A 57,671-nucleotide genomic window follows, 5' to 3' on the forward strand; every position below is an offset into this window, starting at 1 on the left:
CCCCATCACCCGCGCATAAACCTCCCCGACTATTCCGCGCCGAAACACCAACACGCAGACCATGAAGATCAGCCCGGTGGCGATGGTGACCGGGAAGCCGGAGGTGGCCAGCGTGTTTTCCAGGCCGACGACGAGGCTGGCGCCGATGATCGGGCCGACCATCGTGCCGATGCCGCCGAGGAGCGTCATCAGGATCACTTCGCCCGACATTTGCCAGGTGACGTCGGTGAGCGTGGCGAACTGGAAAACGATGGCCTTGACCGCGCCGGCCAGCCCGGCCAGCGCCGCCGACATGACGAAGGCGGCGAGCTTGTAGTTGGCGACCGAATAGCCCAGCGAAATGGCGCGGTTCTCGTTTTCGCGGATCGAGCGCAGGATCATGCCGAAGGGCGAATTGACGATGCGCCAGATGGCGAAGACGCCGATCAGGAACATCGCCAGCACGAAATAGTAGATGTTCAACGGAACGTTCAGGTCGAGGAAACCAAGCAGCGTGCCGCGCGGCACGCCCTGAATGCCGTCCTCGCCCTGGGTGAAGGGCGCCTGGACGCAGAAGAAGAAGAACATCTGCGACAGGGCCAGCGTGATCATGGCGAAATAAATGCCTTGCCGGCGAATGGCGAAAAAACCCATGACGAGGCCGAGCAGGGCCGCGCCCGCCATGCCGAGCAGGATACCCGCTTCCGGCGGCCAGCCCCACACCTTGACCGCATGCGCGGTGAAGTAGGCGGCGCCGCCGAAGAAGGTGGCGTGGCCGAAGGACAGGAGCCCGGTATAGCCGAGCAGGAGGTTGAACGCGCAGGCGAACAGCGCGAAACACAGCATCTTCATCAGGAAGATCGGGTAGACGAAGAAGGGTGCCGCCAGCAGCGCCAGGATGCCGAGCCCGACCAGCGTCCATTCAAGCCATGCCGGGGTTCTGGCGGCCGTTTCGCGAAGCGTCAGGTCGGCCATGTCAGACGTCCCTTCCGCCATGTCAGGCGTCCCTTCCAAACAGGCCGGCCGGCCGCACCAGGAGCACGATGGCCATGATGATGAAGACCACCAGGTTGGAGGCTTCGGGGTAGAAGACCTTGGTCAGGCCTTCGGCGAGGCCGAGCATGTAGCCGGTGACGATCGCGCCGAGGATCGACCCCATGCCGCCGACCACGACGACAGCGAAGACGACGATGATGAGATCCGACCCCATCAGCGGGCTGACCTGATAGATCGGCGCGGCCAGAATCCCGGCCAGCCCGGCCAGGGCCGAGCCCAGGCCGTAGGTAAGCGTCAGCAGCAGCGGCACATTGACGCCGAAGGCCTGGACGAGACGCGGATTTTCGGTCGCGGCGCGCAGATAGGAGCCGAGCCTGGTCTTCTCGATCAGCGCCCAGGTTCCGAAGCAGACGATCAGCGAGGCGACCACGACCCAGCCGCGATAGTTGGGCAGGAACATGAAGCCGAGATTGGTGCCACCCGAAAGCAGCGGCGGCACGGCGTAGGGATTTCCCGACACGCCGTAATAGTAGCGGAATATGCCCTCGATCACGAGCGCGAGGCCGAAGGTGAAGAGCAGGCCGTAGAGTGGATCGGTATCGTAAAGCCGCGACAGCGCCAGGCGCTCGACCACGATGCCGAACAGGCCGACGGTCAACGGCGCAAGGACGAGCGCGGGCCAATAGCCGATGCCGAGACGCGTGAGCAGCAGATAGCCGATGAAGGCGCCGAGCATGTACTGGGCGCCATGGGCGAAATTGATGACGCGCAGCAGGCCGAAAATGACGGCCAGACCCAGGCTCAGCATGGCGTAGAACGAGCCGTTGATCAGTCCGACCAGCAACTGGCCGAGGAATGCCTGGACGGGGATGCCGAAGATCATCGTCATGGCGCTATCATACACCCAGAATTTCGTGGAGCAGCGTCATGCGGCCGGCCAGTTCGCCGACCGGAAACCCGGCCACGACCTTGCCGTGCTCCATCAGGTAGAAACGGTCGGCGACGCGACTGGCGAAGCGGAAATTCTGCTCGACCAGCAGGATCGTCATGCCCCGGCTCTTCATCGTCACCAGCAGCTCGCCGATGCGCTGCACGATCACCGGAGCCAGGCCTTCGGTCGGCTCGTCGAGAAGCAGCATCTTGACGCCGGTCCGCAGCATGCGCGCTATCGCCAGCATCTGCTGTTCGCCACCCGACAGCCTGGTGCCGGACGTGTTGCGCCGTTCCTTCAGATTGGGAAAGAGATCGAATATCTCCTCGACGCTCATGCCGCCCTCGGCGACGACCGGCGGCAGAACCAGATTCTCGTCCACGGTCAGTGTCGCGAAGATGCCGCGCTCCTCCGGCACGAAGCCGATGCCTTGATGGGCGGTGCGGTGCAGCGGCAGCCGCATCAGGTCCGCGCCATCGAACACGACCTGGCCAGTCCGCCGGCGGATCAGCCCCATGATAGCGCGCAGGGTCGTGGTCTTGCCGACGCCGTTGCGGCCCAGCAATGTGACCGTCTCGCCGCGAAACACCTCGAGATCAACGCCGTGAAGCGCGTGGCTCTCGCCATACCAGGCGTTGAGGCCGCGGACCGCGAGCAGGGGCGCGGCGCTAGTCATCGGCCGTCCCCATATAGGCGACCCGCACGCGTTCGTCGCGGCTGACTGTGACGTAGTCGCCGGCCGCCAGCACCTCGCCGCGCTGCATGACCGTTATCCAGTCACAGAGATCGGCCACGACAGTCAGATTGTGCTCGACCATCAGGATGGCACGCTCGCTCGCCACCGAACGGATGATGGCGGAAACCGTGGCCACGTCCTCATGCCCCATGCCGGCCATCGGCTCGTCCAGAAGCAGCACTTTCGGGTCGAGCGCCAGGGTGGTGGCGATTTCGAGCACGCGTTTCCTGCCATAGGAAAGATCACCGGCCAGCCTGTTCCTGGCATCGTCGAGACCGACCGAGCGCAGCAATTCGACCGCGCGTGGCGTCAACCGGTCGAGCGCCGCCAGCGAGCGCCAGAACTGCACGCCGAGCCCGGCCGGCCGCTGCAGCGCGACACGCACATTGTCGAGCACGCTGAGGTGCGGGAAGATCGCCGATATCTGGAACGAGCGCACCAGCCCCATGCGCGCGACTTTCGCCGGCGGCGTGCGGGTGATGTCGTGACCGAGCAGTTCGATCCTGCCGCTGGTCGGCGCCAGGAACTTGGTGAGCAGGTTGAAAACGGTCGTCTTGCCGGCTCCGTTGGGTCCGATCAAGGCATGGATGTTGCGGTGGCGGACATCGAGGTCGACATTCCTGACGGCGACGAAGCCGGCGAAGTCGCGTCGCAGCCCGCGGGCGGACAACACCACCCGCGGCTCATCCGTGGTCAGATCGGGCGGCACCGTGGCCGCGCCGGTCACTGGGCCGCCGTCGGGCAGCCGCTTTCCTTCTCGCTCAGGAAGGCCTCATTGCCGGGAATGGTGGCGAGATATTTGTAATAGTCCCAATCCTTGGTGCTCTCGCTGGGCGACTTGACCTGGTAGAGATACATGTCGTGCACCATGTTGCCGTCGGACTGGACCTTGCCGTTGGCGGTAAAGACGTCGTTCACCGGCATCGAATGCAATTGCTTGGCGACGGCCTCGGTCTCGTCGGTGCCGGCCTTGTCGATCGCCTTCAGGTACTGCGTCACCGCCGAATAGGTCGCGGCCTGGATCATGTTCGGCATGCGGTTGGTGCGCTTGAAAAAGCGCTGGCCGAATTCGCGGCTCTTGTCGTCGCGATCCCAATAGAAGCCCTCGGTCAGCACGACGCCTTGCGCCGCCTGCAGGCCCAGCCCATGCACCTCGGCCAGCGTGAACAAAAGGGCTGCAAGACGCTGGCCGCCCTGGACGATACCGAATTCGGCCGCCTGCTTGATGGAATTGGAGGTGTCCAGGCCGGCATTGGCCAGCCCGATGACCTTGGCGCCGGACGATTGCGCCTGCAGCAGGAAGGATGAATAGTCGGTCGAGCCGAGGGGATAACGCACCTCGCCCAGCACCTTGCCGCCGTGGCTCTCGACGAACTTGGCGGTCTGCTCCTTCAGCGAATAGCCGAACGCATAGTCGACGGTGAGGAAGAACCAGCTGTCGCCGCCCTGCTGCACCAGCGAGCCGCCGGTTCCCACCGCCTGCGAGTGGGTGTCATAGGCCCAGTGGAAACCGTAGGGCGAGCACTGCTTGCCGGTGAGATCCGTGGTCGCCGCACCGGTAACGATGTCGATCTTCTTCTTTTCCTTGGAAATCCCCTGGACGGCGAGCGCGACCGAAGAGGTGGTCAGTTCCATGATGGCGTCGACCTGTTCGGTGTCGTACCACTGCCGTGCGATGTTGGAGGCGATATCCGGCTTGTTCTGATGGTCGGCGCTGATGATCTCGATCGGCGCTCCCTGGACCTTGCCGCCGAAATCCTCGACCGCCATCTTGGCCGCTTCGACCGACCATTTGCCGCCGAAATCGGCATAGACGCCGGACTGGTCGTTGAGAATGCCGATCTTGACCTTGCCATCGGAAATTTCGGCGGCCGAGGCGGGAATTGAGGCCGCGGCAAGAAGCGCGGCGGAAACGAAATAGCATGCCTTCATAGTCGACTTCCTCCCATTACGATGAATCCGGCCGCCCCCCAAACGATCGATCATCTGCAAGCACTCTGAACATGAGGAAAATGGGGATGAACGGCAAGGGGCCGTTGCGGATTTCATTTTTCGAGCGGCCGCAAGCCTTTCCTCATGCGTGGAACGTCTTCGACTGGAAAACCTCGAACAGTTTGGCCACGCCCTTGTCGATCGCCTCGACGGCCATCGAGGCGTATCCAAAAATGAAGCCGGCGCGCGGGTCGCCCTTGGCCGCGAACAGCCGGGAGACCGGATAAATTCCGACATCATTTTTCCGGGCCGCCTCAGCGAAGCGCTCCTCCTCATCGGACCGCAGGCTGTTGAACCAGACCACGACGTGAAGGCCCGCCGATGTTCCGACGATTTCGATCTCGCTGCCGAATGTTTCCCGCATCGCGTTCAGAAAAGCGGTTCGCCTTTCGGCATTGCGTCTCCTCATCCTGCGCACATGGCGCTCATACGTGCCTGTCTCGATCATGGTCGCGAGAGCGTCCTGCTCGAAACCCGAACTGTGGCGGTCGGCAATTTGCTTGCACAGTGTGAGGGGTTCGACCAGCGGGCCGGGAACAACCATGTATCCCAGCCGGAGTGTCGGAGACAGCGTCTTGGACACCGTGCCGACATAGACGACCTTGTCCTGACCTGACAGATACAGAGGCGGGATCGGGCTGACGTCATAGCGGTACTCGCCATCATAGTCGTCCTCGATGACGTAGGCGTTTCCCAGATTGGCCCATTCGATCAAGGTCTGGCGGCGGCCGACCGACAGAACACCTCCCAGCGGGAACTGATGGCTTGGGGTCACGTAGGCAAGCGCGATCCGGGCTGGATCTGGAAGCCGCGTGGTATCCATCCCGTCATTGTCGCAGGCAAGCTCGACAGGTTTGGCGCCTATGGCGAGCATGACGTTTCGAGCCATCGCGTAGCATGGGTCCTCGACGACGACGCTGTCTCCCGGATTGACGAGCACTCTCGCACACAGGTCCAGAGCCTGCTGGGACCCGCTGACGATGATGATCCGCGCCGCCTCGCACCTTATGCCGCGCGCTCGCCAGAGGTAGCCTTCCAAGGCTTGGCGGAGTCGTGGATTGCCCGCGGGATGCTCATAAGCCAGGCGTTCGCGATAGGTCAGAAAGGCTGCGTTCAAGGCTCTCCGCCAGAGGAGTTTTGGAAAATCCGCCGATGCGATATCGCCATAGCGGAAGTCGTGTTTCAGTGGCGCCAGCCCGGCACTGGTGTGCGAAGGCAACGCCATGACACGTCTTGCGTAGTCGGAAAGCTTAGGGGTTGCCTTCGGCTCCAGCTGGAGTCGACTGACGCGGGAGGGGCCTCCGGTGGAGGCCACGGTGGCTTTCGACCCCTGCCGGACCTGGACATAGCCTTCTGAAATGAGCTGATCGAAAGCCGCGGTTACCGTCGTCCTCGACACGCCAAGCTCCTCGGCCAGCGAGCGGCTGGACGGAAGCTTCGCTCCGGCCTTGTAGATGCCGGATTGGATCTGCTCGCGCAGGGAGAGATAGATGCGGCGGGTGACGCCCGTTCCACGCGGTCGCTGTTGAAAGTGGCCCAATGAAACTCTCCCGAACTGGCTGCATATTTTGGACCAGTTGAGTGGAATGATGCGTTCAAATCAAGGAGCGTAAATGTACACCCCAACCGCCTTCACAGTGGCCGACGCGGCCGAGATTTACGACATGATGCGGCAATGTCGCCTGGCAAGTTTCATCACGGCGACATCCGACGGTCCCATGGCCACTCCGCTGCCGATGTTTCTTGACGAGAGCGAGGGAGAAAAAGGCGTTCTCTATGCGCATCTGGCGCGGGCGAACCCCCAGTGGCAAGCTGCCGTCATCGGTCTTGGATTGGCCGTTTTCATGGGTCCGGACGCTTATGTGACGCCATCCTGGTATGCATCCAAAGCTGAACATGGAAAGGTCGTGCCCACCTGGAACTACACGGCTGTCCAAGCCAGCGGACCCGTCGAGTTCTTCAGCGATACCGAGCGGCTGCGCGATGTCGTAACCCGGCTCACCGCGCTTCATGAAAGCGGCCGCCGGGCATCCTGGGCGCCGACCGACGCACCGGAAGCCTATATCAATGCCCAACTGCGCGGCATTGTCGGCATCCGCATGCCGATCGTTTCCCTGCAGGGAAAACGCAAGATGAGCCAAAATCGCCCGGAAGCCGACCGCAAGGGCGTGAAAGAGGGACTTGCCGCAAGCAGCCGGGCAACCGACCACATCGTTTCGGAGCTCATCCCGATCTCGTGAAGCTGCGCCTCCCCCTCGTCACTCATTGGCGGCTGGTCGCGGCCGCTACACCGCACGCCGGCCATCACTTTCGCCGAGGCATGGGCGGAGGCCTCGACGGCGGAACCGGTGCTGATCGTGCGGAAAAAATGCGGCGCACGGGTTTGGCTTCTCGCCGCACGCTAGCCGGAAACAGGATGCGGGGCCCGCGCCCGTATCCGCCAGCCAGCGCGGACTCAATGCGCTTCCAACTGTCGCCGGCGCCAGGCGGCGGGCGCCTCGCCTACCCGTTCGCGAAAGAAGCGCGAGAAATAGGCCGGATCGTCGAAGCCGATCTCGTAGGCGATGTCCTCGACCGTACGCACGGTGAACAGCAGCAGCCGCTTGGCCTCCAGCAGCCGCCGCTCGCTGACGGTGCGCTTGACGCCGGCACCCAGCACCGCACGGCTGGCCTTGTCGAGGAGATGCGGTGTCGTGGCGAGGCTCACGACGTAGCGGTCGACCGACCAGTTGTCGCGGAAATGCGCATCGACAAGCCGCCGCAGGCCAAAGGCCAGTGATGCATCGGAGGACGGTGGAGCGGCAATTATCGCCGGCGCGCGGCGCGCGATATGGGAGAGCGCGACCGCGATCAGCGCCGGCAAAGTCTTGTCATTGCCGGCCTGCGCTTCGGCGTATTCGGCCGCGATCATCTCCAGCACCGCCGCCAGTCTTTGCCATGCGGCATGTTGCGGCAGACTGTCGGTAAAGACCGGCCGGTCCAGCGGCAGCAGGCTTTGAGCGGCAAGGGCGGCGAGCGCATCGTCGGCGACCGAGACGACGATGGCGTCGGTGCCAGGCCCGATCGAGAAGCCATGCACGACATTGCTCGGCACGAAGCTGACGGCTGGCGCCGAAAAGTCCCAGGAGCGGTCCTCGATGCGATAGGTGCCGGAGCCACTGGTCCAGTAGGTGATCTGACCCATCTGCGGATGCTTGTGCGCCGCGACCTGGCCAAGATGAATGCTGCCGCGGGCAGGTACCGTCTCGACATGCAGGAAACCGACGTCGAGCGGCCGCGCCGGCTCGCCATAGACGAAGAAATCGGGAATGGAATTCTGGCTCATGACGCCGGAAAAAGTCCAATCGGTTTTGCCGTTCCGTCCATAACCGATCGACGCCCAAGGCGCTAGGGTTGCAATATCGAGTGGAGGAGCATCATGCGGTCAGAAGATTTTCGTGCGGACAGGGCGCGCCCGTTTACCGGGGCGGAATATCTGGAAAGCCTGCGCGACGGCCGCGAGGTCTACATCAATGGCGAACGCATCGGCGACGTCACCGCGCATCCGGCGATGCGCAATTCGGCGCGGTCGCTGGCGCGGCTCTACGATGCGCTGCATGACGCCAAGCGGCGCGACACGCTGACCTCGGTCACCGATACCGGGTCGGGCGGCTACACCCACAGATATTTCCGCGTTGCCAAATCTTCCGGCGAACTCGCCGCCCAGCAGACGGCGATCGCCGAATGGTCGCGCATGTCCTATGGCTGGATGGGCCGCACTCCCGATTACAAGGCGGCGCTGATGAACACGCTCGGCGCCAATGCCGACTGGTACGGGCCGTTCAAGGACAATGCGCTGTCCTGGCACAAGCGCGCGCAGGAAGCCGTGCCGTTCATGAACCATGCCATCGTCAATCCTCCCATCGACCGCCACAAGCCGGCCGAACAGGTGAAGGACGTCTTCGTCCACATCACCAAGGAGACGGATGCCGGCATTCTCGTTTCCGGTGCCAAGGTGGTGGCGACGTCCTCGGCCCTGACCCATTACAATTTCCTGGCGCAGAGTTCGGCGACAGTCACCGAGGATCCGTCGCTGTCGGTGATGTTCATCGTGCCGATGAACGCGCCTGGGATAAAGATGTTCTGCCGCGTCTCCTACGAGCAGACGGCCAATACGGTGGCGGCGCCCTTCGACTATCCGCTGTCGTCACGCTTCGACGAGAACGACGCGATCCTGGTGCTCGACAATGTCTTCATCCCCTGGGAGGACGTGCTGGTGCTGCGCGACGCGCAGAAGATCCTGTCGTTCCATCCGGCATCCGGCTTCATGCATGGCTATTGCTTCCAGGGCTGCACGCGCTTCGCCGTCAAGCTCGACTTCCTTGCCGGCCTGCTGGCCAAGGCGCTGCGCGCCACCGGCGGCGATGCCTTCCGCGGCAACCAGGCGGCACTTGGCGAGGTGATTGCTCTCAGGCACATGTTCTGGAGCTTTTCCAATGCCATGGCCTATAACCCGATCCCGTGCGCGAACGGCGCCGTGCTGCCCAATCTGGAAGCAGCATTGGCCTACCGTACCTTCATGTCGGAAGCCTATCCGCGCATCATCGACACGGTGCGCCGGGTGATCGCCTCCGGCCTGATCTACCTGCCGTCGTCGGTGCGCGATTTCAACAACCCAGAGATTGACAGATACCTCGCGCAATATGTGCGGGGCTCCAACGATATGGGCCATGTCGAGCGCATCAAGATCATGAAGCTGTTGTGGGACGCAACAGGGACCGAGTTTGGCGGCCGGCACGCGCTCTACGAACTCAACTACGCCGGCGCGCCGGAAGAGGTGCGGCTGCAGGTGCTGAAGGGCGCCGAACGCGGCGGCCGGCTGAAGGCGATGGAGGAACTCGTCGATACCTGCATGGCCGACTATGACGAGAATGGCTGGACTGCCGACACCTGGCTCCCGCCCCTGGCTTCGACGGCTGGATGAACTCCAATGGCCACGCAGATTTCGAAGGCCGATTTCCGCGACGCCATGGCAAGGGTCTGCGCGCCGGTCAACATCGTCACCACCGACGGGCCGGCCGGACGCGGCGGCTTCACCGCCACCGCCATGTGCAGCGTTTCCGACGAACCGCCGACGCTCCTGGTCTGCATGAACGGGCGTTCGACGCAGGCGGCCATGTTCCTTGCCAACCGGCGCTTCTGCGTCAACGTGCTGACCCATGACCACATGCATCTGGCGGGAAAGTTCGCCGGCGCGACCAGGGACATGGAGGCGCGCTATTCGGCGGCACGCTGGCAGACGCTGACGTCGGGCACACCGGCACTGTCGGACGACTGCGAGATCGAGGATGTGCATGTCGTCGGCACGCACAACGTCATGATCGGCCGCGTCATCGACGTGCGGCACGGCAGCGGCGGCTCGGCGCTGCTCTATGTCGACCGCAACTACACACAGCCGACGCGGCTGGGGAGTTTTGGGGGTGAACAACCGCTGTCGAGGCGGATGCACCATTGGCCGAAGCCCTCCCAACTTCATCATCCCTGGGCGGAGCAGCCGCGAAGCGGCGTCGCGGAGACCCTGGGATCCATGCCGCGACCTTGGTCGAGGGTACAACGGCGCAGAATTCTGCACGGTGGCGGCGTTTGGAAGTCGCGGCATGGATCCTGGGGTCTGCGCCGCGTCGCTGCGCTCCTTGCTCCGTCCTAGGATAACGAAGCGACGGAAGTTTTCGCCATTTTCCGAGGCGCCAGGAGGCATCAATGCGAGCGCCGCCCGAATGTTCAGTTCTCGCCGTCGATCAGGCTTTCCAGCAGGTCCAGAAGCTGTTCCAGCCGCTCGTGCCCGAACCGCCGTTCGATGTCGTCGTAGATGACGCGGCGCTCGGGCGACAGGGCGTCGATCAGGGCGGCGCCGGCCGGGGCGATGGTCAGGATGACGCGGCGGCCATCGCCTTCCGCCTTGTTGCGGGTGATGAATTTTCGACCCTCGAGCGCCTTGATGATGCGGGTCAGGCTGGGCGGCAGCACCGAGGCGCGGTCGGCGAGCTCCGTCGCCTCGACCGGGCCGGCTTCGCTCAGCACGCGCAGCACGCGCCATTGCTGTTCGGTCACGTCATGCGCGGCCAGCATCGGGCGAAACCGCGCCATCACCGCTTCGCGAGCATGAAGCAGCGCCATCGGCAGGGAACGACGCGTGTTTTCCGGCAGCAAGTGAAATCTCTCCAGCTGGCTCGCGAGCGGCGGCAAGCTTTGCCCAGCAGTGCTCCCCCCGCGAAGCCCGTCACCGTCATCCCGTATCGTCGGGCCATGCCCGATGCAAGACTTGACTTCGGCGGCACCCCATGTAATTAACGCGTTAACTACAGCAATGCAATAGTTCAGGGATGGAACGCGGTGCCTCACTTCTCCATCGAGTATTCGGCCAATCTCGATGCCAAGGCGGCGCCGACATCACCGTGCCGCTCGGCGGCGTCAAGCAGTCCGGCTTCGGCCGGGACAAGTCGCTGCAGCGCCGATCAGTGGCCACAACTAGTAATTTGCCGTGACGCTTAATCCACGGCCATGTCAGGACCCGAATGGAACCCGAAAACGATTTCCGGGTTAGAGCAGTTCACCGTTTCACAGAAACGGTGAACTGCTCTAACTGCTTGTTTTGACGCAATTCCGGACGGAAAACCGTTTCACACTTTTCCTGGAATTGCTCTAACCCCGCAGCCTTGTCCCCTCCGGATCGAAGAACGGCATCGGCGCCACCACCGCACGGGTCGGTTCACCGTCGATGCCGATGCTGAGTTCGGTGCCGACAGAAGTGAAGGGCAACCGCAGATGCGCGGTCGCCAGCACCTTGCCCAGCGAATAGCCATGGTCGCTGTAGGTGACCATTCCGGCGTCGTCGCCATCGGCCAGCACTCGGGCGTTCGTCGCGGCGGGCTTGTCGCCGTCGATGACCAGCCCGGTCCAGCGTTCGTCGAGGCCCTTGTCGCGGATCTTGAGCAGCGCTTCTCGGCCGATGAAATCGCCCTTGTCGAATTTTATCCAGCGGTCGAGGCCGACATGGAACGGCGTGCGGGTCTCATCCATGTCGATGCCGTGCGCCGGATAGGCCTTTTCCAAACCGAGTGTGAACATTGCCAGCACGCCGTAGGGTTTGAGGCCAAAGTCCCGGCCGGCCTTCATAAGAGCATCCCAGACCGAGACCGCCTCGTCGGCCGGTACGAACAGTTCGAAGCCGAGTTCACCGGTCACGCCGGTGCGCGAGATCAGCACCTTGGTCTCGCCTACGCGCCCGGAGGTGAACGCCCAGCGCTTGAGCCCGTCCAAATCGGCATCCGAAACCAGCGCCTTCAGGAGTTCGCGCGAGCGCGGACCCTGGATAGTCGGGAAAGCAACCGCCGCGGTGATGTCGGTGACATAGGCCCTGCGTCCTTCGGCGTGACGTTGGAGCCAGGGCAGCATCTTCAGTCGGTTGACCGAGCCGGTCACCAGCATGAAATGCTCCGGCCCCAACCGGAACACGGTGAGGTCGTCCATGATGCCGCCATCCTCGCGGCAGACAGTGGAGTAGCGCACATTGCCCGGCTTCATCGCCGCGGCATCGTTGACGATGACATGGTTGACCAGCGCCTCGGCATCCGGACCCCTGATGTCCATCTTGCCCATGGTGCTAAGATCCTGAACGCCGACATTGGCGCGGGTGTTCAGATGCTCATCGGCAATGCCGGAGTAGTATTTGGCCGAGATGAAATCGCCGCCGACACGGCCCATGGTCGCCCCCAGCGCGACGATGCTGCTGTAGAAAGGGGATCGCCGCTCGGCCAAAACTGTCTCCATCGCTTGCCGATGGAAAATACGAGCTTTTGCATTGCCGGCGGAGACGGAAACGACATGCCTTGTCGATCCCGGGGACGCAAACTTCGCGTCTGCCTGCAGTGGATCAGCTGTCCCGCATTTTGTCCGTCGCCACTCTGTCGACGGCCAGCCCGTCCGGCGCAATCACGACGCCGAATTTCTCGGCCGCCTGCCGGAGCGTGTAGTAGCCGAGCATGACGTCTTTCAGCACCTCGTCCGGATCGCGCTGACGCGGATCGCCATAGCCGCCGCCGCCGGGCGTGCCGACGCGCACGCGGTCGCCCGCTTTCAGCGCGATGTCCTGTTCCTTCGACAGATGCGGGGGCACATGTTCCTCGTGATTGCGGAACACGGTGACGCTGTTGGGCTCGCCATCCTTGCCGCCCAACGCTCCCTGCGGGCCGAAGCGGCCATGGTCCATGACGAAGGAAGCTCGCGCTTCGCCGCGCAGGATCTCCACCTCATAGGCGAGGCCGAAACCGCCGCGATGCTTGCCGGCGCCGCCCGAACCTTCGCGCAAGGCGTAGTGGCGATAGAGCACGGGAAAGGCCTGCTCCATGATCTCGACCGGCGGTGATTTCGAGATGCCGATGGTCGAGCAGCCATTGGTCAGGCCGTCATGGCCTGAATTGCCGCCATAACCACCGCCTGAAATCTGGTACATGACATAGTCGCGACCGCGCGCCGGATCGTTTCCGCCGAGCGCGAAATTGCCGCTGGAGCCGGCGGGAGCGGCCGTCACCTTGTCCGGGAGCGCCTGCACCATGGCGGCGAACACCGCCTCGGCGATGCGCTGCGAGACTTCCGCCGCGCAGCCCGAAACCGGGCGGGGATACTTCGCGTCGAGGAAGGTGCCTTCAGGCCGTTTGACGATGAGCGGCTCGAAGGCGCCGGCGCTGATCGGCACATCCGGGAAGATATGGCGCATGGCGAGATAGACGGAGGACAAGGTCGTCGCCAGCACGCTGTTCATCGGTCCGGCGCAGGGCTTCGACGAGCCAGCGAAATCGAAGGTCAGCGTGTCGCCCTTTTTCTCGACGGCGAGCGCGATGGTCAGCGGCTCGTTGACCACCCCGTCGGAATCGACAAACGCCTGGGAGCGGTAGGTGCCGTTGGGAATGGCCGCGATGTTGGCGCGCATCTGCTCGGCGGCGCGGCGGCGCAACTCGGCGATCGCTTCGACGACGGTTTCGTCACCGTAACGATCGAGGATGCCGTTGAGCCTGTCCTGACCGATCAGCAGTGCGGCGGCCTGGGCCCTGATATCGCCGATGCGCTGGTCGGCGACACGGATGTTGGAGCAGATGATGGCGTAGATCTCCGGATCGAGCACGCCCTTCTTGAACAGTTTTACCGGCGGCAGCCGCAGGCCTTCCTGTTCGACCGCGGTGGCGGAAGCCGAGAAGCCGCCGGGCACCGAACCGCCAATATCAGGCCAATGGCCGGTGTTCGACAGCCAGCAGAAGATTTTCTTGCCCCGGTAGACCGGCATGACGAAGCGCACATCCATCAGATGCGTGCCGCCGAGATAGGGATCGTTGACGATGTAGATGTCGTCCGGCTCCGGGGCCAGGCAGCGGCCATTGGCGATCATTTCGATTACCGTCCTGGTCGAATACTGCATGACGCCGACGAAGACCGGCAGGCCCTGGCTGCCCTGCGCGATCAGCGAGCCGTCGACGGCGGAATAGATGCCGTCGGAGCGGTCGTTGGCCTCGGCGATGACAGGCGAGAAGGCGGCGCGGGAAAAGGTCAGGTCCATCTCGTCGCAGACCTGCTGCAACGCTGCCTGGAGGACCGAAAGCGTGATCGCGTCGAGCTTTGCCCCTTTTAAAGCCGGCATTGTCAGGCCTCGCCGATGTCGATGATGATGTTGCCGTCGAAGTCCGAGCGGGCGCGGTCGCCGGGCTCGAGCACGGTGGTGGCGTCCATCTGTTCGAGGATCGCCGGACCTTCTATTACCGCGTCGAGCGGCAGTCTTTCGCGCGCATATACCGACGTGTCGTGCCAGCGGCCTGCATACCAGACCGGCCTGATCTCGCGCCGCGACTCGTCGAGCGTTTTTGCCCGCCCGGCCGGGTCGATCAACCGCGACAGATCGATCGCCGGGCGCACGCCGGTGACCGAGGTGTTGAGGTTGACGAGGTTGGCGCGGATCTCCGGCAGTTCGACCTTGAAACGGGCGAAATAGGCTTTTTCGAACAGCGCTTGCAGCGTCGCGCGGGTCACCGATGAAGACGGCAGCGGCACATTGATGATGTGGGTCTGGCCGACGAACTGCATGTCGGCGGAATGGGTGACGCGGATCGTTTCCGGCTTCACCGCTTCCTTGCCGATCAGTTCCTCGCCTTCGTTTCGGTGGCCTTTCAACACGGCATAGAGCTGGGCTTCATCGAGCATGGCGACGGGCTGGTTGATGGTGTTGACGAAGTCGTGGCGCAGATCGGCGACGACGCAGCCGAGCGCGTTGGTGATGCCCGGCCGCGCCGGCACCAATACCCGGGGCAGGCCGAGTTCGCGCGCCAGGGCTGTCGCATGCAGCGGCCCGGCGCCGCCGAAGGCGAACAGCGCGAAGTCGCGCGGGTCATGGCCGCGCGACACCGAGACCATGCGGATGGCGCCCGCCATCTTCATGTTGCCGAGCCTGAGCACCGCCCCGGCCGCCTCGACGCCGGACAGGCCGGTCGCCTTGCCGATCTTTTCGGCGAAGATATCCGTAACGCGCTCCGATGTGACCGGATTGTCAACGGCAAGCAGCTTCTTCGGCGCCAGCCGGCCGAGCACCAGATTGGCGTCGGTGATGGTAGGCTCCAGGCCGCCGCGCCCATAGCAGATCGGGCCGGGATTGGCGCCGGCGCTTTCCGGGCCGATCTGGATCAGCCCGGCCGCGTCGACTCGGGCGATCGAACCGCCACCGGCGCCGACCGTGTGCACGGCCACCATCGGCACGTGGATGGGCATGGCATATTCGATCTCGATCTCGTTCGACACCGCCGGCTCGGCGTTGCGGATCAGCGCCACATCGGTCGAGGTGCCGCCCATGTCGTAGGTGACAAGGTTTTCGAAGCCGGCGCGCTTGCCGGTATAGGCGGCGGCGATGACGCCGGAGGCGGGGCCCGACATGACGGTCTTGGCCGATTCACGTGTGACGAAGCGGGCCGAGATCATGCCGCCATTGCCGTTCATGATCAGGAAGTCGCGGGCATAGCCCTTGTCGGCCAATTCCTTGCGCAGGCGCTCGACATAGCGCTCGAGGATCGGCTGCACCGAAGCGTTGACCGAAGCGGTCACGCCGCGCTCGAATTCGCGTGCTTCCGACAGCAGCGCATGGCCGGTGGTGATGTAGCCGTTCGGCCAGAGCTCGGCGGCGATCTCGGCGGCGCGCCGCTCATGGGCGGGGTTGGCGTAGGAATGCAGGAAATGGATGACCAGGGATTCGCAGCCGGCGGCGACCAGCGCCTTCACCGCTTCGCGCATCCCGGCCTCGTTGAGCGGGGTGCGTATGGCGCCCGAGGCTTCGACGCGCTCGGAGACTTCGAGCCTGAGATTGCGCGGGATGATCGGCACAAATGTGCCGGTCATGCCATAGGCTTGAGGCCGCGTGCGCCGGCCCAGTTCGATGACGTCACGAAAGCCGCGCGTCGTGATCATGCCGGTCTTGGCCAGCCGGCGCTCCAGCACCGCGTTGGTGGTGGTGGTCGTGCCATGAACGATGAGGTCGATGCCGTCGACCGGGAAGCCGGTGGCGCCGAGCGCCGAAACCACGCCGAAGGCCTGATTGTCGACCGTGGTGGGCGTCTTGGCGATATGGACCTTGCCGCCGTCCCTGCCGTCGATCAGAAGCAGGTCGGTGAACGTTCCGCCAACATCGATGCCGGCGACGACGCTGCCCAGGGAATCCGACGGTTGCACCGAAAAATTCTCTTTCATTGTCGAAACCCGAAATGCTGGGACTACGGATATGTCACAGTTTGGAAAGGTGTTTTACGGCGCCATCTTGACGCAAATATCGTTTGTATACTAATAAATTCCGGACACAAGAGCTTACCGCTTTGGAGTGTGTGAGCAGCACGCCGGGACCTGAACGGTCCGGGCGCGCAGGAAAAGGTTTGGCGCCCGCGTTCCCGGCTGGGCCAGAAAGTTGGTTTTGATGAACACCACCTCCGCGTTCAACACCGCCGGCGCCCGCCCGCTGCAGTTCCCGATACCGGCCAATGTCTATGCCGAAACGGTCGTCTCGGTGAAGCACTACACCGACCGGCTGTTCTCGTTCCGCATCACCCGCCCGCAGTCGCTGCGCTTCCGCTCCGGCGAGTTCGTGATGATCGGCCTGCCCAATGCCGAAAAGCCGGTGTTCCGCGCCTATTCGGTGGCTAGCCCGGCCTGGGATGAAGAGCTGGAATTCTTTTCCATCAAGGTGCCGGATGGCCCGTTGACCTCGGAACTGCAGAATATCCAGGTCGGCGACACCGTCATCATGCGCCAGAAATCGACCGGCACGCTGGTGGTCGACGCGCTGACGCCGGCCAAGCGGCTGTTCATGATCTCGACCGGCACCGGAATCGCGCCCTTCGCCAGCCTGCTGCGCGACCCCGACACCTACGAGAAATTCGACCAGCTGATCCTGACCCACACCTGCCGCGACAATGCCGAGCTCATCTACGGTCAGGAGCTGGTGGCCGCACTCGAGAACGACCCGCTGATCGGCGAGCTGACCACCGGCCGCGTCACGCTCTACAATTCCACGACGCGCGAGGAATCGGCGCGCATGGGCCGCATCACCGCTCTGATCGGCTCGAGCAAGTTCTACTCCGACCTCGGCATCGACAAGCTCAATCCCGAGACCGACCGCATCATGATCTGCGGCTCGATGCACATGCTGAAGGACGTCAAGGAGCTGGCCGAAAGCCACGGCTTCCAGGAAGGCTCGCTCAGCCATCCCTCGACCTTCGTCGTGGAACGCGCCTTCGTCGGCTGAGGTCTGCTGGCCCCTCGATCATCGAGTTTTGACCTTCCGGTCAAAAAATCAGCTGCTTTCGCAGCCTTTTTCGGCTATCCCTCGCTTGAGGACTCGTGAAGCGCGGCTTCGCGGGCTATCTTCTTGCGTGTCGTCCAGACGTATCGAGCGGTTTGGGACAACGACACGCACCAAGACATAAGCGCATGTCGCTGAATGAAAGGGCAGGAGATGAGCAGCACAATCCGCGAAGCCGATCTGGGCGGCAAGGTCACGCCGCTGCCTGCGCGTGCCGCCGCGAACACGGCAGTGCCGCTGGAACATGGCATTGCCCGCAACCCTGGCATGAAGCTCGATCTCGGCTTCCTGGAATCGGTGCGCAGCGTCAACCGCTCGGCCTTGGAGCGGCGCGTCGCCAGCCTGACCAAGCGGCGCTCGATCAAGGCCGACAACCAGGCCGCCTGGCTGCTGCGGGCGATTGCCTGCATGGATCTGACGACGCTGAACTCCAACGACACCGAGGAGCGCGTGCGCCGGCTCTGCGCCAAGGCGATCAATCCGCTGCGCCGCGACATCGTCGAGGGTCTCGGCATTGCGGGCGAAACCATCCGTCCCGCTGCCGTCTGCGTCTACCACCCCTTTGTCGCCACCGCCGTGGATGCCGTGCGCGGCACCGGCATTCACGTTGCCGCGGTCTCCACCGCTTTCCCGCACGGCCTGGCGCCGCTCTCGACCCGGCTGCAGGAGATCGAGGCTTCGGTGCGCGACGGCGCCGATGAGATCGACGTCGTCATACCGCGCGGCCTGGTGTTCAGCGCAAAGTGGCGCGAACTCTACAACGAGATCGTGTCGATGCGCGCGGCCTGCGGCGACGCGCATCTGAAGGTCATTCTCGGTACCGGCGACCTCGCCACGCTGCGCAATGTCATGCTGGCTTCGATGGTGGCGATGATGGCGGGCGCCGATTTCATCAAGACCTCGACCGGCAAGGAAAGCGTCAACGCGACGCTGCCCGTCGGCCTCGCCATGGTGCGCGCCATCCGGGCCTATTTCGAGGAAACCGGCTATCTCATCGGCTTCAAGCCGGCCGGCGGCATCTCCACCGCCAAGGTCTCACTCGACTGGCTGGTGCTGATGAAGGAAGAGCTCGGCCGGCCGTGGCTGGAGCCGGATCTGTTCCGCTTCGGCGCGTCGAGCCTGCTGACCGACATTGAGCGGCAACTCGAGCATCATCTGACTGGACATTATTCGGCCAATCACCGCCACGCCATGGCGTGATAATAGGGTCTGGGTTTTTGAACGTGGAGTTCCTTCGCGCCCCCCTCTGTCCTGCCGGACATCTCCCCCACAGGTGGGGAGATTGGCTGTCGCGATGGCCTTCGCCAATTTTCGACGTTGAAGAAAAAGGCGCCGGAGCGGACGCTGCCGATCTCCCTCCTTGTGGGGGAGATGTCCGGCAGGACAGAGGGGGGCGCGACAGAGCGCCTGCCAAGACAATTATCTGGAGCGCCCCATGAACATCCTCGAACGCTATCACGCCATGGAATACGGCCCGGCGCCGGAGGCTCGCAACGAGGCCGATGCCTGGCTTGCCGGCCGCGATTTCAGCAAGGCCCTGTTCATCGGCGGCGACTGGAAGGCAGCAAGCGGCGGCAAGACCTTCGACACCAGCGAGCCCTCTTCCGGCAAACTGTTGGCAAAGATTTCCGATGCCAATGCCGCCGATATCGACGCGGCGGTTGCGGCCGCCACGAAGGCGTTGCCGAAATGGTCCGCGTCCTCAGGCTATGTCAGGGCCAAGGTGCTCTACGCCATCGGCCGTGCCATGCAGCGCCACCAGCGCCTGTTCGCGGTGCTGGAGACAATCGACAACGGCAAGCCGATCCGTGAAAGCCGCGACATCGACGTGCCCTTGGCGATCCGCCATTTCATCCACCATGCCGGCTGGGCGCAGGCGCTGGACAGGGATTTCCCCGGCCAAAAGGGTGTCGGTGTCGTCGGCCAGATCATCCCGTGGAATTTTCCGCTGCTGATGCTGGCCTGGAAGATCGCGCCCGCACTTGCCACGGGCTGCACGGTTGTGCTGAAACCGGCCGAGTTCACGCCGCTGACCGCGATCCTGTTCGCCGAGATCTGCGAACGGGCCGGCGTGCCGAAAGGCGTCGTCAACATCGTCCAGGGCGGTCCGGAAGCGGGCGCGGCCATCGTCAACCATCCCGGCATCCAGAAGATCGCCTTCACCGGTTCGTCCGAGGTCGGCAAGATCATCCGCAAGGCGACCGCCGGGTCGGGCAAGAAACTGTCGCTGGAGCTTGGCGGCAAATCGGCCTTCATCGTCTTCGAGGATGCCGATCTCGACAGCGCCGTCGAAGGCCTTGTCGACGGCATCTGGTTCAACCAGGGCCAGGTCTGCTGTGCCGGTTCGCGGCTGCTGGTGCAGGAAGGCATCGCCGACGCTTTCATCGCCAAGGTCAAGACACGCATGAGCCGGCTGCGCGTCGGCAGTCCGCTCGACAAGAACACCGATATCGGCCCTCTGGTCGATCTGACGCAACTCGATCGCGTCAAGGGCCTGATCGCCGAGGGCGCCAGGCAGGGTGCCGTCTGCTGGCAGCCGGATGCGGTCCTGCCCTCCTCAGGCTACTACCATCTGCCGACGCTCGCGACCGGTGTTTCGCCGGCTAATGTTCTTGCACAGGAAGAGGTGTTCGGGCCGGTCCTGGCCACGATGACCTTCCGCAACACGGAGGAAGCGATCGAGCTTGCCAACAACACCCGTTACGGGCTGGCCGCATCGGTGTGGAGCGAGAATGTCAACCTCGCCCTGCACGTCGCGTCGCAGCTGAAGGCCGGTGTCGTCTGGGTCAACGGCACCAATATGTTCGACGCCGCCTGCGGCTTCGGCGGCTATCGCGAGAGCGGCTTTGGCCGCGAGGGCGGGCGCGAGGGCATGTTCGAGTACCTCGCGGCAAGGCTGCCGCTCGGCCCGGTCATCAAGCCGGCGACGGCCTCGGCGCAGCCGGTCGAACAGGCCGAAGGTTCGGCTATCGACCGCACGGCAAAGCTGTTCATCGGCGGCAAACAGGTGCGGCCGGACGGTAATTACTCGCTCGCCGTCGCCACCGCCAAGGGCAAGCTCGCCGGCGAAGTCGGGCTCGGCAACCGCAAGGATATCCGTGACGCGGTTTCAGCCGCTCGCGGCTGCAAGGCATGGCCGGAAGCGACCGCCTACAACCGCTCGCAAGTGCTTTATTATCTGGCCGAGAACCTTTCTGGCCGCGCGGATGAATTCGCTGCCCGGCTCGTCCAGCTGACCGGCGTGCCCGCGAAGGCCGCGCGCGAGGAGGTCGATCAGTCGATCGAGCGTCTCTTCCTCTATGCCGGTCTTGCCGACAAGTTCGAGGGCCGCGTGCACCAGCCGCCGGCTCGCGCCGTCACGCTGGCGCTGCATGAGCCGGTCGGGGTGCTGGGCATCGTCGCCCCCGACGATCAGCCGCTGCTCGGCTTCATCTCGCTCGTCGCGCCGGCGCTCGCCATGGGCAACACCGTGGTCGCCGTGCCTTCCGAGCGCTACCCGCTGCTGGCCACCGACCTCTATCAGGTGATCGAGTATTCGGATGTGCCCGCCGGCGCCATCAACATCGTCACCGGCCGCAGCGCCGAGCTTGCCGCCGTGCTGGCCAAGCATGACGATGTCGACGGGCTCTGGCTGTTCGCCGACGCCGACACCTGCGCCAAGGCGGAAGCGGACTCTATCGGCAACCTCAAGCGCGTCTGGAGCGGCAATGGGCGCAGCCTGGACTGGGCCTCGGAAGAGGCCGCCGGCGACGCCCTGCTGCGCCGCGCCATCGAGGTGAAGAATGTCTGGGTGCCCTATGGCGACTGACACCGCCATGCTGGCGCAATGACGATCGGACTTGACGCCCGGACGCATGTTCTTTAACGAGAAAAAACATCTTTATCTGTGAACTGGCTACGGCACAGGCCGCACAATCGAGCCTGACTGGTCCATGACGTGTCGGCCGGCCACCGATAGAGCGGATGCATCAGGCAGGCGAGGAGAAAAGCATGGCGGATCTGGCAGGCAAGGTCGTCGTCGTCACAGCGGCGGCGCAAGGCATCGGCAAGGCAAGCGCGCTGGCCTTCGCCCAGGCTGGTGCCACGGTCTACGCCACCGACATCAATGAGGTGCTGCTGGCGGAGCTCGCCAAGACTTCCGGCATCAAGACCCGCAAGCTGGACGTTCTCAACGACGAGGCGGTCAAGTCAGCCTTCGCCGAGATCGGCCGCGTCGACGTGCTGTTCAACTGCGCCGGTTTCGTCCATTCGGGATCAATCCTGGAGATGAAGGACGCCGATCTCGATTTCGCGTTCAATCTCAACGTGCGCGCCATGATCCGGACCATCCGCGCCGTGCTGCCGGGCATGCTGGAGCGTGGTGACGGGTCGATCATCAACATGGCCTCGCTGGCGAGCTCGCAGAAGGGTGTGCCAAACCGTTTCGCCTATGGGGTTACCAAGGCTGCGGTGATCGGCCTGACCAAAGCGGTTGCCGCCGACTATGTCGGCAAGGGCATACGCTGCAACGCCATCTGCCCCGGCACGGTCGAGAGCCCGTCGCTGCAGGACCGCATGCATGCGCAAGGCGACTATGACGCCGCCCGTGCCGCCTTCATCGCGCGCCAGCCGATGGGCCGGCTCGGCACGCCGGAGGAAATAGCCGATCTCGCGGTTTATCTCGCCGGCGCCACCTATACGTCCGGGCAGGCCTATAATATCGACGGCGGCTGGTCGATCTGAACCAATCTGACTGAGGAGAGAACTGCATGAAACTGCTGCGCTATGGCGAGGTGGGGAGCGAACGTCCCGGCCTGCTCTATGCGGATGGAACGATCCGCGATCTCTCCGCCCATGTCGCCGACATTGCCGGCACGGTGCTGCATCCGGCCTCGCTGGAGATGCTGTCGAAGCTCGATCCGAAATCGCTGCCGGCGGTTTCCGGCAAGCCGCGACTCGGCGCCTGTGTGGCAGGCACCGGCAAGTTCATCTGCATCGGCCTGAACTATTCCGACCACGCCGCCGAAACCGGTGCCAAAGTACCGCCGGAGCCGATCATCTTCATGAAAGCAAGCTCGGCGATTGTGGGCCCGGACGACGACGTGCTGATCCCGCGCGGCTCGGAAAAGACCGACTGGGAAGTCGAGCTCGGCGTCGTCATCGGCAAGACAGCCAAATATGTCAGCGAAGCCGACGCGCTCGACTATGTCGCCGGCTATTGCGTCGCGCACGACGTTTCCGAGCGCGCCTTCCAGGCCGAGCGCCAGGGCCAGTGGACCAAGGGCAAGAGCTGCGACACGTTCGGCCCGACCGGCCCCTGGCTGGTGACAAAGGATGAGGTATCAGACCCGCAGAACCTCAAAATGTGGCTGACCGTCAACGGCAAGACCATGCAGGACGGCTCGACCAGAACCATGGTCTACGGCGTCAAGTATCTGGTGTCCTATCTCAGCCAGTTCATGTCGCTGCATCCCGGCGACATTATTTCGACAGGCACCCCGCCCGGCGTCGGGCTGGGCATGAAGCCGCCGGTGTTCCTGAAGGCCGGCGACGTGGTGGAACTCGGCATCGAAGGGCTCGGCCAGCAGAAGCAGACTTTCAGGGCGGACGTGTAGGGTTGATAAGTTGGCGCCGCCCCTCACCCTTACCCTCTCCCCGTGAAGAACGGGGAGAGGGGGACGCCAGCGTTGCGGCCATTCCTTCTCCCCGTCACTATACGGGGAGAAGGTGCCGGCAGGCGGATGAGGGGCAGCGCCGGCCTCTCCAGTTATTGCTTGATTGTCTTCCCATCCGCTCCAAACCGATAGGTCTTGGCCGGATCCGGCGTCGCATAGAGCGTGGCGCCCGGTTCGGCGTCGTAGACACCGAATATCCGCACCGTGATCAGGCCGGCCTTTTCGCAATCGAGATAAAGATTGGTGTCGGCGCCGAGATGCTCGGCGTGCACAACCGTTCCCTTCCAGGCGCCTGATTTCGGATCGACCGTCAGATGTTCCGGCCGCACGCCGATGGTCTTGGCCGTCTCGCCAAGGCGGGCGCCGTCGATGAAGTTCATCTTCGGCGAGCCAATGAAGCCGGCGACAAATTCATTTGCCGGCGAATTATATAGCTCCATCGGACCGCCGATCTGCTCGATCCGGCCCGCATTGAGCACCACGATCTTGTCGGCCAGCGTCATTGCTTCGACCTGATCGTGGGTGACGTAGATCATCGTCGCCTTCAGCCGGCGGTGCAGCTGCGCAATTTCCAGCCGGGTGTTGACGCGCAGGGCCGCATCGAGGTTGGACAGCGGCTCGTCGAACAGGAACAGCTTTGGCTCGCGCACCACGGCGCGGCCGATGGCGACGCGCTGGCGCTGGCCGCCGGAGAGTTCCGCCGGCCGCCGCTCGAGATAGGATTCCAGCGACAACATGGAGGAGGCGATGCCGATGCGGCGGTCGATCTCGGCGGCCGGCGTGCTCGCCTGCTTGAGCCCAAGGCCCATATTGTTCTTCACCGTCAGATGCGGATAGAGCGCATAGGTCTGGAACACCATGGCGATGCCGCGTTTCGCGGGCGGCGTGACGGAGACGTCCTCGCCATCGATCAGTACGCGGCCCGAGGTCGAATCCTCCAGGCCTGCAATGACCCGTAGCAAGGTCGACTTGCCGCAGCCGGAGGGACCGACGAAGACGACGAATTCACCATCCGTCACTTCCAGATCGATGCCTTTCAGCACCTCGACCGGCCCAAATGCCTTCTTCACATTTTCGATCTTCAGCGAGCCCACGGCAGTCCTCCAAATTCGTAAGCAGGCGCCAAGGCACCCCCCTCTGGCCTGCCGGCCATCTCCCCCTCAAGGGGGGAGATTGGCAGCTTCCAGGCCTCGCGCCGTTTTGCTGCGCTGGTCGACAGCGATCCGTATGTCAAAGCCTCACCGCCTTCCCGCTGCGCACGCTCTCGTCGGCGGCAAGGCAGACGGCGAGCGACTTGACCGCGTCGTCCATATGGCGGGTCAGGTCCAGGTCTTCGCGGATCGCTTTCAGCACGAAGGCCTGTTCGAGATCGCAAAGATCCTGGTGCCCAGGTTCGCCTGCCATCGACAACATCTCGTCCGGCTTGGCGAATTTGCCGTCCAGTCCGGTCGCCGCGCTATGCAGGCGAATGGTCGAGGTCTTGGTGTGGGTGTCGATGTCGTCGGACTTGACGCCCTCCTTCATGACGATCGAGACGCAGCCGTTCGGCGAGATGACGTCCTTCACGAAGAATGCCGTCTCGGAAATCATAGGACCCCAGCCGGCCTCGTACCAGCCGACCGACCCGTCGTCGAACAGCACCTGCAGATGGCCGTAATTGTACATCGACGGCGCGACCTCTTGCGTCAGCCGCACGCCCATGCCGCGCACCTCGACCGGTTTGGCATCGGTGATCTGCAGCATCACGTCGAGATAGTGGACGCCGCAGTCGACGATCGGCGAGGTCGTCTGCATCAATTGTTTGTGCGTCTCCCAGGTGGCGCCTGAGGATTGCTGGTTGAGGTTCATGCGGAAGACGTAAGGGCCGCCGAGCTTGCGCGCTTCGGCGATCAGCCTGATCCAGGAGGGGTGATGGCGCAGGATGTAGCCGATCACCAGTTTTTTGCCGTTGGCCTTGGCCGCCGCGACGACGCGCTCGGCGTCGGCCACCGTCGTTGCCAGCGGCTTTTCGACGAAGACATGGCAGCCGGCCTCGAACGCCTTCACCGCATAGTCGGCATGGCTGTCCGAATAGGTGGCGATGCAGGCGACGTCAGGCTTCTCGTCACGCAACACGTCATCGAAGGACCGCCTGATGCCATAGCCCGACAGCCCGTCCGGCAGCGGCACGTCGGAGCGGTTGATCAGCGCCGCGATCTCAAAGCCGGGATTGGTGTGGTAGGCGAATGCGTGGCTGCGGCCCATATTGCCGAGGCCGGCGACGACAACGCGAAGGGGTAGTTTATCGCTCACCTGACTGCTCCAGACATTCCATGTTTTCTTGATAGGGTGTCACCCCACCCGGCGCTGCGCGCCGACCTCCCCATCAAGGGGAGGTAGGGCGTCGGCGTGAAAATCCCTGCCGAAGAAGCAACTCGGAAATGAGAGCCCAGGCGGCCGAGAATGAAGCGACGACCTTCTACCTCCCCTTGATGGGGAGGTCGGCGCGCAGCGCCGGGTGGGGTGAAGCGCAGCCGTACGGACAACTGGCGGTCCCCGCTCACTTGACCGCCCCCGACGTAATGCCGCGGATCAGCTGCCGCGAGAAGATGACGTAGAGGACCAGCACCGGCAGGATCGCCAGCGACAGCGCGGCCAGGATGGCGTTCCAGTTGGTGACGAACTGGCCGAGGAAAAGCTGGGCGCCGAGCGTGACCGTCTTGGTCTCTTCCGATGGCGCCAGGATCAGGGGAAACCACAGATCGTTCCAGATCGGGATCATGGTGAAGACGGCGACGGTCGCCATCGATGGCCGCACCAGCGGCACCACCAGGCGAAAGAAGATGGTGTATTCCGACAGCCCGTCGATGCGGCCGGCATTCTTCAGATCGTCCGACACCTGCTTCATGAATTCCGACAGGATGAAGACCGCCAGCGGCAACCCTTGCGCGGTATAGACCAGGATCAGCGCCGTCAGCGTGTTGACCAGTCCGCTCGCCACCATCAATTGCAGAATGGCGACGGTGGCAAGGCGGATCGGGATCATGATGCCCAGCGCCAGGTAGAGTCCCATCAGCGTGTTGCCGCGAAAGCGGTATTCCGACAGCGCAAACGCGGCCATGGCGCCGAACAGCAGCACGAAGAACAGCGAGCCGACGGTGACGACGAAGCTGTTCTGGAAATAGTGGATGAAATCGCCCTGGCCGATCACCGTGGTGTAGCCGATCAGGTCGAAGGTTTTCGGCGTCGGCGGCGTCAGCGGCGCGCCGAAGATGCCGGCGCGCGACTTGAACGAATTCATGATGACCAGGATCACCGGAAACAACGCGATCGCCGTGTAGGTCAACAGGATCGCATGGGCGCCGATGGTGCGGGGCAGCGAACGGGTGGCGATGCTCATTGGACGGCCTCCTGACGAGCCGCAATTGCAAGGAACGGCGCCAAGGCACCCCCCTCTGTCCTGCCGGACATCTCCCCCTCAGGGGGGGAGATCAGCAGCGTCGATGTCGCTGCCTTTTTTGCAACGCTGAAAATTTGCGAAACCGGCGATGACGTCCAATCTCTCCCCTTGAGGGGGAGATGGCCGGCAGGCCAGAGGGGGGTGCCTTGGCTCGACATATCCATCCCTCAGAACTGGTAGCGACGCAGGCGCGTCTGGATGAGGAACAGATAGACGCAGACACCGCCGAGGATGATCAGGAACATGATGGTGGCGATTGTCGCGCCCATGTTGGGATCGCCGACCTGCAGCTGGAAGCCGAAAAAGGCGCGGTAGAGGAAGGTGCCGAGAATATCGGTCGAATAGTTCGGTCCGGCTAACGCCCCTTGCGCGGTGTAGATCAGGTCGAAGGCGTTGAAATTGCCGACGAAGGTCAGAATAGAGATGATGCCGATGGACGGCAGGATCAGCGGCAGCTTGATTTTCCAGAACTGCGACATACCGGTGATCCCATCGCATTCGGCGGCCTCGAGCACCTCGTCGGGGATCGACAGCAGGGCGGCGTAGATCAGCATCATCGGGATGCCGATGAACTGCCACACCGAAACCAGGCTGAGCGCGGTCAGCGCGTATTGCTCCTTGCCGAGCCACGGCGTGAACAGGCTTTTGAGGCCGACGAAATCCATGAGATGCGGCGCCACGCCCCACAGCGGCGACAGGATCAGCTTCCAGGCAAAGCCGACGATGACGAAGGACAGGATCGTCGGCACGAAGATCGCCGTGCGGTAGAAGGCCGAGAACCTGAGCCTTGGGCTGGACAGGAGGGCGGCCAGCAGCACGCCGATTGGGTTCTGCACCAGCATGTGGATGATGAAGAACCAGACATTGTTCCTCAGCGCGTTCCAGAAATTCACCGACCAGTTGGGATCGCCGAACAACGTGCGGAAATTGTCCAGCCCAACGAAGACCTGGTGCTGCTCGATATTACGGAACAGCGACAGCTGCAGCGTGCCGGCGAGCGGCAGGATCATGATCGCCGTATAGACGAGCACGGCCGGCGCCAGGAAGACGGCGATGTGCCAGCGAAACGGTCTTTTGGGTCGTATTTCCGCGGCCATGAGTTCGGTCCCCGCCGATCAAGGTCTAGAGCGGTTCGGCGTTCGATAGAATCGTTGACCCGCTCTAACTCTTTGTTCTTACGCAATCCCGGACGGAAAACCGCTACGCAATTTTCCTGGAATTGCTCTAGGCAATGCGTTCGACGGCAGCGCTGCCCCTCACCCTTACCCGCTCCCCGTAAAGGACGGGGAGAGGGGATCGCCAGCGTTGCGGCTCGTCCCTTCTCCCCGTCATTGTAGGGGGAGAAGGTGCCTGCAGGCGGATGAGGGACGGCGCCGTCGTTCGCAGTCGATGCTATCGGAAGAGGCAGGGCCGCCCAGTTGGAACGGCCCTGCTCCGTGCCTGAGATCTTATTTCGCCGGATGATACCAGCTGTCGAGGCCGTCCTGCAGCTTCTTGGCCGCGGCTTCGGGCGTATCGGTGCCGTTGATGACGTTGGCCGATTCAACCCACGTCTCGTTCTCGAGGTTCGGCGTGCCGCGCGACAGGATCTGGTAGGTCGAGCGGATGGTCGACTTGCACTTGCCGCGCCAGGAGACGAATTCCTGCGCCAGCGGATCCTGCATCTTCACCGGCGAGGAGTTCAGGCTGAAGAAGCCCGGCAGCGCGTTGGCGTAGATGGTGGCGAAATCCGGCGAGGCCACCCAGGACAGGAAGGTCTTGGCCGCGTCCGCGTGCTTGGATGCCGCATTCAGGCCCATGCCGATATCGGTGTGGTCCGAGATGTAGCAGGTGTCGCCAGCCTTCTCGACCGGCGGCGGGAAGGCGCCCATCTTGAACTGGGCCTGGGTGTTGAACAGGCCGATCTCCCACGAGCCGGCCGGGTAGATGGCGGCGCGGCCGAGCGTGAACAGGTTCTGGCTGTCCGGATAGGTCTGCGCCTCGAAGCCGTCGCCCAGATACGGCTTCCACTTGGCCAGTTCCTCGTAGGGCGCGACCCAGTCCTTGTCGGTCAGCTTCTGCGTGCCCTTGATGAGCGCCGCGCGGCCCTCCTCGCCCTTCCAGTAGTTGGGGCCGATATTCTGATAGCCCATGGTCGCGGCTTCCCAGAGGTCCTTGGTGCCCATGGCCATCGGGATGTAGGTGCCGTCGGCCTTGATCTTGTCGAGCGCGGCGAAGAACTCGTCGCGGGTCGTCGGCACCTTGATGCCGAGCTTGTCGAAGGCGTCCTTGTTGTAGATGAAGCCGTGGATCACGGATGCCATCGGTACGCAGAAGCTCGACTTGCCGTCATCCGTCTGCCAGGCCGACTTGGCGACGGGGGAGAAATTATCCATGCCGGGCAGCGAGGACAGGTCGGCGAGGTTGCCCTTCTTGAACAGTTCGAGCGACTTGTCGAACGGGCGGCAGGTGATCAGGTCGCCCGCCGAGCCGGCGGCGAGCTTGGCGCCGAGGGCGGCGTCATATTCGGTCGGCGCCGATGGCGCGAACACCACCTTGATGCCGGGGTTCTTGGCTTCGAAGGCCGGGATCAGCTTGTCCTTCCAGATGGAGAGATCGTCGCCGCGCCAGCTTTCGATGTTGAGCGTTACGTCCTCGGCGTGAGCCAACCCGGCCGAGCCGAGAATGCTGGTGCCCAGAAGCAGTGCCGTCAGTAGTTTCGTTGTCATGCTCAGTCTCCCTGTTGACCTTTTTCAGGTTCGGTTTTGATGAGAACCTAGGCTTTGGAGCCCTTGTTCCCCTCGATCGCGGAAAGGGCTGGCCGCAGCTTCTGGCCGGTCCCCTCCAGTATCTTCTGCGCTGCGTCGGCGCTGTCGGCACCGGCGGCGAGCAGAATGGCTGTCTTGACGGCGCCGCCGCTCCTTTCGAGCAGCCGGGCCGCTTCGTCCCTGTCGCGCCCGCTGACCGCGGCGACGATGCGCGTGGCGCGGTCGCGCAGCTTGATGTTGTCGGCCGTGAGGTTGACCATATAGCCGTCATGGACGTGGCCGAGATGGACGGCGGTCAAGGTCGACAGCATGTTGAGCGCGATCTTCTGCGCGGTGCCGGCGCCCATGCGCGTCGAACCGGCGATCACCTCAGGCGGCGTTTCGAGCAGGATGGCGGTTTCGGCCTGGCGAAGCAGGGCTGAAGCCCTGTTGTTGGCGATGCCGATGGTCGCCGCACCCCGGCGGGCGGCTTCCTCGATGGCCCGCACCGCGTAGGGCGTCGTGCCGCTGGCGGAAAGGGCGATCAGGCAATCACCCACGCCGATGCCGGCGTTGGCGACCGCCGTCGCGGCCTCCTCGGTATCATCCTCGGGCCCACCGGCTAATGTCCGGAAAGCTTCTTCGCCGCCGGCGACCAGGATGGCGATGCGGTCGCGCTGAATGCCGAAGGTGCCAGGCAGTTCCAAGGCGTCGGCCAGCGCCATCAGGCCCGAACTGCCGGCCGCGGCATAGGCGAGCTTGCCGCCGCCGCTCAACCGGCCAGCGATGATCTCGGCCGCCTTGGCGATGGCGGGAATGGCGTTGCGGACCGCCTTCGCGGCTTCGACCTGCGCATCCGCCAGCGAAACAAGGATGGCTTCGGGGGCCTGGATATCCAGTCCCTCGGCATTCCTGTGCAGCGCTTCGGTACGCGTTTCGGCCATCCCTGCTCCTCCAATGCAGGAAACAATACCAAAAAAATACCACTTGTCCACATGCATTAGTGGCTTCGCGGCCAGGAATTCGATGAGCCGGCGAAATACGTGGGTTTTTCAACGAGATACGCCTTAATCTTTTTGAAACGGAAATTAATCCTTGGCTATTGGTATTTTATTGGTATTATCCGCCCGGAGGAGAAATCGCGTGAATTTCGTGCTCGGTATCGATGGCGGCGGCACCAGCTGCAGGGCCGCCCTTGCAACGGCGGACGGCACCGTCGTCGGCCGCGCCAAAAGCGGCGCCGCCAACATCCGCACCGACCTCACCGGCGCCCGTTCGAACATCGTCGAGGCCGCGCGGCAGGCATTCATCGCCGCCGGCCATAATCCGGACCTGATCCCTCAGACGCCAGCCATTCTCGGTCTTGCCGGCGCCAATGTCGGCACCTACCGGCAACAGCTCGAAGCGATCCTGCCGTTCAGCACCAGCCGCGTCGAGACCGACGCGGAGATCGCGCTGGAAGGCGCTGTCGGTTCTGGCGACGGCGCGATGGCGATCCTCGGCACCGGCACCGCCTACATGGCGCGCAGGAACGGCAGATCGCGCGCCATCGGCGGCTGGGGCTTCCAGGTCGGCGACCAGGGCAGCGGCGCCCGCATCGGCCGCGACCTCCTGGAACAGACGCTGCTGGCCCATGACGGGGTGCGCGCGCGTTCGCCGCTGACCGACGCCATGATGGCCATCTTCCGCGACAATCCCGAAGACGTCGTCGAATTCACAACCAATGCCAAGCCGGGCGATTTCGGCGGCTTCGCGCCCAAGGTGTTCGAGCACGCCGAGAAAGGCGACGCCGTCGCCAACTGGATCGTCGACAAGGCGGTCGGCGACGTCGAGGCTTCGCTCGGCGCGCTCGGCCTTTCGGACGACGCGCCGCTCTGCCTGCTTGGCGGGCTGGCGCCGCTCTACGCGCCGCGCCTGTCGGCGCGCTACAAGGCGCTGCTGAGAGAGCCGCTCGATGACGCGCTGGGCGGTGCGGTGCAGATGGCGGCCCGGCTTTTCGCGGGACACGCGGAGGCGGCTCGATGAACGACGCCGCGGACCAGATCTTCGCCGCGCTGAAACAATCGTCGCAAAGCGGCGCGCCGCTCTACCTGCAGCTCAGGAAAAGCATCGAGGACGCCGTCAACCGCGGCCTGATCGGGCCGGGCGACGCGCTGCCCTCGGAGCGCGACATCGCCACCAAGGCCGACATTTCCCGCGTCACCGTGCGCAAGGCGGTGCAGGATCTGGTCAAGGGCGGCATCCTGGTCCAGCGCCATGGCTCCGGCACTTTTGTGGCGCCGCGCATGGAGCGCGTCGAGCAGTCGCTGTCGCGGCTGACCTCCTTTACCGAAGACATGGCGCGGCGCGGCATGGCGGTGCGTTCGGCATGGCTCGACCGTGGCCTTTACGCGCCCTCTCCCGACGAGATGATGGTGCTCGGCCTGTCGTCGAGCGAACTGGTGGCGCGCGTGGCGCGCCTGCGCATCGCCAACGACACGCCGCTGGCGATCGAACGCGCCTCGCTGTCGGCCAGCGTGCTGCCCGACCCGGCGGGGATAGGCTCCTCGCTCTATGCGGCACTGGAATTGACCGGCAACCGGCCGGTGCGGGCGGTGCAGCGCATCTCGGCCGCCAATCTCGGCGACGGCGACGCGCGGCTGCTGGAAGTGCCGCCCGGTATTGCCGGCCTGCATATCGAGCGTATTTCCTATCTGGCGAGCGGCAAGGTGATCGAATTCACCCGCTCCATCTACAGGGGCGACGCCTATGATTTCGTCGCCGAACTGCGGCTGACAGGGCCAAGCGAAGAGGGCCGACCATGATTTCCAACACCACACATATGCAGCGCGAGATCGAGGAGATCCCGCAAGCCGTCGCCCGCCTGCTCGACGGCTCCGGCGCGGTGCTCGCCGAAGCCGGGCGCGGGATCAGGGAACGCGACCCGCAGTTCGTCGTTACCGTGGCGCGCGGTTCGTCCGACCATGCCGCCACTTTCATGAAATATGCCGTCGAACTGACTGCGGGCCTTGCCGTCGCCTCGGTCGGCCCCTCTATCGCTTCGATCTATAGCCGCAAGCTGCGTCTCGGCGGCTCCGCATGCCTGGCGATCTCGCAGTCGGGCAAGAGCCCCGATATCGTCGCCATGGCCGAAACCGCGCGGGCCGGCGGCGCGCTGACCATTGCCGTCACCAACACCGCCGAGTCGCCGCTGGCGCGCGCCTCGGACTATGCGATCGACATCCTGGCGGGGCCCGAGCGCAGCGTCGCGGCAACCAAGACCTTCGTCAATTCCGCCGTCGCCGGTCTTGCTCTGATGGCGCATTCCACCGGCGACGAAACGCTTCTCAAGGCGCTTGCCGGCTTGCCGGACCATTTCCGCGAGGCGATCGCCTGCGACTGGATGAGCGTGTTGGCCGAAACCATCGAGAAGCAGAAATCGCTGTTCATCCTCGGCCGCGGCCCGTCCGCGGCAATGGCCAACGAGGCGGCGCTGAAATTCAAGGAGACCTGCGGCATGCATGCCGAGGCCTATAGCGCGGCCGAAGTCATGCACGGCCCGCTGGCGCTGATCGGTCCCGACTTTCCGGTGCTGGCGCTGGCCGCGCGCGATGCGTCCGAGCCATCCGTCGCCGAAGCCGCCGACGGCCTGGCGGCCAAGGGCGCGCCGGTGTTCGTCACCTCCGCGCTTGCCAAGCGCGCCACGCGCCTGCCGCATGTCGCAACCGGTCACCCGCTGACCGATCCGCTGACGCTGATCGTCTCCTTCTACGTGTTCGTCGAGGCTTTCGCCCGTCATCGCGGCCTCGATCCGGACGCGCCGCGCAACCTTCGCAAGGTGACGGAGACCGTATGAGCGACCGTTTTGCCCTGACCGGCGCCCGCATTTTCGATGGCGACGACTGGCACGAAGACGCGGCTCTTGTCGTGCGCGACGGTCTTGTCGAATCCATCCTGCGCCAGGGCGCCCTGCCCGCCGATATCCGCGCCTTCAACACCGGCGGCGGCATGCTGGTGCCGGGCTTTGTCGACATCCAGGTCAATGGCGGCGGCGGCGTCATGCTCAACGACCACCCCGATGTGGCCTCGATCGAAACCATCTGCCGGGCGCACGCGCCGTTCGGCACGACGGCGCTGTTGCCGACGCTGATCACCGACACGCCAGCAATCACCGCCGCCGCGATTGCCGCCGGCGAAGCAGCCGCGCGACAAAAAGTGCCGGGCTTCCTCGGGTTGCATCTCGAAGGGCCGCATCTGTCGATCGCCCGCAAGGGCGCGCATGATCCGGCGCTGATCCGGCCGATGACCGACGCCGATCAGGCAATACTGATCGCGGCGCGGCAGAAGCTGCCGGTGCTGCTCACCACGGTCGCGCCGGAATCCGTCGACCTGGCCCGCGTCACGGCATTGGCCGGGGCAGGCATCATCGTCAGCCTCGGCCATTCCGACACCGGTTATGCCACCGCGAAAGCCTTTGCCGAAGCCGGCGCCAGCGTGGTCACCCATCTGTTCAACGCGATGAGCCAGATCGGCAACCGCGAGCCCGGCCTGGCGGGCGCGGCGATCGACATCGACACATTGTCCGCCGGGCTGATCGCCGACGGCATTCATGTCCATCCCGCGACCATCAGGATCGCGCTCGATGCCAAGCAGGGGCCGGGCAGAATCGTGCTGGTCACCGACGCGATGGCGACGATCGGCACTGATATGACCTCGTTCACGCTCAATGGCCGGACCATCTACCGCAAGGACGGCAGCCTGCGGCTCGCCGACGGGACGCTGGCGGGCGCGGATCTCGACATGATCTCGGCCGTGCGGTTCATGCACGGCGTCGTCGGCGTCGAGCTCGCGCAAGCCTTGCGCATGGCGTCGCTCTACCCGGCGCAGGCGATCGGCCAGTCGCATCGGCTTGGCCGCCTTGCCAACGGCACGGCGGCGGATATCGTTGCTCTGTCGGACGATCTTAACATAGGAAGCGTCTGGATCGGCGGCGACAAGGTGTTCGAGGCCGGCGCTTCCCGCTGAAGGCGAGGCCATGCAGACAATCGATTGTGTCGTCGCCGGAGCAGGCGTGGTCGGGCTTGCCATCGCCAGGGCGCTCGCCTTGTCGGGCCGCGAGGTGGTGGTGGTCGAGCAGGCCGATGCGATCGGCACCGTCACCAGTTCGCGCAATTCCGAAGTCATCCATGCCGGGCTTTATTATGCGCCGGGAAACCTAAAGGCCCGACTCTGCGTCGAAGGACGCCGGCGGCTCTACGCCTACTGCGCCGAGCACAACATCGCCCATGCCCGCCCCGGCAAGCTGATCGTCGCCAACGAGCCTAGCCAGACGGAAGGGTTGCGGGCGATCCAGGACAATGCGCGGCGCTGCGGGGTGGACGATCTCGAGTTTTTGACGCGCGACGAGGCCGAAAGCCTGGAGCCGGCGCTGACATGCGCCGGCGCGCTGCTGTCGCCATCGACAGGCATTGTCGACAGCCACGCGTTGATGCTGTCACTGCGCGGCGATGCCGAAGCGGCCGGCGCATCCTTCGCCTTCCTGACCGCTGTCGCCGGAGCCACGATCGAAACCGATGGGATCCGGATCGACACGCGCGATGCCAATGGCGAGACCTTCGCCTTGAAGGCCGATGCCTTCATCAATGCCGCGGGCCTCGATGCGCAGGCCGTGGCCGGCCGGATCGACGGTTTTCCGAGGGATCTCATCCCCCGGCAGTGGCTGGCGCGCGGGAACTATTTCGCCCTTCCGGGCCGGTCACCCTTTTCGCGGCTGATCTATCCGGTTCCGGCCGAGGGTGGCCTTGGCGTCCATCTGACTCTCGATCTCGGCGGCAGTGCGCGCTTCGGACCCGACGTCGAGTGGATCGACCATGTGGATTACACGGTCGATCGGGGCCGAAGCGCCGCCTTCTACGAGGCGATCCGGCGCTATTGGCCCGCCCTTGGCGATGGCGCGCTGCAGCCGGCCTATGCCGGCATCAGGCCGAAGCTGTCGGGCCCCGGTCAACCCGCCGCCGACTTCGTGGTGCAGGGACCGTCCGATCATCGCGCGGGCCGGATCGTCAATCTGTTCGGCATAGAGAGCCCCGGCCTGACGGCAAGCCTGGCGATCGCCGACCATGTCGCCGGGCTGCTGTACCGGGAATGACAGGCGCTGTCGGGAATTGTCATCTCGAACAAACGGCATGAAACCTTTTGATTTCGAGGTCGTTGTCGGGCGTATGTCCGAGGCGAGACCCAAATCCGAACCGGCCGATGGCATCAAACCGCGCGGCGCCTTGAAGCCGGGTCGGGGAAAGCCACGACGCCAAAAGCCGCGTGACGACAAGACGCGCGAAGAGAAGCCGCGCGAAAAAGAGCCACGTGACAAGAAGGTGCCTACCGCCGAAGCGGCGTCCGAGGTTGTCGGCGTCGCCGCGCCCCCACCGCCGGATGCCGTCGAACCCGATCCGGAACTGACGCCCGAGGAGGCGGCTCAGGCGCGCAAGAAATACCTGCTAAGGCGTTTCTGGATCAGCGGGCGCGGCTATTGGGGACGGCATGGCGACAGGCTCGCCTGGCCGCTGACGATCGGGCTGCTGGTCCTGATCGGCACCAATGTCGGCTTCCAATACGGGATCAATGTCTGGAACCGCGCCATCTTCGACGCCATCGAGCAGCGCCAGGCCCGTACGGTGTACTTTCTCAGCGCCATTTTCCTGCCGCTCGTGGCCGGCAGCATCGGCCTTGTCGTCGCGCAGGTCTATCTGCGCATGACGATGCAGCGCCGCTGGCGCTCCTGGCTGACCACCTCGGTCATCGCGCGCTGGCTGGATCACGGCCGCTACTACCAGCTCAACCTCGTCAAGGGCGACCACCAGAACCCCGAGGCCCGCCTGTCGGAGGATCTGCGCGTCGCAACCGAGTCGCCCGTCGATTTCGTCGCCGGGGTCACTTCCGCCTTCCTGTCAGCCTCGACCTTCATCGTGGTGCTGTGGACGATCGGCGGGGCGCTGAGTTTTCCGCTCGGCGGCTCGACCATCACCGTGCCCGGCTTCCTCGTCATCACCGCCGTGGTTTACGCAGCGATCACCTCCACCTCGATGTTCATCATCGGCCGCAATTTCGTGCGGCTTTCGGAGGACAAGAACCAGGCCGAAGCCGAATTCCGCTATGTGCTGACGCGTGTGCGCGAGAACGGCGAGAGCATCGCCTTGCTGGGAGGCGAGGAAGAGGAGAACAGCGGCATAGACAAGACTTTCGCCGGCGTGCTGAAGCGATGGGCGCGGCTGACCGGCCAGCATATGCGCACCGCACTGGTCTCGCAGGGCTCGAGCCTGTTCGCCCCTGTCGTGCCGGTGCTGCTGTGCGCGCCAAAATTCCTCGAAGGCTCAATGTCGCTCGGGCAGGTGATGCAGGCGGCTTCCGCCTTCGCCATCGTGCAGGGCGCCTTTGGATGGCTGGTCGACAACTACCCGCGACTTGCCGACTGGAATGCCTCGGCCCACCGCATCGCCTCGCTGATGATGTCGCTCGACGGGCTCGAGCGCGCCGAGCAGAACGATAAATTGGGGCGCATCAAGCACGGCAACACCAAGGGCGATGCGATGCTCAGCCTCGACAATCTCTGCGTGACGCTCGACGATGGCACCTCGGTGGTCAAGGAAACCGAAGTGGTGGTCGAACCGGGCGAGCGGGTGCTGGTGTCCGGCGAATCCGGCTCGGGCAAGTCGACGCTGGTGCGGGCGATCGCCGGCCTGTGGCCATGGGGCAGCGGTAGCGTCAATTTCCACCCCGACCGGCGGCTGTTCATGCTGCCGCAGCGCCCCTACATCCCGACCGGTACGCTGCGCCGCGCGGTCGCCTATCCCGCCGCCGCCGACAACTGGGCGGCAAAGCAGATCAAGGCCGCCCTCGACAAGGTTGGCCTGGGCTACCTTGCCGAACGGCTCGAAGAAGAAGCCCCATGGGATCAGACCCTGTCTGGCGGTGAAAGGCAGCGGGTCGCCTTCGCGCGCCTCTTGCTGCACAGGCCCGATATCGTCGTGCTGGACGAGGCGACCTCGGCGCTGGACGAAAAGAGCCAGGACCAGATGATGAAGACGGTGATCCACGAATTGCCCGATGTCACCATCATCAGCGTGGCGCACCGCGCCGAGCTCGAAGCTTTCCACACCCGCAAGATCACCCTGGAACGGCGAAAGGATGGCGCAAAACTGGTCAGCGACATCGACCTTGCGCCGCGCAATCGCAAACGCAGCCTGTTCCAGCGTGCCTTGTGGGGTTCCGGTGCTCGGAACCACAAGCCACAGAAGTAGGTGGCGCCGTCGGAGAGCAATTCCAGGAAAGTGTGAGGCGGGTTCCGTCCAGAATTGCGTCAACCACTCCCTAGCATGCGTAGAGATCCCTATAGGCGTCGCGTAAAAGATTCTTTTGTACCTTGCCCATCGTATTGCGCGGCAATTCGTCGACGAAGATCACCCGCTTCGGGTGCTTGTATTTTGCCAGGCGCCCGGCGATGGCACCAAGGATTTCGGCCCCGATGATCCGCGACCCCGGCGTCCGGACCACGACCGCGGTGACAGCTTCGCCGAAGTCGGGATGGGCAACGCCGATGACCGCGCTTTCCGCGACCCCGTCGAGCGCGTCGATCTCGCTCTCAAGTTCCTTCGGGTAGATGTTGTAGCCGCCTGAAATGATCAGGTCCTTGCCGCGGCCGACAATGTGGACATAGCCATCGACATCGACCATGCCGAGATCGCCGGTGATGAAGAAACCGTCGGCGCGGAATTCCGCCTTGGTCTTTTCCGGCATGCGCCAGTAGCCGGAAAACACGTTCGGACCCTTCACCTCGATCATGCCGACCTCGCCCTGGGCAAGCGGCCTGGCGGTGTCGGGATCGGCTATACGAAGCGCGATGCCAGGCAAGGGGAAGCCGACCGTGCCGGCGCGCCGTTCGCCGTCGTAAGGGTTGGAGGTGTTCATGTTGGTCTCGGTCATGCCGTAACGCTCGAGGATGGCGTGGCCGGTGCGCTCGCGCCAGGCCCTGTGCGTCTCGGCAAGCAGCGGCGCCGAGCCGGACACGAACAGGCGGATATTCTTCGCTGCCTGGCGGTCCAGCCGGTCCTGCTGCAGCAGCCTGGTGTAGAAGGTCGGCACGCCCATCAGCGCCGTGGCGCGCGGCAGCAGCGAGACGATGCGGGCCGGATCGAATTTCTGTTCGAACAGCATCGAGGCGCCGGCCATCAGGATGACGTTGGTGGCGACGAACAGGCCGTGGGTATGGAAGATCGGCAGCGCGTGGATCAGCACATCGCCTGATGTGAACCGCCATTGCTCGACCAGCACCCGTGCGTTCGAGGCGAGATTCCCGTGGCTGAGCATGGCGCCTTTCGAACGGCCGGTCGTTCCGGATGTGTAGAGGATCGCCGCGAGATCGTCCTTGCCGCGCTCGACGTCATGGAAATCGGTCGATTGCCGCGATGCCTGGTCCGTTAGCGATCCCTGGCCGTTGCGGTCGAGCGTGACGACGACGGCACCGGATGGCTCGACCATGCGCGCGATGTCAGCCGATTTCGCCGGATCGCAGACAATGACCCGCGGCGTGGCATCCTCGAAGAAATAGCCGAGCTCGGTCAGCGTATAGGCGGTGTTGAGCGGCAGGAAGACGGCACCGGCGCGCACACAGGCGAGGTAGAGCAGCACCGCCTCCGGGCTCTTCTCGACCTGCACGGCGACCCGGTCGCCGGGCTCGACATCCAGTTGCAGGAGCGCATGCGCGAGCTGTGTCGACCGCGCCAGCATGTCGCCATAGGTCAGCGATCGCCCATCGTCCGTTTCCATCAACAAACGATCGGGCGCCGGCATCCGGGACCGGAACGCATCGAACAGATGATTGCTCATGACGTCTTCCTGCAGCGAGGGCAATGGCGCCTGGCATCCCCATGGGAAGGCATGCGCCGACGGCAAAGAGTTCGCGTTTCCCGGCCACGCCGTCAAGACCGCAAACGCGGGTCCAGCAAACTGGATCTGCGGCAAAGATCGCGGGCGATGAGCAGTGAGACGCTGAAAGAACCCGGCCGTTACCGTCGGGTGCTTTGGGTCGGGGTGGCGGCCTTTGAACCCCCGGCTTGCTTGAAGCGTTCCATGCACAGGGCCGTGGTCAGCTGGTAATGATCGATCAGGAGCTGAACGGCACCGTCGGCATTGCCGTCCAGTGCGTATTCGGCTATCAGCCGGTGTTCGGCGAAGTCGTCGCGCTGAACGCTCTCGCCATCATTGGCCATTTGCCGATAGCGGTAGGCGTGATCGGAAAGCTGATCGCAGAAGCTCACCAGCCAGTGCGACCGGCAGGCCGAGATCAGCACCCGATGGAAGGTTCGGTGCAACTTCTCCCAATCCGGATCGAGCGAGGAGAGATCCTGCGGCGAAAGACGCGACGCCCGCCCCAGGCGATGCAGCGCCAGCACCAGCTGCTCTTCCCATTCGGTGGTGCGATGGGCAATGGATTCACGAAGCGCCCGTTCCTCGAGCCAGCAGCGGGTGCGCGTCAGCTCCTCGAGCTCCGCTGCGCTGATCGGCATGATGAAGAAACCGCGCTGGTCATGGCGGCCGAGCAGCCCCTCGGAGGCAAGGCGATTTAGGGCCTCACGGACCGGAGAGGCACCGGCACCATATTTGGAAACAACCCACTCGACCCGTAGCTTGCTTTCGGTTTCCAGGTTGCCGGCGAGAAGATCGTCACGAAGTTGATGATAGACCGTGCTGGCAAGCGTGCTCTTGGATCCTGTGCTGTCGTCGTGCAGATTGGCAGCGCCGTATGTCAAAAGCGACTCCCTGTCCCCCAACTCTTGTCTTGGGCAATTCGAGTCCGAAAAACATTTCCCCTTCCGTACATGTACCACATAGCGCCGGCCTCTGGGCGCTCAAGCAGAGGATGGCGCCATTGTACTTAAGAACGAAGAAATATGCCCCCGACCGCCGCTGATCACGCGAATTTGTGCGGCTCTGCAACCAGTATGCACGCGGAATCATCTGTTGCTTGTGTGCCCATGCGATCATCTTTTCTGCCGCGCGCAAAGGACATCGACAATGTAGCCGAATCCGGCCTCCCGTCCGGCCCAGTGATTCGGCAGCAGGCCCTCGACCCATCGTGCCCCGCGCGCGAGCCCTTGGCGCCGGTTCCGCGTCTGATGGAACGCGTCAACCCGTTCGAAGCCTTGTTGCCGCGCAATTCCGGACGGAAAACCGCCATGCATTTTTCCTGGAATTGCCTTCGCCGGCCTGCCGGAATGGAAACGGCGCAACCCGTGACGTGTCAGCCGGCGGCTTTGTCGGCCGCTGTCCTGATCGCCTCGATGTTGGCGCGATAGGCTTCGACGCTGCCGCCCTTGAAGACGGCGGCGCCAGCGACCAGCACATCGGCGCCGGCGGCGGTGACCAAGGGAGCCGTTTCGGCTGAAACGCCGCCGTCGATCTCGATGCGGATCGGTCGGTCGCCGATCAGCGCCTTGACCCGTCTCACCTTCTCGACGATCCCTGGGATGAAGGCCTGGCCGCCGAAGCCCGGATTGACGGTCATGATCAGGATCAGGTCGAGCCGGTCGAGTACATATTCGACAGCACTTTCCGGCGTTGCCGGATTGAGCGACACACCGGCCTTCTTGCCGAGATTCCTGATGGTCTGCAGGGAGCGGTCGAGATGCGGCCCGGCCTCGGCATGCACCGTCATGCCGTCACAGCCGGCCTCGGCGAAGGCGGCGAGATAGGGATCGGCCGGCGCGATCATCAGGTGGCAGTCGAAGAAGGCCTTGGTGCGGTTGCGGATCGCCTTGATCACCGGCGGGCCGAAGGTGATGTTGGGGACAAAATGGCCGTCCATGACATCGAGATGGATCCAGTCGGCGCCGGCCGCCGCCACGGCCTCGACCTCGTCACCGAGCTTGGAGAAATCCGATGCCAGCACCGAGGGTGCGATCAGGGTTTTTTTGCTCATCTCGCGGCCTTTCCGGGCGCCCTTTTCATCCGGTCGCTCCGAAACGACTGCCTAAAGCGCTCCAGGTGACTTGTCGAGGGCGCAAGCACAGCAGGCCACAGGCCAGAGGGCGGTCTTGCAGCCATTTTTCGCACCCATGGGTCATAAGGAAAGAAACCCGCCAGATTGCTCGGGCGGGTTTCTGGTCTGTGCCGCGCAGCGGTTACTGCTGCTGGAGTTTCAGGATCCTGTTTGGAGCAGGATCCTGTTGCTGGTCGGTCTGCAGGCCGCGCCTCGGCAGGACCTGCTGCAGCAGGAGGCCCGGGTTGAGCTCCAGGGGAGCCTGCTCACGTATGGGCCGGCAGTTCGGATACCGCCCGATAGCGCCTTCCGGGCAACGCCGCCTGATGATCGGCTGGCACTGGCCATTGATCATCTGCGAGCCCGGGGCGCATTCCACCTGCTGCCTGCGGCATGCGCCATTGATCACCTCGCTCCCGCGCGGACAGACACACTCGCCGCGCTTGTTGTGGACCTGGCCGCGTATATCGCACTGCTCCAGTTGCGGCTGCTTGCGCCGGCAGGCATTGCCTTGCACCTCGGTACCCCGCGGGCAGACGCAATTGCCGTCGGCGTCGTGGACCTGGCCACGGATGCTGCACTGGTCGGGCTCCGGCCGAACGGGGCGGCAGGCTCCGTTGTGCAGCTCGGTCCCTTGCGGACAAACGCAATCGCCATTGGCATTGCGTGTCTGGCCGGGGATGCGGCACTGCTGCGGCTTCGGCCGGACCGGACGGCAGCCGCCGCTACGCACCTCGGTTCCTTGCGGACAGATGCAATCGCCATCGGCGTCGTGGATCTGACCACGGATGGTGCATTGCTCAGGCCTCGGCCTGTCGCGGACGCAGGCATTGGCCTTTCTGTCGAGATGCATGCCATCGGGGCAGGAGCAGCCATTGCCGTCCGAGGTCGGCACAGAACCGGGTATCGTGCAGCCCGGCCTGCTCGTCTTGACGCAGACGGCATTCTCCAGCTCCGTGCCGCGCGGACAGACGCAGCGTCCGTCTTCGGTGCGGATCTGGCCTTCGAGCAGCACGCAGCGTGGCGGTGGAGGCACGGGAAGCGGCAGGAGCTTGGTGCCGCCGCCGGCGCACTGGCCGTTGCGGAAGGTGGTGCCTTCGGGGCAGACGCACCTGCCGGCATTGTTCATGACAAAGCCTGGCGAGCACTGGTTCTTCACCTCATGGGTGATGGTGAAGGGGTGGCACGCATAGGCCTTGCCGCGATCGCCTTGCAGGTTGGCCTGGTCGCCGGACAGCACGTCACCGCCGCCCTGCACCCGTGTGTCGGGGGAGAGAACGCCGACGCAGTTCTGGCCGTTGACGTTACCCTGCAGATTGGCCAGACGCCCGTCATCGGGAATGACCACGGTGACATGATGCGACTGGCTTTCGCCGGCGCCGAGCGTCAGGTTGGCGATGCAGGAGGCGGGCAAGGTTGCCGGTTCGGGCGAGCAGCCGAAGGGCGGGTCGATCGACGTGATCGCAACGCCTTCCAGCCGGCCAAGCCCTTCCACGCCGATCGCATCGCCGATGCGGACCGGACCCGAGAAGGGGCTCGTCCCATCGTTCGATATGGTGATGTCGAACGAGCAGGGCTGGCCGGGCCGGCACTCGCGGTCGCCGGTCTTTTCGACACGGATGGTCGAAGCGCCGCCGCCCTTGGCGCAGGCCTGGCCGATCGGATAGACGACGTCGTCGCCCTGCGCCGGACCGTAGGAGCCGCGCGCGCAGTTCTCGAATTCGCCATTGGCCGAAACCGTCACGTCGAAGTGCCTGGAGGTTCCGGGCGTCATGACGGCACCGGGAAGCTGGCACGACAGCGTGTTGGCCGGCACCGGTCCGCACGCCCATTCCGCGCCATCTGATGTGACGGTCTGGATCTGGACGGGCGCGCCGCCCGACACCAAAGTCGCGGCGTCGTTGACCCGCACCGGACCGGTGGGGGCAGCCGTGCCGGCATTGCTGACGGTGATGCGGCAGGAGACCACTGCTGCGCCGGCCAACGAGCCGCTGCACACCTTGGTTATGCCCAGGCCAGGCTGGCCAGCGTTGGGACGGCGGATGCGTTCCTTGGCGCAAGCCTTGTTGTTGGTGAGATCGGCCTCGCCGGGGATAGGCTTTACTTCGGCGCAGTTCTCGACCATGTCCGACCGGTAGCTGGCCGGCACCACCGCCTTGACGACGATCGGCGTCGAGGCGCCTGGAGGCAGCGAGATGCCGGGGTTGTCGCAGCGGAACTGGCCAGGACCATTCGGACCGCAAGTCCAGGGCGGGCTCGGGCCGAAGGTCGAGGATGTAGGCGCGCCGCCGGGGTAATTGTCGATCACCGTCAGCGGCCCGTTATAGGTAGCGGAGCCATTGTTGATGATGTCGATGACGAAGCTGCAGACGCCATCGGCAGTGCAGATTTCGGAGCGGGCACGCTTCTTCAGGATCAGGTCGACCTTCTTCTCGACCGGCGGCTGGCAATCGCGGTCACGATCGCCACGGCGGCAGATCGGGATAGAAGCGCAGCCGCGGTCGTTGGCCTGGCTGCCGAACAGCGGCTTGCCGCTGGCCGCGTAGTTGTAGGCCGCGCAGTTGCGCAGGACGCTGCCTTGCCAGCCCGCGGCCGGCTTGAAGCCGAGCGTGAGGTCGACAAAAGCGCCCGGATTGAGCGTGGTCACCGGATAGGTGCACGTCATCGGAGTGGCGCCGGGCACGCAGACCCAGGGCGGATTGGGCCCTGAACTCAGCGTCGAGCCGGCCGGCAGCGTCACCTCGTCGAGCACGATCTTGCCGTTATAGGGCGCGGTGCCGACATTGGTGACCCGGATGGTGAAATCGCAGCCGCCGGCCATCGTGCAGCGCGGAACATCGGCATGTTTTTCCACCTTGAGGTCCGGCTCCTTGTCCCGTGGCGGGCATTTGAGATCGGGCGGAATGACGACGTCGATCGTTTGCGTGCAGCAGAGCCCCCAGCCCTCCTTCGGCCCGGCATAGGTGTTGATGCCGGTGACGATGATGTGGATGGTCTCGCCGGGTAAGGCGCCGACGATCTTCCAGTTAAGCACGCCGCCGCCCGCCGGCACCTGCTGGGTGTCGGGGATGATGGCGATGCCTGGCGTCGTCGTCGAAAGCTGTATCCACTTGCCGCCCATCTCGGAGCCGACCGGCATGTGGTAGATGAAGGCGCCGCCGCCGGGCACGCAGTCGACCGTGCCGCGCTCGACCTTGAAGCATTCATGATCGGTCGGGGGTGGAGGCGGCGGTTCGCATTTGGTGACGTCGATGCGGACAGAGGTCTTTTCGCCGGTCAGCAGGTTGCCGTCATCCGGCTTTCCCGGATCCTGCGACGGGATGGTGGTGCCCGGGCCGGTTCCGTTCGTGACCTTGATCAGGCCCTGATTGTCGACCACGGTTGGCGCGGGGAACGCCGCATGGTCGATCTTGGCCGTGATCCTGAAGGTGATGACGCGTTCGTTCAGCGCGCCCGAGCCATCGAGATCGGAAGCCGAAATCCGGAAATCGGAAACCGTTGCCGTATCGTTGGGACCGGCCGAATTGCTGATGACGGCACCCGGCAAGGGCCCGCCGGAGGCGTCCGTGCCATCGCCGGCGACCTGCACGTCGACGATCGAGAGGCCATGCGGAAGCTGGTCCTTGAATTCGAGTTTTGCCGCCTTCAACGCGGCCGCGAGGCGCGGGTTGGCAAAGCTCTGGGGATCGCCGCGCAGACCGAAGGTCAAGGTGTAGAAGACGTAGTCGCAGCTGCGTTGACCGCCCGTCTTGGTGAAGAAGGGCACCACGCGTCCGGGTTCAGGATTGATGATGCGCGGGTTGTCGAACTGCAGCGGCTGGACATCCGGGCTGGCGGCCTGGACGCCCTGGGCGGCGACAGCCGGCAGTGCGGGCGCGAGAGCGACCGCGATACCGGCCGCCATCAGCCAGCGCGCACCGCGCCTGGCATATGACAGGGGTTTCATGATCGTCTCCATGACAGTGTTTTGAGGATTCGCCGCGAGCGGGGAAGGAGCAAGAATGGTCATCTTTCCCTCCTCAACGTTCGCAGCTGATGGCTGGCGTGCGCAGCGGCAAGGTCATCTTGCAGCAAGGGTAGTAGCCACCCTTGTCCTTGTCGGACTTCCTGTAGAAACACAGCCCGACATCGACCCTGTCGCCCGGACTGTGGCCGGTGATGTCGATCGTGTACGGCCTGCCTGGCGCATGCGATATGGGTGTGGTCACCCCGACGCCTGGCGTCCTGGATTGGACCTTGATCGAATCGCCGCCGAAGCCGGCGTGGTCATGGAGATAGAGATCGGCCTCAAGGCCTGAAGGCGTGCAGAAATACTGCACATCGTCGACATCGAGACAGGGAGGCAGATTGCCGGGCGGTGGGAAGTCCGGCGGGTAGAAGGGGGGCAGATAGCCGCCCGGGATTTCTTCATAATAGCCGGCGCGGCCCTCGCAGGGATGCCAGATGGCGACGTCGCCGACATGGCCTTCCATTTCGGGATCCTCGAAATAGCCGTCGAAGTCGACGAACCAGGAGCCGAAGGGCGGCACATTCGCCGGCTTGACCAGGTCCTTGGGCGTGATCTGCACGCCATGCACAGGAAGCGGCCCGCCGGCGGCGAGTTGCCCGGCGAGTGCTGGATTGTCACGCAATCTGTCGCCGGTGTTGACCAGCGTCTGCGTGCAGACCGAGGTGTCGAGATTGCCGTCGGCGTCATAGCCATACTGCAGGTCGAGCCCGCCAGCCGATTGCCGATTGGCCTGCGGGAAGCCGACGGCATATTCCTGCGGCACGTGTACCCAGGCCGATTCCGTCGCCGGATCGTCGGGATTTTCGCGCCAGTAGCGGATCGCCTCGCCCTTGCCGGAATCGGCGAAGCGGCTGTAATCATAACGGTTTTCGACCGGGCCGCGCTGAGCGAGATACATGAAGCCGCTGTTGTCGAAGGCGATGTCGGTGACGGCATAGTCCTTGTCGGCCTTGACCGTCAGTTCCCAGCGCGGGTCGTCGGCGAAGGTGCCGTCGCGGGCAATGCCCACCGACCAGATCTCGGCCTTTTCGCCGACCGAATAGTAGAGCCGGCCGCCATGATAGGAGACGGCCCAGACGCGGCGCCCGTCCTGTGTGTAGCCCCAGGTCTCGGGGTCTTCGGTGTCAAAGGCCGCGCCCTGTATGTCCATCACCGCGCCATCGTCGGCGACCGGAGCCAGACCATGCGCCGGGCGACCGGCGACGCCATGGTCGAACGTGTCGATCAGCTTGCCATTGGCGTCGATGCGATGGATCAGGCCGGTATCGAGGTCCGAAGCGAAGAACTGACGGTGATTGGGATCGAAGGTGAGGTTGCCGATACCGGGACCGCTGTTGGTGTCGATCTCGGCGAATTTGGAGACCTGGCCGGTGATGCCGTCGATCTTCCAGATGGTGCCCGGTCCGCCACCGTTTTCGGTGCCGAACTGGCCGTCCATGAAAGTGGCGCCGGCCTTGCCGCGGCGCTGCCGCTCCGGCCTGCCGTCCTTGTCGGCGTCCGGCGTGACGATCGCGACGCCTTGCAGCGAGGTGGCGGCGGCGTAGAGGTTGGGAATGCCCGACGGAACGCCATCGCGCATACCGTCGTCGTAGGTGAGGCCGAACACCTGGCCGATCTGGCCCGCTGTCACCTCGAAAGGCGGCGGCGTGAAGACGAGCTGACCGGAAGCCGGCCCGCCAAGATGGGAGACGTCGAACACGCGCAAGGTGGCTTGGGTGGTGTCGATGAAGGTTTCATCCACGGGATCGACGCCGGGCGGCAAGCCCCCGCTTTCGGAATCGGGAGAGTCGAGATTGGGGATGATGGTGCCGGAAAATCCGGTGACCGCCATCGAGCCGGGATAAATGATCCGGGTCTGGCTGTCCTGCGCCTGGGCGCCGCCAAGCCACAGGCTGGCGGTGAATGCCAGCGCCAGCAATCCGCCGCCAACACGCGCCGCACCGCGCACGCCGCTGTTCAGAGAGGACACGAGCGTGCCGCGGACGCGAGACATGGCGCTACCCCCGTTAGCCACGGGAGAAACATCCGGCGTTGCCGCGCAAACCAGGGCAAGGCGCGGCGTTCCGGCACGTTCTTCCCTGATCAAATTGTCTGCTTTCCTCATTTCCACGATACGCCTGCTCCCGTGCAGGGTCAACGGAATCAGCCGAAAGCCCAGCGCGTCGACCCCGTCCCGAAGGCGGTGGCCGCGCCGAGTTCCTGTTGTTCCCGGAGACCTTGGAGCCTCTGGATTGCTGGTCATTGGGCTTCCTTTCCGAGCCGCGCCATGCGGCACCTGGACGTCAGTCGCAGGCCGGAGTGGAAAGGTTCATGGAAGGCTTGCGCAGAATGCTTGCGCCCGATGCTGGCTGTTCTTATATACGCGCCAAGCCGTCCGGCGCCGGAATACCGGTTGCCGAACGGGATTTCTTTTGAACAGGGGCTTTCGTCGGAACGCCTTACGGGTCCTGAAAGCCTGCTTAGCGGAGAGACTAGAAAAATGGCAAAAGTAATCGGTATCGATCTCGGCACCACCAACTCGTGCATCGCCATCATGGACGGCAAGGAGCCGAAAGTGATCGAGAATGCGGAAGGCGCGCGCACGACGCCTTCGATCGTCGCCATCTCGAGCGACGGCGAACGTCTCGTCGGCCAGCCGGCCAAGCGCCAGGCGGTCACCAATCCTGAGAACACCATCTTCGCGGTCAAGCGCCTGATCGGCCGCCGCTATGACGATCCGGTGACGGAGAAGGACAAGAAGCTTGTCCCCTACAAGATCGTCAAGGGCGACAATGGCGATGCCTGGGTCGAGGCCGGCGGCAAGAAGCAGTCGCCCTCGCAGATCTCGGCCATGATCCTGCAGAAGATGAAGGAAACGGCGGAAGCCTATCTCGGCGAGAAGGTCGAGAAGGCGGTCATCACCGTTCCGGCCTATTTCAACGACGCCCAGCGCCAGGCGACCAAGGATGCCGGCAAGATCGCCGGCCTTGAAGTGCTGCGCATCATCAACGAGCCGACCGCGGCAGCGCTCGCCTACGGCCTCGACAAGAAGGATGGCAAGACCATTGCCGTCTATGACCTTGGCGGCGGCACGTTCGACATTTCGGTGCTCGAAATCGGCGACGGCGTGTTCGAGGTGAAGTCGACCAATGGCGACACCTTCCTCGGCGGTGAAGACTTCGACATGCGCCTGGTCGAGTATCTGGCGGCCGAATTCAAGAAGGAACAGGGCATCGACCTGAGGGCCGACAAGCTCGCCCTGCAGCGCCTCAAGGAAGCGGCTGAAAAGGCCAAGATCGAGTTGTCGTCGACGACGCAGACCGAAATCAACCTGCCCTTCATCACCGCCGACGCGACCGGGCCGAAGCACCTGACGCTGAAGCTGACGCGCGCCAAGTTCGAAAGCCTGGTCGAAGACCTCGTCCAGCGCACCATCGACCCCTGCAAGGCGGCGCTCAAGGATGCCGGCCTCAAGGCTGGCGAGATCGACGAGGTGGTCCTGGTCGGCGGCATGACGCGCATGCCCAAGATCCAGGAGATCGTGAAGCAGTTCTTCGGCAAGGAGCCGCACAAGGGCGTCAACCCCGATGAGGTCGTCGCTCTGGGTGCCGCCATCCAGGCCGGCGTGCTGCAGGGCGACGTCAAGGACGTGCTGCTGCTCGACGTGACGCCGCTGTCGCTCGGCATCGAGACGCTGGGTGGCGTGTTCACCCGCCTGATCGAGCGCAACACGACGATCCCGACCAAGAAGAGCCAGGTGTTCTCGACCGCTGAGGATTCTCAGTCGGCCGTGACCATTCGTGTCTTCCAGGGTGAGCGTGAAATGGCCGCCGACAACAAGGCGCTTGGCCAGTTCGACCTGGTCGGCATTCCGCCGGCGCCGCGCGGGGTACCGCAGATCGAGGTCACCTTCGACATCGACGCCAACGGCATCGTCAACGTCTCGGCCAAGGACAAGGGCACCGGCAAGGAGCACCAGATCCGCATCCAGGCTTCGGGTGGTCTGTCGGACGCCGACATCGAGAAGATGGTCAAGGACGCCGAGGCCAATGCCGAGACCGACAAGAAGCGTCGCGCCGTGGTCGAGGCCCGCAACCAGGCCGAGGCGCTGGTGCACTCGTCCGAGAAGTCGCTGAAGGAATATGGCGACAAGGTTTCGGAGGCCGAGCGCACGGCGATTGCCGATGCGATCGCGGCCTTGAAGACCGCCGCCGAAGGCGACGACCCGGCCGACATCGAGGCCAAGAGCCAGACCCTTGCCGAAGCTTCGATGAAGCTTGGCCAGGCCATGTACGAGGCCTCGCAGAAGGAAGCGGCGGAAGCCGATGCCAAGGCGGACGCCTCCAAGGATTCCGACGTGGTCGATGCCGATTTCGAGGAAATCGACGAAGACGACGACAAGAAGAAGTCGGCCTGAACGGCCTGACGGCAAGATGATGCGCATGACCCCAAAATCGATGTCGATTCTGGAATGGGTCATGCGCTCATTCAAAGGTGCTACAGCGTCCTTTGCGCGTCCGAGAGGACTCGCGGCGCTGTAGGGAGCCCGGCGCAAAGCCGGGCTTTTTTGCAACCCCTTGCAGAAAAATCACAGAAAAATACCGACGGAATCGCGCCGGCTCTAGCATCCGGGCAGCACCGCTCCTAAATCGAGGCAACGTGCCGGCAAACGACGCAACAACATGCATCAAGACGTTGAGCATCCGGACTGCGGGAAAAAATGAAAGCTGATTTCTACGAAACGCTGGGCGTGCAAAAGGGCGCCGACGAGAAGGAGCTGAAGAGCGCTTTTCGCAAACTCGCCATGCAGTTCCATCCCGACCGCAATCCCGGCGATCATGCCTGCGAGCACAAGTTCAAGGAAATCAACGAAGCCTACGAGACGCTGAAGGACCCGCAGAAGCGCGCGGCCTACGACCGGTTCGGCCACGCCGCCTTCGAGCAGGGCGGCATGAACGGTGGCGCGCATGGCTTTGGCGCCGGCGGCTTCGCCGACATCTTCGAGGATATTTTCGGCGACATGATGGGCGGGCGTCAGCGCCGCTCTTCGGGCGGCCGCGAGCGCGGCGCCGACCTGCGCTACAACATGGAAATCACCCTGGAAGAAGCGTTTTCCGGCAAGACCGCGCAAATCCGCGTGCCGGCCTCGATCTCCTGCTCGGAATGCTCGGGCAGCGGCGCCAAGCCAGGCACCCAGCCCGTCACCTGCTCGATGTGTAATGGCCACGGCAAGGTACGCGCCACGCAAGGCTTCTTCTCGATCGAGCGGACCTGCCCGCAGTGCCAGGGCCGCGGCCAGACCATCAAGGATCCGTGCCCGAAATGCGCCGGCCAGGGCCGCGTCACCGAGGAGCGGTCGCTGTCGGTCAACATTCCGGCCGGCATCGAGGACGGCACCCGCATCCGGCTTGCCAATGAGGGCGAGGCCGGCCTGCGCGGCGGCCCGTCCGGCGATCTCTACATCTTCCTGGCGGTGAAGCCGCACGAATTCTTCCAGCGCGACGGCGCCGACCTGTACTGCAAGGTGCCGATCTCGATGACCACCGCCGCCCTTGGCGGCTCCTTCGAGGTCACCACGCTTGATGGCACGCAGACCAAGGTGAAGGTTACGGAAGGCACGCAGAACGGACGCCAGTTCCGGCTCAAGGGCAAAGGCATGCCGGTGCTGCGCCAGCCCAATGTCGGCGACCTCTACATCCAGACCGCGGTCGAGACGCCACAGAACCTCACCCGTCGCCAGCGTGAACTGCTGGAGGAGTTCGAGCAACTCTCATCGAAGGACAATTCGCCTCAATCGAGCGGGTTCTTCGCCCGCATGAAGGATTTCTTCGAATCCTTTGGCGAGCATTGAGCACCGCCCGGCTTCTGCATTGGGCGGAAGCGCGAGGATGCCGCTAGAAACCGCGCATTTTGAGGCGCGACAAAATCTATCTTATCCACGACATCGGCATGGCCGCGCCTTGCCTTGCGTCAACCAGGTGTTAAGTAGGTTCAAGGGGAGCGCTGAGGAGAGCTTGCATGACGCGTAGTCACGGACTGCGGAAGGCGCTTGCCGAAAAGTTCGACGACGAACTCAAATTCTTCAAGGGCTGGATCGACAAGCCGAAGACGGTCGGCTCGATCGTTCCGACCAGCTCGATCACCGCCCGCAAGATGGCCTCTATCGTCAATCCCAGGTCCGGCCTGCCGGTGCTCGAGGTCGGCCCCGGCACAGGCGTCATCACCCGCGCCATCCTGGCGCAGGGGGTGCGGCCCGAAAACCTTTACGCGGTCGAATATTCCGCCGATTTCGTGCGCCACCTGCGCCGGCTCTATCCCGGCGTCAACGTCATCGAGGGCGATGCCTTCAACCTCAACGCCACGCTCGGCGAGAAAAGCGGGATGGTCTTCGATTCCGTCGTTTCGGGCGTGCCGCTGCTCAACTTCCCGGTCGCCCAGCGCATCGCCTATATCGAGAGCCTGCTCGACCGCATCCCGGTCGGACGGCCGATCGTGCAACTGACCTATGGTCCGATGTCGCCGATCCCGGCCGGGCGTGGTGACTACACGGTCAAGCATTTCGACTTCATCATCCGCAACATCCCGCCGACGCAGCTGTGGATCTACCGGCGCGAAGCGCATTAGTTTCGGCGCAGAGCTGGTTGCAGATCGCATAACTGCGATTGGCTTAAACGTCCGTCACTTCGTCATCCACGGGCGGAGCAAGGAGCATAGCGACGCAGCGCAGACCCGAGGATCCACGCCGTGGCTTCCGTGCGCTGCCGCGGTGCAGAATTCTGCTCCGCCGCACTCCACGGCCAAGGTCGCGGAATGGATCCCGGGGTCTCCGCCACGGAGCTTCGCTCCTGCTTCGCCCAGGGATGACGAGTTGGAAAGGCCTCGGCCGATCGCGAATGTTTTATGGCTCTGGCGCGTTGATTTGCGCGGGCTCCGGCTGTACCAGTCCCGGAACAAGGGTGGCCAATGGCAGTGATCCCGAAAATCCTCGTCTTCGCCGGCTCGGTGCGCAGCGGCGCCTATAGCGGCAGGACCGCCGACCTGGCGCAGAAGGAACTTGCGGTGCAGGGCGCCGAGGTCACCCGCATTTCGCTTGCCGATTATTCCTTGCCGATCCTCGACGAGGATCTGGAAAAGGAGAACGGCGTCCCGGAAAACGCCCGCAAGCTTGCGCGGCTGATCACCGCCCATGACGGATTGCTGATCGCCACGCCGGAATATAACGGCTCGATCCCGCCGCTGCTCAAGAACACGATCGACTGGGTGAGCCGCGTGCGCCGGGATGGCGGCCGATCGGTCAGGCCGCTTGCCGGCAAGGTCGCCGGCCTCTGCTCGTCCTCCAACGGCCATTTTGCCGGCATACGCTGTATCAACCATCTGCGCGCCGTGCTGGTGCGCTGCCAGATGGAAGTGGTGACACCGGAATGCTCGGTGCCCGACGGCGGCGACGCCTTCGGCGAGGACGGCCATTTCCGTGATGAAAGACTGCACAAATCGATGGAGCATTTATGCCGCACGCTGATCGAAATCTCGCGCATGCTGGCCACGCGGATCGAGGCGTGATTGCCACGACGATGCAGGACCGGTTGATCGTCGGCCTCGACGTGCTAACCGTGAAAGAAGCCGAGCAGGCGGTGCGCGAGCTCGACGGCATCGTCTCCTTCTACAAGATCGGCTATCAGCTGGCCTTCGCCGGCGGCCTCGACTTCGCCAGGGAACTGGCCAGTGGCGGAACGAAAGTCTTCCTCGACATGAAGCTGCTCGACATCGACCATACGGTGGCCAAGGGGGTCGAGAACATCGTCAGGATGGGCATGACCATGCTGACCATCCATGCCTATCCAAAGGCGATGCAGGCGGCGGTGGAAGCGGCCAGGGGCAGCGACCTCTGCCTGCTCGCCGTCAGCGTGCTGACCTCGATGGACGAGCAGGACATGATCGACGTCGGCTATGAGTATGATCCGCACACGCTCGTGCTCAGGCGCTCGGAACAGGCGCTGCATGCCGGCATGGGCGGCATCGTCTGCTCGGCCGCTGAGGCCGAAGCGGTGCGCCGCATCGTCGGGCCCGACATGGCTGTGGTGACGCCCGGCATCCGGCCTGTGGGCAGCGACCATGGCGACCAGAAGCGGGTGGTGACCCCGGGTCAGGCGATCCGGAACGGCTCCAGCCACCTCGTTGTCGGCCGGCCGATCGTCGCCGCGGTGAACAAACGCGAAGCGGCCGAAGCCATCCTCGATGAAATGCGCTCGGCCTGACGCCCCCGATACAAACCCGGAGAAAAAGCATGCCCAAGGGATACTGGATCGCTCGTGTCGATGTGCGCGACGCCGAAGGCTACAAGGATTATGTCGCCGCATCGAAGCTGGCCTTCGACCGCTTCGGCGCGAAATTCCTGGCGCGCGGCGGCGCGCATGAAAATGCCGAAGGGCCTGGTCGCGGGCGCAACGTCATCATCGAATTCGAGTCGCTTGCGGTCGCGCATGACTGCTATCACTCGCCCGAATATCAGCGCGCCGTCGGCATTCGCCAAAAGGTCGCCGATGGCGAGATTGTGCTGGTCGAAGGCATCTGAGGCGTTGGAGCGCTTAGTCGTTTCACGGAAACGTCGAACTGCTCCCTCTCTTGTCCTGACGCAATTCGCGTTTTCGTCGAGGACGCTGCGCCGATAGTAAGGCGCGCCGAAAGCGTCAGGCAGGCGCAGCCAGCCGAAGCGCGTCAAAAGCCCGGCGATTTTTCACCGGGCCGTCAGCCCGTTGCGACGCGACCTTCCCTGCCGGCCAGCCTGTTCGCCGCGGTCTCGGCCATCGCATCGGCCAGGCTCAGCCCCCATTGCAAGCGGCAGTAGGCGCGGAAATCAAAGCAGGGCAGGCCGGGGCAGACCTCGAATTCGATCAGATGAACGGTGTCGTCGGCTTCGACACGCAGATCGACGGAAAACACGTCGCGCAGGCCGAGCCCGCTGATCAGTTGGTTGGCGATCGCCCTGATGCTGGCGTCGGCGGCTGGCTGGGCATCGGCAACCGCAACGAGTTCCGGTTCGACATAATTTCCGGCCGCCTTCGCCGCCTCGCCGGTTTCACCATAGAGCGCCAGGCTGTCCGCCATGGTCTGGAAATCCGCGCCTGAATCGACAAAGGCGATGCCGAGCGCCTCGATGCCGGTTTCGGGTGCCAGCCCGAGGAAGCTGGCGCGCACGTTGCGGCCGGCGACATAGGGCTGGACGACGACATCGTCGCGATAGGCGGCGAAGACCCGCCGGCTGAGCTCCAGCGCGTGGCCGAGATCAGTCGCACGCGAATCCGGCCAGATGCCGATCTTGGCGCCGAGCCGGTTGGGCTTGACGAACCAGCCGGCGGCGGAAGCCGGCGGCTCGACCAGCCATTTGCCATCCCGGGCAAGACCGGCCTGCGGCACCGGCAGGCCGAGCGCGCCAAGCACGGCACCGGAGCGGAACTTGTCCTGGCAGAGCGCGAATAGCGAATCATCGGCGCCGACCGTCCGCAGCCCCTTGAGCCGGGCCAGCGCGGGCGCGGCGCCGCCGCGAAAATAGGCGATGCCGTCGGACAGCGTCCAGACCAGCGTGTTCAGCGCATCCTCGCCGTCAAGGGCCTCGGCGGCATCGTCCAGTGCCACTGGCGCAAAGGACAGGCCGCGCGCCCCGCAGGCGGCGGCCAGCGCATCGAATTCGGGGGCGAGGTCTGTCGACTGCGCCAGATAGGACGAAATTTCGGTGGCGCGCTGCGGTGCGAAACCGTCGGCGACCAGGCGATCGAAGCAAGCCTTTTCCGGCTCGTAGACAAGGATCAGCTTTGGCTTGTGGCTCGACATGAGGTGAGTGATTCCCGGCGCTGTGATCGCCTACCATCGCACGGCCGACGCAAACAGCTTTCGCGAAACCGACCCAAGCCGGACGCCTGGGTGACAGCACCGCGGGGAGGATATGAGGGGCGCGGATCGATGGGCCTGTTCAGGCGATCAGCACGCGCGGCTCGAACCGACCGCTAACGGAAATGTCGAGCAGGAAGGTCATGCCCGCCTGCGGATCGAGCTGCCGCTGTTTCTCATCCTTGCCCGACCAGGCGGAAGTGACCGCCAGCCGATCGGCGTTCTTGCCGACAAAGGCCGGGCAGGAGGGCTGCGTCACCGGCATTGCCACCTCGCGCAGCAGCGTGCCGTCGGGTGAATAGGCCTTGACCGCCTTGCCGCCCCAGACGGCGTTCCACAGCACGCCGTCGCGGTCGACCACCGATCCGTCGACATAGCCCTTGGCCGAGCGATGATCGACAAACACTTTCGGTTCGCCGGCAGGCAGGCCGGTCGCCGGATCGCAGGCGATACGCATCAACAGGCCGGTCGAGGTATCGGTGTAGTAGGCGAGCGCACCGTCCGGCGAAAAACAGATCGAGTTCGACACGGTGATGTCCGAAAACAGGCGGCGCAGCTCGCCCTTGAAGAACCAGTAGATCGAACCAGCGCCCTTTTCCTCCTTCTTGCCCATCGTTCCGGTCCACAGCGCACCGCAGGGATGGACACGGGAATCGTTGGAACGGGTGAGCGGATTGTCGGCCTCGATCGGCGTATGCAGCGTCATCCTGCCGGTCGCGACCTCGCGGACAAAAAGCCCGGTTTCGGTGGCGATCAGCTGCCGCTTGTCGTCGATGATGGCGATGGCGCTCGCCATCTGGCCAAGTTCATGGATCTTCAGCGCGCCGCCGGCCATGGACTTTTCCAGAAGCAGGCCGTTAACGATATCGAACCAGAACAGCGCGTCGGTGGCGGGATCGTAGCTCGGCCCTTCGCCGAGTTGGCAGATATGATCGGAGAAAACCGAAACCTCGCTCATCATGCGTCTCCGAACACCGCATCCCAGGCCGATACGGCGGCGTGGGCGCGTATCGCCACCTCATCGACACTCATGCCCGGCTTGAACAGGCTGGAGCCGAGGCCGAAGACCGTGACGCCGACCGCCTTGTAGCCGGCAAAATCCTTTTCCGAAACGCCGCCGACGGCGCCGACCAGGATCTGCGCCGGCAGCACGGCCCGGATCGCGGAAATGCCTGATGCCCCGAGCACGCTGGCGGGGAAGAATTTCAGCGCCGAAGCGCCCAGCCGGATCGCCTGGAAGGCCTCGGTGGGCGTGAACACGCCGGGCATGGTCACCATGCCATGATGCATCGCGCGCGCCATCACCTCGGCATCGATGTTGGGGCTGACCAGAAGCCGCCCGCCGGCCTTGTGCAGGCCGTTCACATCACCGGACGTCAGCACCGTGCCGGCGCCGACAAGGGCTGATTTCGGCAGCGCCTCGACGATGCTTGCGATCGAGGCAAATGGCTCAGGCGAATTCAGCGGTACTTCGATGGCTTCGATGCCGGCGTCGAACAGCGCCTGCCCCATGGCGATCGCCTCGGTGGGCCTTAAGCCGCGCAGGATCGCGACAAGGCCTCGCTTCAGCTTCGGGAAAGGTGCGGCCTGTGTCATTGGGCGCCTCCGATCATGCCGTTCTCGCGCGCGGCTTCGATGAGCCCTGCACGCACCGCCTCGTCCGCGTCGACGGTGTGAAGGTCAAGTCCGGCAAGGCCAAGTGCGGCCTGGTAGAGCCTCGCCAGTGCGCCGGAAGCGATCAGCACGACCGGCGCGTCGCCGGTGCCATAGCGGCGTCTGGCCGAGGCGATCTCGCCGCCGATCAAGAGTCCGGACAGACAGGCCGCCGCATCCTGCGACTTCAAGTCCTGCAGGAGCCCGGCGGCACGGATGGCAAACAGCTTCGAAGTGACGTCGCCGCCCTCGCCAAGCGCCTGATCGCACCATTGCCGGAAGAATGGGTTGTCCGCCGCGACCGGTGCGGGATGCTCGCCCAGCGAATGTTTGAGGATCGAATGCGCGGCCAGCACCGAAAACAATTCGCCCGTCGGCCATGTGCCGAAGCCGGCAACCGCGCCATCCTCGACGACGACCCATTTCGAGTGCGTGCCGGGCATGCAGGCGAGATGCCGCCCCTTTGCCGGCAAACCGGCGCCGGCAAGCTGTGTTTCCTCACCGCGCATGACGTCCGGCGCGTCGGCCAGACGCTGGGCAAGGCCTGGAACGATGCGGATATCGCGTTTCTGATCGGGCACCCTGGCCGCGCCACCGAGGATCGCACCGATCGGCGCCGGCACGGCGACATAGGGCGCCTCGAGCCAGCCCTGGCGGGAGCCAGCCATGCCGCAGATGATGACCGGCAGCGTTTCCGGCGCGCCCATGGCACCAAGATGGCCTTCGAGCACGTTGGAGAAGCCTTTCTCGCGCGCGGTGAGGAGGCCGTCATCGCCGCGCCGCTCGGCAAGCACCTTGCCGCTGCCGTCGATCAGCC

General features: G+C 64.2%; 45 protein-coding genes and 1 pseudogene (1 of these 46 running past the window's edge). 20 read left to right on the forward strand and 26 right to left on the reverse strand.

All coding sequences use genetic code 11. The features are described from left to right. From FJ548_RS07325 to FJ548_RS07350, 6 genes are all read right to left on the reverse strand, one after another. A partial coding sequence (locus tag FJ548_RS07325; protein WP_140777523.1) for a branched-chain amino acid ABC transporter permease occupies positions 1-954 on the reverse strand: 954 nt, incomplete at its 3' end. Positions 955-976: 22 nt separating this feature from the next. Next, positions 977-1,864 carry a branched-chain amino acid ABC transporter permease gene (locus FJ548_RS07330; RefSeq protein WP_140777524.1) on the reverse strand — a complete coding sequence of 296 codons (888 nt, stop codon included), beginning with the start codon at positions 1,862-1,864 and terminating at the stop codon, positions 977-979. Between the two features lie 7 nt (positions 1,865-1,871). Further along, entirely contained in the window at positions 1,872-2,582 is a 711-nt protein-coding gene (locus FJ548_RS07335; protein WP_140777525.1) for an ABC transporter ATP-binding protein, read from the reverse strand. Continuing rightward, positions 2,575-3,369 carry an ABC transporter ATP-binding protein gene (locus tag FJ548_RS07340; protein WP_181168733.1) on the reverse strand — a complete coding sequence of 265 codons (795 nt, stop codon included), beginning with the start codon at positions 3,367-3,369 and terminating at the stop codon, positions 2,575-2,577. Before FJ548_RS07340 ends, FJ548_RS07335 begins: the two co-directional genes overlap by 8 nt. Next, the gene (locus FJ548_RS07345) at positions 3,366-4,574 is read right to left on the reverse strand and encodes an ABC transporter substrate-binding protein (protein WP_140777526.1); all 1,209 of its coding nucleotides are present in this window, start codon (positions 4,572-4,574) and stop codon (positions 3,366-3,368) included. Before FJ548_RS07345 ends, FJ548_RS07340 begins: the two co-directional genes overlap by 4 nt. Positions 4,575-4,716: 142 nt before the next feature. Continuing rightward, complete coding sequence (locus FJ548_RS07350) at positions 4,717-6,174, reverse strand: PLP-dependent aminotransferase family protein (RefSeq protein ID WP_140777527.1); 1,458 nt, start codon at positions 6,172-6,174, stop codon at positions 4,717-4,719. Positions 6,175-6,247: 73 nt separating this feature from the next. Between FJ548_RS07350 and FJ548_RS07355 the strand changes: the two genes are divergently transcribed. Then, complete coding sequence (locus tag FJ548_RS07355; RefSeq protein ID WP_140777528.1) at positions 6,248-6,874, forward strand: FMN-binding negative transcriptional regulator; 627 nt, start codon at positions 6,248-6,250, stop codon at positions 6,872-6,874. A gap of 215 nt (positions 6,875-7,089) precedes the next feature. Here FJ548_RS07355 and FJ548_RS07360 read toward each other — a convergent pair whose 3' ends face one another. Beyond that, positions 7,090-7,959, reverse strand: coding sequence for a helix-turn-helix domain-containing protein (locus FJ548_RS07360; protein WP_140692055.1), 870 nt, complete (start codon positions 7,957-7,959; stop codon positions 7,090-7,092). Between the two features lie 93 nt (positions 7,960-8,052). On the opposite strand from FJ548_RS07360, the gene FJ548_RS07365 reads away from it, so the two are divergent. Both FJ548_RS07365 and FJ548_RS07370 read left to right on the forward strand, forming a co-directional pair. Further along, entirely contained in the window at positions 8,053-9,597 is a 1,545-nt protein-coding gene (locus FJ548_RS07365; protein ID WP_140777529.1) for a 4-hydroxyphenylacetate 3-hydroxylase N-terminal domain-containing protein, read from the forward strand. 6 nt (positions 9,598-9,603) lie between these two features. After that, positions 9,604-10,095, forward strand: a pseudogene (locus tag FJ548_RS07370) (flavin reductase); the annotation flags it as partial. A 299-nt stretch (positions 10,096-10,394) separates the two neighbouring features. Here FJ548_RS07370 and hpaR read toward each other — a convergent pair. The 4 genes from hpaR to FJ548_RS07390 form a co-directional block, all read right to left on the reverse strand. Next, entirely contained in the window at positions 10,395-10,790 is a 396-nt protein-coding gene (hpaR, locus tag FJ548_RS07375; protein WP_246678586.1) for a homoprotocatechuate degradation operon regulator HpaR, read from the reverse strand. Positions 10,791-11,315: 525 nt separating this feature from the next. Then, positions 11,316-12,431 (reverse strand): aminomethyltransferase family protein, encoded by a 1,116-nt coding sequence (locus FJ548_RS07380; protein WP_246678579.1) that lies wholly within the window; start codon positions 12,429-12,431, stop codon positions 11,316-11,318. A 115-nt stretch (positions 12,432-12,546) separates the two neighbouring features. Then, the gene (locus FJ548_RS07385; protein ID WP_140777532.1) at positions 12,547-14,304 is read right to left on the reverse strand and encodes a hydantoinase B/oxoprolinase family protein; all 1,758 of its coding nucleotides are present in this window, start codon (positions 14,302-14,304) and stop codon (positions 12,547-12,549) included. Positions 14,305-14,306: 2 nt separating this feature from the next. Then, positions 14,307-16,391, reverse strand: a complete 2,085-nt coding sequence (locus FJ548_RS07390; RefSeq protein WP_140692046.1) for a hydantoinase/oxoprolinase family protein — start codon at positions 16,389-16,391, stop codon at positions 14,307-14,309. Positions 16,392-16,611: 220 nt separating this feature from the next. On the opposite strand from FJ548_RS07390, the gene FJ548_RS07395 reads away from it, so the two are divergent. The 5 genes from FJ548_RS07395 to FJ548_RS07420 all read left to right on the forward strand — a co-directional run bounded on the left by FJ548_RS07395 (position 16,612) and on the right by FJ548_RS07420 (position 23,090). After that, positions 16,612-17,439, forward strand: coding sequence for a ferredoxin--NADP reductase (locus FJ548_RS07395; protein WP_140692044.1), 828 nt, complete (start codon positions 16,612-16,614; stop codon positions 17,437-17,439). Between the two features lie 210 nt (positions 17,440-17,649). Further along, positions 17,650-18,696, forward strand: a complete 1,047-nt coding sequence (deoC, locus tag FJ548_RS07400; protein ID WP_140692042.1) for a deoxyribose-phosphate aldolase — start codon at positions 17,650-17,652, stop codon at positions 18,694-18,696. Between the two features lie 235 nt (positions 18,697-18,931). Beyond that, the gene (locus FJ548_RS07410; RefSeq protein ID WP_140777533.1) at positions 18,932-21,304 is read left to right on the forward strand and encodes an aldehyde dehydrogenase family protein; all 2,373 of its coding nucleotides are present in this window, start codon (positions 18,932-18,934) and stop codon (positions 21,302-21,304) included. A gap of 182 nt (positions 21,305-21,486) precedes the next feature. Further along, positions 21,487-22,218, forward strand: coding sequence for an SDR family oxidoreductase (locus FJ548_RS07415; protein WP_140777534.1), 732 nt, complete (start codon positions 21,487-21,489; stop codon positions 22,216-22,218). 26 nt (positions 22,219-22,244) lie between these two features. Then, complete coding sequence (locus FJ548_RS07420) at positions 22,245-23,090, forward strand: fumarylacetoacetate hydrolase family protein (protein ID WP_140692036.1); 846 nt, start codon at positions 22,245-22,247, stop codon at positions 23,088-23,090. Between the two features lie 152 nt (positions 23,091-23,242). Here the strand turns inward: FJ548_RS07420 and FJ548_RS07425 are convergent, their stop codons facing one another. The 6 genes from FJ548_RS07425 to FJ548_RS07455 form a co-directional block, all read right to left on the reverse strand. Then, entirely contained in the window at positions 23,243-24,244 is a 1,002-nt protein-coding gene (locus tag FJ548_RS07425; RefSeq protein ID WP_140777535.1) for an ABC transporter ATP-binding protein, read from the reverse strand. A gap of 136 nt (positions 24,245-24,380) precedes the next feature. Next, entirely contained in the window at positions 24,381-25,442 is a 1,062-nt protein-coding gene (locus FJ548_RS07430; RefSeq protein WP_140692033.1) for a Gfo/Idh/MocA family oxidoreductase, read from the reverse strand. A 247-nt stretch (positions 25,443-25,689) separates the two neighbouring features. Then, positions 25,690-26,529: a carbohydrate ABC transporter permease gene (locus FJ548_RS07435; protein ID WP_140612552.1), complete on the reverse strand. Its 840-nt coding sequence runs from the start codon at positions 26,527-26,529 to the stop codon at positions 25,690-25,692. Between the two features lie 227 nt (positions 26,530-26,756). Further along, on the reverse strand, positions 26,757-27,686 hold the full coding sequence (locus tag FJ548_RS07445; RefSeq protein ID WP_140612555.1) for a sugar ABC transporter permease: 930 nt from the start codon (positions 27,684-27,686) through the stop codon (positions 26,757-26,759). Between the two features lie 351 nt (positions 27,687-28,037). Beyond that, positions 28,038-29,297 (reverse strand): ABC transporter substrate-binding protein, encoded by a 1,260-nt coding sequence (locus tag FJ548_RS07450; protein ID WP_140692031.1) that lies wholly within the window; start codon positions 29,295-29,297, stop codon positions 28,038-28,040. A gap of 47 nt (positions 29,298-29,344) precedes the next feature. Further along, positions 29,345-30,259, reverse strand: a complete 915-nt coding sequence (locus FJ548_RS07455) for an N-acetylmuramic acid 6-phosphate etherase (RefSeq protein WP_140777536.1) — start codon at positions 30,257-30,259, stop codon at positions 29,345-29,347. A 199-nt stretch (positions 30,260-30,458) separates the two neighbouring features. Here FJ548_RS07455 and FJ548_RS07460 point away from each other — a divergent pair, with 199 nt between their 5' ends. The 6 genes from FJ548_RS07460 (at position 30,459) to FJ548_RS07485 (ending at position 37,591) form a co-directional block, all read left to right on the forward strand. After that, on the forward strand, positions 30,459-31,340 hold the full coding sequence (locus FJ548_RS07460) for an N-acetylglucosamine kinase (protein ID WP_140777537.1): 882 nt from the start codon (positions 30,459-30,461) through the stop codon (positions 31,338-31,340). After that, positions 31,337-32,119: a GntR family transcriptional regulator gene (locus FJ548_RS07465; protein ID WP_140612565.1), complete on the forward strand. Its 783-nt coding sequence runs from the start codon at positions 31,337-31,339 to the stop codon at positions 32,117-32,119. The genes FJ548_RS07460 and FJ548_RS07465 overlap by 4 nt, the downstream gene beginning before the upstream one ends. After that, positions 32,116-33,150 carry an SIS domain-containing protein gene (locus tag FJ548_RS07470; protein ID WP_140777538.1) on the forward strand — a complete coding sequence of 345 codons (1,035 nt, stop codon included), beginning with the start codon at positions 32,116-32,118 and terminating at the stop codon, positions 33,148-33,150. The genes FJ548_RS07465 and FJ548_RS07470 overlap by 4 nt, the downstream gene beginning before the upstream one ends. Next, a complete protein-coding gene (gene nagA / locus FJ548_RS07475; protein ID WP_140777539.1) occupies positions 33,147-34,319 on the forward strand; it encodes an N-acetylglucosamine-6-phosphate deacetylase in 1,173 nt (390 codons plus the stop codon). The genes FJ548_RS07470 and nagA overlap by 4 nt, the downstream gene beginning before the upstream one ends. Before the next feature lie 10 nt (positions 34,320-34,329). Beyond that, positions 34,330-35,442 (forward strand): NAD(P)/FAD-dependent oxidoreductase, encoded by a 1,113-nt coding sequence (locus FJ548_RS07480; protein WP_140777540.1) that lies wholly within the window; start codon positions 34,330-34,332, stop codon positions 35,440-35,442. A 73-nt stretch (positions 35,443-35,515) separates the two neighbouring features. Further along, positions 35,516-37,591, forward strand: a complete 2,076-nt coding sequence (locus FJ548_RS07485; protein WP_140692083.1) for an ABC transporter ATP-binding protein/permease — start codon at positions 35,516-35,518, stop codon at positions 37,589-37,591. 70 nt (positions 37,592-37,661) lie between these two features. On the opposite strand, the gene FJ548_RS07490 is transcribed toward FJ548_RS07485, so the two are convergent. The 5 genes from FJ548_RS07490 to FJ548_RS07510 all read right to left on the reverse strand — a co-directional run bounded on the left by FJ548_RS07490 (position 37,662) and on the right by FJ548_RS07510 (position 47,330). Next, positions 37,662-39,176 carry a malonyl-CoA synthase gene (locus tag FJ548_RS07490; RefSeq protein ID WP_140777541.1) on the reverse strand — a complete coding sequence of 505 codons (1,515 nt, stop codon included), beginning with the start codon at positions 39,174-39,176 and terminating at the stop codon, positions 37,662-37,664. A gap of 179 nt (positions 39,177-39,355) precedes the next feature. Further along, positions 39,356-40,099 carry a GntR family transcriptional regulator gene (locus FJ548_RS07495; RefSeq protein WP_140777542.1) on the reverse strand — a complete coding sequence of 248 codons (744 nt, stop codon included), beginning with the start codon at positions 40,097-40,099 and terminating at the stop codon, positions 39,356-39,358. A gap of 491 nt (positions 40,100-40,590) precedes the next feature. After that, positions 40,591-41,268: a ribulose-phosphate 3-epimerase gene (gene rpe, locus FJ548_RS07500; RefSeq protein WP_140777543.1), complete on the reverse strand. Its 678-nt coding sequence runs from the start codon at positions 41,266-41,268 to the stop codon at positions 40,591-40,593. A gap of 202 nt (positions 41,269-41,470) precedes the next feature. After that, entirely contained in the window at positions 41,471-45,337 is a 3,867-nt protein-coding gene (locus FJ548_RS07505) for a hypothetical protein (protein ID WP_140777544.1), read from the reverse strand. Between the two features lie 10 nt (positions 45,338-45,347). Further along, positions 45,348-47,330, reverse strand: a complete 1,983-nt coding sequence (locus FJ548_RS07510; RefSeq protein ID WP_140612581.1) for a hypothetical protein — start codon at positions 47,328-47,330, stop codon at positions 45,348-45,350. 486 nt (positions 47,331-47,816) lie between these two features. Here FJ548_RS07510 and dnaK point away from each other — a divergent pair, with 486 nt between their 5' ends. From dnaK to FJ548_RS07540, 6 genes are all read left to right on the forward strand, one after another. Continuing rightward, on the forward strand, positions 47,817-49,733 hold the full coding sequence (gene dnaK, locus FJ548_RS07515) for a molecular chaperone DnaK (protein ID WP_140612583.1): 1,917 nt from the start codon (positions 47,817-47,819) through the stop codon (positions 49,731-49,733). A 303-nt stretch (positions 49,734-50,036) separates the two neighbouring features. After that, positions 50,037-51,167 carry a molecular chaperone DnaJ gene (gene dnaJ / locus FJ548_RS07520; protein ID WP_140612585.1) on the forward strand — a complete coding sequence of 377 codons (1,131 nt, stop codon included), beginning with the start codon at positions 50,037-50,039 and terminating at the stop codon, positions 51,165-51,167. A gap of 167 nt (positions 51,168-51,334) precedes the next feature. Continuing rightward, on the forward strand, positions 51,335-51,940 hold the full coding sequence (gene pmtA / locus FJ548_RS07525; protein ID WP_140612587.1) for a phospholipid N-methyltransferase PmtA: 606 nt from the start codon (positions 51,335-51,337) through the stop codon (positions 51,938-51,940). A gap of 339 nt (positions 51,941-52,279) precedes the next feature. Then, a complete protein-coding gene (locus FJ548_RS07530) occupies positions 52,280-52,876 on the forward strand; it encodes an NADPH-dependent FMN reductase (protein WP_140612589.1) in 597 nt (198 codons plus the stop codon). A gap of 11 nt (positions 52,877-52,887) precedes the next feature. After that, a complete protein-coding gene (gene pyrF, locus FJ548_RS07535; RefSeq protein ID WP_181165730.1) occupies positions 52,888-53,571 on the forward strand; it encodes an orotidine-5'-phosphate decarboxylase in 684 nt (227 codons plus the stop codon). Positions 53,572-53,600: 29 nt separating this feature from the next. Next, positions 53,601-53,888, forward strand: coding sequence for a DUF1330 domain-containing protein (locus tag FJ548_RS07540; RefSeq protein WP_140612593.1), 288 nt, complete (start codon positions 53,601-53,603; stop codon positions 53,886-53,888). Between the two features lie 173 nt (positions 53,889-54,061). Here the strand turns inward: FJ548_RS07540 and FJ548_RS07545 are convergent, their stop codons facing one another. From FJ548_RS07545 to FJ548_RS07560, 4 genes are all read right to left on the reverse strand, one after another. After that, positions 54,062-55,144: a D-alanine:D-lactate ligase-like protein gene (locus FJ548_RS07545; RefSeq protein WP_140612594.1), complete on the reverse strand. Its 1,083-nt coding sequence runs from the start codon at positions 55,142-55,144 to the stop codon at positions 54,062-54,064. 139 nt (positions 55,145-55,283) lie between these two features. After that, entirely contained in the window at positions 55,284-56,159 is an 876-nt protein-coding gene (locus FJ548_RS07550) for an SMP-30/gluconolactonase/LRE family protein (protein ID WP_140777545.1), read from the reverse strand. Next, complete coding sequence (locus FJ548_RS07555) at positions 56,159-56,797, reverse strand: 2-dehydro-3-deoxy-6-phosphogalactonate aldolase (RefSeq protein ID WP_140777546.1); 639 nt, start codon at positions 56,795-56,797, stop codon at positions 56,159-56,161. The genes FJ548_RS07550 and FJ548_RS07555 overlap by 1 nt, the downstream gene beginning before the upstream one ends. Next, on the reverse strand, positions 56,794-57,671 hold the 3' portion of the coding sequence (locus FJ548_RS07560) for a 2-dehydro-3-deoxygalactonokinase (RefSeq protein ID WP_140777547.1). Its footprint extends 58 nt past the window's final position; only the last 878 of its 936 coding nucleotides appear in the window; its start codon lies off the right edge, out of view; its stop codon occupies positions 56,794-56,796. Before FJ548_RS07560 ends, FJ548_RS07555 begins: the two co-directional genes overlap by 4 nt.

Source organism: Mesorhizobium sp. B2-4-17, assembly GCF_006441275.1.
GTDB lineage: Bacteria > Pseudomonadota > Alphaproteobacteria > Rhizobiales > Rhizobiaceae > Mesorhizobium.

Excerpts from the sequence above, each read along its gene's own strand:
- FJ548_RS07330 (WP_140777524.1), bottom strand. The coding sequence starts at position 1,864 with ATGACGATGATCTTCGGCATCCCCGTCCAGGCATTCCTCGGCCAGTTG.
- FJ548_RS07335 (WP_140777525.1), bottom strand. The coding sequence starts at position 2,582 with ATGACTAGCGCCGCGCCCCTGCTCGCGGTCCGCGGCCTCAACGCCTGG.
- FJ548_RS07345 (WP_140777526.1), bottom strand. The coding sequence starts at position 4,574 with ATGAAGGCATGCTATTTCGTTTCCGCCGCGCTTCTTGCCGCGGCCTCA.
- FJ548_RS07355 (WP_140777528.1), top strand. The coding sequence starts at position 6,248 with ATGTACACCCCAACCGCCTTCACAGTGGCCGACGCGGCCGAGATTTAC.
- FJ548_RS07360 (WP_140692055.1), bottom strand. The coding sequence starts at position 7,959 with ATGAGCCAGAATTCCATTCCCGATTTCTTCGTCTATGGCGAGCCGGCG.
- FJ548_RS07365 (WP_140777529.1), top strand. The coding sequence starts at position 8,053 with ATGCGGTCAGAAGATTTTCGTGCGGACAGGGCGCGCCCGTTTACCGGG.
- hpaR (WP_246678586.1), bottom strand. The coding sequence starts at position 10,790 with ATGGCGCTGCTTCATGCTCGCGAAGCGGTGATGGCGCGGTTTCGCCCG.
- FJ548_RS07385 (WP_140777532.1), bottom strand. The coding sequence starts at position 14,304 with ATGCCGGCTTTAAAAGGGGCAAAGCTCGACGCGATCACGCTTTCGGTC.
- FJ548_RS07390 (WP_140692046.1), bottom strand. The coding sequence starts at position 16,391 with ATGAAAGAGAATTTTTCGGTGCAACCGTCGGATTCCCTGGGCAGCGTC.
- FJ548_RS07395 (WP_140692044.1), top strand. The coding sequence starts at position 16,612 with ATGAACACCACCTCCGCGTTCAACACCGCCGGCGCCCGCCCGCTGCAG.
- deoC (WP_140692042.1), top strand. The coding sequence starts at position 17,650 with ATGAGCAGCACAATCCGCGAAGCCGATCTGGGCGGCAAGGTCACGCCG.
- FJ548_RS07410 (WP_140777533.1), top strand. The coding sequence starts at position 18,932 with ATGAACATCCTCGAACGCTATCACGCCATGGAATACGGCCCGGCGCCG.
- FJ548_RS07415 (WP_140777534.1), top strand. The coding sequence starts at position 21,487 with ATGGCGGATCTGGCAGGCAAGGTCGTCGTCGTCACAGCGGCGGCGCAA.
- FJ548_RS07420 (WP_140692036.1), top strand. The coding sequence starts at position 22,245 with ATGAAACTGCTGCGCTATGGCGAGGTGGGGAGCGAACGTCCCGGCCTG.
- FJ548_RS07435 (WP_140612552.1), bottom strand. The coding sequence starts at position 26,529 with ATGAGCATCGCCACCCGTTCGCTGCCCCGCACCATCGGCGCCCATGCG.
- FJ548_RS07445 (WP_140612555.1), bottom strand. The coding sequence starts at position 27,686 with ATGGCCGCGGAAATACGACCCAAAAGACCGTTTCGCTGGCACATCGCC.
- FJ548_RS07450 (WP_140692031.1), bottom strand. The coding sequence starts at position 29,297 with ATGACAACGAAACTACTGACGGCACTGCTTCTGGGCACCAGCATTCTC.
- FJ548_RS07455 (WP_140777536.1), bottom strand. The coding sequence starts at position 30,259 with ATGGCCGAAACGCGTACCGAAGCGCTGCACAGGAATGCCGAGGGACTG.
- FJ548_RS07465 (WP_140612565.1), top strand. The coding sequence starts at position 31,337 with ATGAACGACGCCGCGGACCAGATCTTCGCCGCGCTGAAACAATCGTCG.
- FJ548_RS07470 (WP_140777538.1), top strand. The coding sequence starts at position 32,116 with ATGATTTCCAACACCACACATATGCAGCGCGAGATCGAGGAGATCCCG.
- nagA (WP_140777539.1), top strand. The coding sequence starts at position 33,147 with ATGAGCGACCGTTTTGCCCTGACCGGCGCCCGCATTTTCGATGGCGAC.
- FJ548_RS07480 (WP_140777540.1), top strand. The coding sequence starts at position 34,330 with ATGCAGACAATCGATTGTGTCGTCGCCGGAGCAGGCGTGGTCGGGCTT.
- FJ548_RS07485 (WP_140692083.1), top strand. The coding sequence starts at position 35,516 with ATGTCCGAGGCGAGACCCAAATCCGAACCGGCCGATGGCATCAAACCG.
- FJ548_RS07490 (WP_140777541.1), bottom strand. The coding sequence starts at position 39,176 with ATGAGCAATCATCTGTTCGATGCGTTCCGGTCCCGGATGCCGGCGCCC.
- rpe (WP_140777543.1), bottom strand. The coding sequence starts at position 41,268 with ATGAGCAAAAAAACCCTGATCGCACCCTCGGTGCTGGCATCGGATTTC.
- FJ548_RS07505 (WP_140777544.1), bottom strand. The coding sequence starts at position 45,337 with ATGACCATTCTTGCTCCTTCCCCGCTCGCGGCGAATCCTCAAAACACT.
- FJ548_RS07510 (WP_140612581.1), bottom strand. The coding sequence starts at position 47,330 with ATGTCTCGCGTCCGCGGCACGCTCGTGTCCTCTCTGAACAGCGGCGTG.
- dnaK (WP_140612583.1), top strand. The coding sequence starts at position 47,817 with ATGGCAAAAGTAATCGGTATCGATCTCGGCACCACCAACTCGTGCATC.
- dnaJ (WP_140612585.1), top strand. The coding sequence starts at position 50,037 with ATGAAAGCTGATTTCTACGAAACGCTGGGCGTGCAAAAGGGCGCCGAC.
- pmtA (WP_140612587.1), top strand. The coding sequence starts at position 51,335 with ATGACGCGTAGTCACGGACTGCGGAAGGCGCTTGCCGAAAAGTTCGAC.
- FJ548_RS07530 (WP_140612589.1), top strand. The coding sequence starts at position 52,280 with ATGGCAGTGATCCCGAAAATCCTCGTCTTCGCCGGCTCGGTGCGCAGC.
- pyrF (WP_181165730.1), top strand. The coding sequence starts at position 52,888 with ATGCAGGACCGGTTGATCGTCGGCCTCGACGTGCTAACCGTGAAAGAA.
- FJ548_RS07540 (WP_140612593.1), top strand. The coding sequence starts at position 53,601 with ATGCCCAAGGGATACTGGATCGCTCGTGTCGATGTGCGCGACGCCGAA.
- FJ548_RS07545 (WP_140612594.1), bottom strand. The coding sequence starts at position 55,144 with ATGTCGAGCCACAAGCCAAAGCTGATCCTTGTCTACGAGCCGGAAAAG.
- FJ548_RS07550 (WP_140777545.1), bottom strand. The coding sequence starts at position 56,159 with ATGAGCGAGGTTTCGGTTTTCTCCGATCATATCTGCCAACTCGGCGAA.
- FJ548_RS07555 (WP_140777546.1), bottom strand. The coding sequence starts at position 56,797 with ATGACACAGGCCGCACCTTTCCCGAAGCTGAAGCGAGGCCTTGTCGCG.